The sequence below is a fragment of the Agarivorans sp. Toyoura001 genome (assembly GCF_005405585.1).
GTDB lineage: Bacteria > Pseudomonadota > Gammaproteobacteria > Enterobacterales > Celerinatantimonadaceae > Agarivorans.
Genome location: NZ_BJEQ01000028.1, coordinates 1 through 40,648 on the forward strand (window position 1 = coordinate 1; position 40,648 = coordinate 40,648).

Here is a 40,648-nt window from a genome sequence, read left to right on the forward strand (position 1 = left end):
TCGATGCGCGCTACGACACCTAATTTAAAGGCTAAGGTGTAATCTCGTTGTGTGCGCTTACGGCTTGAGTTAATGGGTGTTGTCATAAAGACGTCCTCTTTATGTCAACCTATTTCCGGACGGGACAATGCAACATAAAAAAGCCTCGATACTCTCGAGGCTTTTTTATGTTTGTAAGCTTAATATTGTTCTGCGCACCAGCTTTCAAAGATAAGAGCGGCTGCTAGGCTGTCTACCGCGCCTTTTTCAAGGGCTTTATAGCCACCTAATTCAAATAACTTTTCTTTGGCATCTACTGTGGTTAGTCGTTCGTCTTGCATCGCAATTTGGTAGCCAAAGCGGCCGTGTAAGCGGTTGGCGAACTTCTTGGCGCGGCTCGTAATGTCTTGCTCGGTACCGTCCATATTCAGCGGTAAACCAATCACTAATAAATCAGGCTGCCATTGTTCTAGTAGCTTTTCCAATAGGGGCCATGAAGGGATCCCATCTTGTGCTTTAATTGCGGTTAATGGCTTAGCGCTGCCGGTGAGTTCTTGACCAATGGCTACGCCAATGCTTTTGGTTCCAAAATCAAAAGCCAGTACTGAACGTTCTCCATCGCGCGCCATTATGTTCGCCCTGCTGGTTTAGTGTTAGAGGGCTGCCATAAACCTAGCCAAGCTGCACTTAGAGTTAAGCAAGAACGATGTTGATGTGTGTTCATTACGCGTGTCCTACTTGGCTAGATAGTTGCCAAATATCGATACCTAAATGATTGGCCGCGGCTTCCCAGCGCTTATGGCTTGGTGTCCTAAAAATGATATCGGTACTGGCGGGCAGGGTTAGCCAAGAGTTTTCGGCAATCTCTTGCTCTAACTGACCCGCTTCCCAGCTGGCGTAACCTAAGGTAACAATGTATTCACTGGGTTGAGAATCTGTGCCTAGGGTATCGAGCACATCTTTTGAGGTGGTCACCATCAGTTCATCGCTTATTTCTAAGCTACTACTAAAGCCTTTAACTGGCGAGTGCAAAACAAAACCGCGCTCTTGAGCCACTGGTCCACCTTGGTAAACCGGTTTATCTAAATCTTGGCGGATCATTTCTACCTGATCTTGCAATTCTATTTGCTCTAGCAACGACTCTACCGATAGATCGACAGGTACATTGATGACTAGGCCCATAGCGCCTTCATCGTTGTGCTCGCAAAGGTAAACTACCGAGCGCTTAAAGAACGGGTCGTTCAGGCTCGGCATGGCGATTAAAAACTGGTTTTGCAGGGTATTCATTGCGTCCAAATTAAACCTTACTACTGTCTAGGTTGATGCTTTAAGTCTAGCTTCAATCGCATCCATTAACTTGCCAGTGATAGATATATCATAGGCGGCTTCAATCTCTTTTATACAAGTTGGGCTGGTAACGTTAATTTCGGTGACTTTATCGCCAATCACGTCTAAGCCCACAAAGACTAAGCCCTTTTCTTTAAGAGATGGACCAATGGAGTTGGCAATGTTCCAATCGCTTTCAGAAAGCGGTTGTGCAACACCACGGCCTCCTGCTGCTAAGTTACCGCGAGTTTCTCCTTTAGAGGGAATGCGCGCTAAGCAATAAGGCATTGGCTCGCCGTCTACAATCAAAATACGCTTATCACCATCTACAATCTCGGGGATGAACTTTTGCGCCATGCAATATTCTTGACCGTGATTGGTGAGGGTTTCTAAGATTACGCCTACATTAGGATCGCCATCTTTTAGGCGGAATATAGACGCGCCACCCATGCCGTCTAGCGGCTTCATAATGACGTCTTTATGTTGTTGATGAAACGCTTTAAGACGCGGCATGTCGCTACTAACTAAGGTCGTTGGCGTAAATTCAGAGAACCATGCGGTAAACAGCTTTTCGTTGGCGTCACGTAGGCTTTGTGGCTTGTTAATAATTAAACTGCCTTCAGCTTCTGCGCGCTCTAGTATGTAGGTGGCGTAAATAAATTCAGTATCAAAAGGTGGATCTTTACGCATCAGTATCACGTCGAGCTCACTGAGGCTCTGGTCTACTTGGCTGCCAAGTTCGTACCAAGATTGGGGATTCTCTTGTACCGCAAGTGGGCGCATATTGGCCGCCGCACGGCCGCCATCTAAGTAAAGATCTTGCATTTCCATGTAGTAAATTTCGTAGCCGCGCTTTTGCGCTTCCATCAACATGGCAAAGCTTGAGTCTTTTTTAATGTTAATGTTGGCGATGGGGTCCATCACGATACCGAGTTTAATACTCATTTATGCTAAGTCTCCAAATTGACACTGCAAAGCGGTGATTGCCGTTAATGCGGCGGTTTCTGTGCGCAATACACGGGGGCCTAAAATGGTCTCTTGAAATTGGTATTGATTACATACTTCAATTTCTTGAGCACTTAAGCCGCCTTCTGGCCCAATTAGTAAGCGTACTCCATTTTCAGGAGTAGGCAGGGTCTTAATGCTATATGGGGCCTTTGGATGCAAATTCAACTTCATTGCTGATGAGGTCTCGCTAGCCCATTGCTCTAAACTTTGTAGCTGTGCTACTTCAGGCACGATGCTTCTGCCTGATTGCTCGCAGGCAGCGATTGCAATTTTTTGCCATTGCTGGCGTTTTTTCTCGAACCGTTCTTGATTCAGTTTTACGCCACAGCGCTCGCTGGTAAGAGGGGTAATTTTGTTTACGCCTAGCTCTACAGATTTTTGAATGGTGAATTCCATGCGATCACCACGAGAAATAACTTGGCCTAGGTGGATATCTAGCGGTGATTCAGAATCATTGATATGCACTTCAGTAATTTTTACCGATACATGCTTTTTACTGCTGCTCTCAATGATGGCTGGGTAGTTGTTGCCATCGCTATTAAATAGCTCGAGTAGCTGACCTGCTTCCATTCTTAATACTCGGCCCACATGATTAGCGGCTTCTTCATCTAGCTCTGTGAGTTGATGTAGCGCGAGCGATTGAGACTGATAAATACGAGGAATGCGCATGGTAAAAAGGTGGCTCCGTAATCTAGCAAGAAAAATGGTTGGTTTTACTGCTAAAGAATAAACCTATTGCTGGTTTATTCCCAGCAACTCTATGAATCTGGGAAGGATAAGGTACCTCTCTTCACTGACTTATTTGAAGAACCTGTCTGCAGGTGCGGCATTGATAGCTCGCGCCTTTAAGTACCTTGTTGTGGCGACGGATGCTGAGCAGGTGACTTTGGCACGCACAGCGGTATTCAACGCTGTTGATTTTTATGCTTTCAAGCGAGTAGTTATGGGTGGTGTGCGGCGGGCAGTTAAATACGTTTAACATAATGGCTTGCCACTCTTTACCGTGTGGTTTTACGCGGCCATACACCGCATGGCAGATGATATGGGCGACTTCATGAGGAACGGTTTGTGCTAGAAAGTGTTCAGGTTGCTGCTGATAAAAGTGGGCATTAAAGCGCAAACGCCAGCGGCTTAAGTTAGCACTGCCTGCCACTTTGCTATTACGCGCCGACAACAGTATTTCTGGGCGGGTAAATGTTCGCTCAAAAAAAGTCTCAGCTTGGATAAAGCAATTTTCTACGGTTTGGTTTAGGCGTTGCACGCTAACTTGAGTTCTCCATAGTGTTAAATGGTCAGTAATGTTTAACGATCAAAAAAGCCGAAAGGATAATCAAGGATTATACGCTTTCGGCTTAGCTTGGCGAGTTTACCTCTGGCTTATAGGCCAGCTTCGCTCTTTAGTAACTCTGCTTTATCAGTCGCTTCCCAAGGGAATTCTTCACGACCAAAGTGGCCGTAAGCCGCTGTTGCTTTGTAGATGGGACGCTCCAAATCTAGCATGCTTAGAATACCGTAAGGGCGTAGATCGAAGTGTTTGCGTACTAATGCAACCAATTTGTCGTCGGCAATTTTGCCTGTACCAAAGGTTTCAATGCTAATTGAGGTAGGCTCTGCAACACCAATGGCGTAAGACACTTGAATTTCACAGCGGTCTGCTAAACCTGCAGCCACAATGTTCTTAGCTACGTAACGACCAGCATAAGCTGCACTACGGTCTACTTTTGAAGGATCTTTACCAGAGAATGCACCGCCGCCATGACGCGCCATGCCGCCGTAGGTATCTACAATAATTTTACGACCGGTTAAACCACAGTCACCCATTGGGCCACCAATTACAAAACGACCAGTTGGGTTTATATGGTATTGAGTATTTTCATTTAACCATTGCGCTGGCAATACTGGCTTAATGATCTCTTCCATTACTGCTTCACGTAAATCGGCAGTAGAAATGCTGTCACAATGCTGAGTAGATAACACGACCGCGTCAACGCCAGTGATGATGCCGTTTTCGTAAGCAAAGGTGACTTGCGATTTTGCATCTGGGCGTAACCAATCTAAGGTGCCATTTTTACGTACTTCTGCTTGGCGCTTAACCAACAGATGCGAGTAAGTGATAGGGGCAGGCATCAATACGTCGGTTTCATTGGTGGCATAACCAAACATTAAACCTTGGTCGCCAGCGCCTTGTTCTTCTGGGCGAGAGCGGTCAACACCTTGGTTAATGTCTGGGCTTTGCTTGCCCACAACGTTGAGTACCGCACAAGAATCGGCATCAAAGCCCATGTCTGAGTGGGTGTAACCTATGTCGCGCACAGTTGAGCGAGTAATCTCTTCAATATCAACCCAAGCTGAGGTGTTAATTTCACCACCTACCATTACCATGCCGGTTTTTACGTAAGTTTCACAGGCTACACGTGCCTTAGGGTCTTGCTCTAAGATTGCGTCTAATACTGCGTCAGAGATTTGATCTGCAATTTTATCTGGATGCCCTTCAGACACTGATTCTGAAGTAAATAAATGAGTAGCCATGTTTATATCTCGTAAATGATTATATACGTATGGATGTTTTACCATCTGGACGTCTATTCTAAGTGAGGGTTTACAGATTTGCTAGCGCTTATTAATGAAAAAAATTCACCTTAGTGGATTAGTTTTGTTGTATTGGTTTGTTTTGCTTAGTGCTGGATAGTGCTGACAGGATGCTTGGCAGGCGTTTATTCAATGCTCATTCACCATTCTATCTTAAGAATAAGGGGGCTAACTGGTGGCCTTAAATGTGTTCAATTCGGGCTGGTGATATATCTTAAAGGGGAATGGTAGTGCTTCTTTATGGCTTATTAAGAACCTAACAAAATGGATATTGTCGCTAGTGTATAAAGATAACTTAGCCGCCTCGGGGGCGGCTAAGTGTTTCCAGCTTTAATTAAGCGGCTTTATTAAGGCTTGCCGAGTTCATGCTTAATCCAGTTGCTCATGTTTTGGCGAGTTTCTAGTCCGGTTTTTCGCGCAATTTCTTTATCGCCACGTACCACTAATAATATTGGTAGGGTAGAAACTTGATATTTGCTACGCGCAGATTTGTCTTTACTGAGATTGATGAGCTCAATTTTCTTTTCGTTCTGCTGGTTATAAATCATCACCAAATCAGCTTGGATCTTACTTTCGTCATTACGGTCATGCACAAAAGACACTAAACGTAAGGGGGGGCGAGGGCTACGCACTAAATCTAGGCATTGGCCATTATCACCGTATTCTTTACATGACCAAATGAATTCATAGTACTCAAGACGTTGTGAGTAGAAGTATTGGCCAGCATCAAATTTTTTGAGGCTAGGTATTTGTTTAGTGCTTACACCATACTTATCGGTGAAGCTTTCTATAACCCGACTATTAGGGCGGAAAGTGGTGGTTTCGGTATTGACTGAAGCTAAAACTTGGCTAGGTAACATAGCCATTATTAACAGTACAACTAGGCGGCGCATAAAAAATTTCCCTCTATAAATACAAAGCCACTATTAATATCTCTGGCATAGTAGATCACTCTAAGCCGTAAGCCCACAGTAATTTACTGTGATAGCGCTCTCATTTTTAAATAAACCAAATATTTAAGTGAATAGTTGCTGGTTGAGGTGATTGTATAGGTTAAATCAATACTTTAGAGGCAAAGCTTTATCTTGCTTAATAAGGGATTATCCGTTTATACAACTCTACTCAACCGCCTAGGGTTGGTTTTTATGAAATAGCACTGCATCTATTGGTTATGCAAGTTTGCGGGTTGAGTTCTTGTTGCTTGATTAAGTTAGCGAGTAGGCCACTCAGATGAAGATATATTGACGGCAGCATCGGCACATAAATAGTCGTCAATTTGAATTAGTGTTGTTGTAATTGTTCGTTGTTTAAGGTTTTGTTTTCTTCTTTTACCAGTACTGGGCTATTGATTAAGCGGATCTGGGCATTAAGTAATTGTTGCTCGATCAAACTAGGCGAACGGAATAGATACTTGGCAACAGCGCTGGCACACAAACAGGCCACAATCGCCGGCAGCACAATCTCTACTTGTAGGGTTTGTTCGGTAATGAGTAAGAATGCGGCCCAAGGAGTGCGAAAAACAGCACCAAACATTGCGCCCATGCCAACGATAACAAGCATCGAGTTGGGGGCATTGGGAATTACATTACCGATAATGCTACCTAAAATTCCACCAATCACTAACATGGGCCCTAAGCTCCCGCCAGGCAAAGCAAAGGCTAAGGCTACTGTGGTGAGTACTATTCTGGCAAGCAGCCACAGGTGTTGTTCAGTTAAGGCTAATTCCCAGCTCAATAAGCCATTTGGAGTAATGGGCTCTAAACCTAACCAGTGTGGATTAATTACTCCCGCTAAGGCAGTGATACCTGCAGCGATAGCCACTGCATAACTGCGCTTAAGTGTTGGAATAGAACGAATCGCTCGCACCAATAAAGTGGCAAATAAACCACACAACATGCCAAGCAACGCAAATTGAGGCAGCTCCGTCCAAGTAAACGATTGGTCGGGGAGGTCGATGCTTAACATACTGCCACCATGTAGATCGGAAACAACGCTAGCCGTATAGGCGCATATTGCAATGGTAGCAATTGAGCGCCAATTAAAGCGACGCATTACTAATTCGTAGGCAATTACGGTGCCGGCAAGCGGCGCATTAAATAAAGCTGCTACTGCTGCCGCCGTGCCGCAAGCGACACTTAAGCGAATTTGTCCTTGAGTAAGGCGAGCGGCGTGGGAGAGATTACTGGCCACTACTGCGGTAAGGTAACAAGCAGGCCCAACTACGCCAACAGCGAAACCACCCCAAGTAAGTATTAGTCCCACTGCGAATTGATAAGCTAAATTGCCCCAATGAAGTTGCCCTTCATCAAAATGGTAGGCTTTAACCACAAAAATTAAACCCACTTGTTTGTAGTTAGCAAACAGCCGTTCAAGAAACAAGATGCTTAAGGCCGCGAGTAAAGGAAGCGAGTATGGTGGAAGGGGCTGATTAAGCAAAAGATTAGGATTAAGGTGGGCAAGGTCGCTAAATAGCAAGGCAATACCACTAGAGAACAAACCAATGAACAGGTAAACAAAAAAACTGCGGCTGCGAAATGCAAAATTATTTGCCATCTAGTTGGTTTACCGTCCCTCAATATTTCTTGTATCAAGACTTTATCACGTCCTTGTCAGCTGTAAATATGTGTTTGCTTAAGCAATTAGCAGAGTTTTTTAATAAATCTGGTTATTCTTTTTAGATATTTATTGAGTAACACCGTTGACTTTGTGACAATACGCGCCTCTCGACACCCTATAGCCCTAATATTTGCAGGAGAAATTCATGTCTTCTCGTCGTCAATACGCCAATGCTATCCGTGCTTTAAGTATGGATGCAGTTCAGCAAGCTAACTCTGGTCACCCTGGTGCTCCAATGGGAATGGCTGATATTGCTGAAGTTCTATGGCGCGACTTTTTGAAACACAATCCAACTGACCCAACTTGGGCAGACCGTGACCGCTTTGTTTTATCTAACGGCCATGGCTCTATGTTGCTGTATTCTCTGTTGCACCTATCTGGGTATCAACTTCCGATTGAAGAGCTTAAAAACTTCCGTCAGCTTCATTCTAAAACACCTGGTCACCCAGAGTACGGTTACGCACCTGGCGTAGAAACCACTACTGGCCCGCTAGGCCAAGGCATTACTAATGCCGTAGGTATGGCACTGGCTGAGAAAATCTTAGCGGCGCAATTTAACCAAGATGGTTTCCCGGTTGTTGATCACTACACTTACACCTTCTTAGGTGATGGTTGTTTGATGGAAGGTATCTCGCATGAAGCTTGTTCTTTAGCGGGCACTCAAGGCCTAGGTAAACTTATCGCATTCTGGGATGACAATGGCATCTCTATTGATGGTGACGTAGAAGGTTGGTTTACCGACGATACCGTTAAGCGTTTTGAATCTTACGGCTGGCATGTAATTGGTGGCGTAGATGGCCACGATAGTGAAGCCATTAGCGCAGCGATTAAAGCCGCTCAGGCTGAAACGACTCGCCCAACCATGATTTGTTGTAAAACAGTGATTGGTTTTGGTTCGCCAAACAAATCGGGTAGCCATGATTGTCACGGTGCTCCACTAGGCGCTGAAGAGATTGCAGCTGCTCGTGAGTTCTTAAACTGGCCACATGCTGCGTTTGAAATCCCACAAGATGTTTACCAAGCGTGGGACGCTAAAACTGCGGGTGAGAAATCACAGTCAGAGTGGAACCAATTGTTTGCCGGCTATGAAGCGGCTCACCCAGCACTAGCAGCTGAGTTCAAGCGTCGTGTGACTGGCCAAATGCCAAGTGATTGGAAAGAGTTTGCCGACAACTACATTAGCGAGCTTCAAGCAAGCCAAGCTAAAATTGCTACTCGTCAGTCTTCACAAAAAACCTTAGAAGCCTTTGGCCCTAAATTGCCAGAGCTACTAGGTGGCAGTGCTGATTTAGCACCATCTAACCTTACTATGTGGTCTGGTTCTGAAGCGGTAACCGCTGAAGACGCATCAGGCAACTACATGCACTACGGTGTGCGTGAGTTTGGTATGTCGGCCATTATGAATGGTATGACTTTGCATGGTGGTTTAAAGCCTTACGGTGCTACGTTCCTAATGTTTATGGAATATGCACGTAACGCTTTGCGTATGGCTGCTTTGATGAAGCAACCGGCAATTTTTGTTTATACCCACGATTCAATTGGTTTGGGCGAAGATGGCCCAACTCACCAAGCGGTAGAGCAAACTGCTAGCTTACGTTTAACACCTAACATGAGCACCTGGCGTCCATGTGATTCAGTAGAGTCTGCAGTTGCTTGGCGTCATGCGGTAGAAAGTACCGATAGCCCAACTTCGCTTATCTTCTCTCGTCAAGGGTTAGCGCCGCAACCGCGTGATGCACAGCAACTTGCTGATGTTGCGCGTGGTGGTTACGTACTGAAAGATTGCGCAGGTACGCCAGAGCTTATCTTGATTGCTACAGGTTCAGAAGTTGAGCTAGCGGTAGCAGCAGCGGATGAACTAACAGCTGCAGGTAAAGCAGTACGTGTAGTCTCGATGCCAGCCACAGATGTGTTTGATGCACAATCGCCAGAATACCGTGAATCAGTGTTACCTATTGCTGTACGCAAACGTATTGCTGTTGAAGCTGGAATTGCAGACTTCTGGTACAAGTACGTTGGCTTTGATGGCAAAGTACTGGGTATGACTACCTTCGGTGAGTCAGCGCCAGCGGGTGAATTGTTCAAGCTATTTGGTTTCACTAAAGAAAACTTAGTGAACATGGCGAACGAACTTCTGTAAGCACTTGCAAGTGCTCGTTCAGTAATAAATAGAACCCTCTGCTAAGAGGGTTCTTTGTTTCAGCGTTATAGAAAAAGGCGATTATTATGCCTCGTCAGCCTATCAAAGTAGCGATAAATGGTTTCGGCCGAATTGGTCGCAGCGTGCTTCGCGCTTTATTTGAATCTCACCGTCAACACAAAATCAAAATCGTTGCGATTAATGAACTAGCCAGCCCAGAAGCAATGGCTCATCTGCTTAAATACGATTCTACCCACGGCACGTTTGCTGAAGATGTATTGCTGCAAGGCGAAAAGCTCACAGTAGAAGGTCAAGCCATTCAATTGCTGCATCAACGCGAGCCCAATCAGTTACCGTGGAAAGATTTAGCGGTAGATATTGTCATGGAATGTACTGGGCGTTTTAGCTCGGTGGCCGATGCGCAAATGCATATTGACGCCGGGGCCAAGAAAGTTTTGTTTTCTCACCCTGCCGATCCTTGCGTAGATCAAACGGTAGTCTATGGTGTAAATGAAGATTTGCTGAGTGCTAGCGACAAAGTGGTCTCAAATGGCTCTTGTACGACCAATTGTATCGTACCGGTGATTCAGGTCTTAGATGAAGCCTTTGGGGTTGAATGTGGTACTATTACTACAATTCACTCAGCAATGAACGACCAACAGGTCATTGATGCCTACCATACTGACTTACGCAGAACCCGTGCGGCTGGGCAGTCAATCATTCCTGTTGATACTAAGCTGGCTAAGGGTGTAGAGCGAATCTTGCCTAAATTCGCCGGTAAGTTTGAAGCCATTGCGGTGAGGGTGCCTACGCAAAACGTTACGGCGATGGACTTGAGTGTAACATTGTGTAAAAAAGTTACAGTTTCTGATATAAATCAAGCCATACAAGCAGCACTTTGCGGTAAATTAAGCGGCATATTGAGCTATACCGAAGAACCTTTGGTGTCTATCGACTTTAATCACGATAGTCATTCAAGCATTATTGATGGTTCTCAAACACGGGTTAGCGGCGAACATTTAGTGAAAGTGTTGGCCTGGTGTGACAACGAATGGGGCTTCGCCAATCGCATGTTAGATACCGCTGAATTAATGAGTAACACGGAATTGTAGGTTTAGCCATGCTGGCTAAACTGTAAGTTTAATTTTTAAAACTATAGAGGACAGATAATGTCAATTATCAAAATGACCGACTTAGATCTTGCAGGCAAACGCGTATTCATTCGTGCTGATCTAAACGTTCCAGTAAAAGACGGTAAAGTAACTTCTGATGCACGTATCCTAGCATCTCTTCCTACTATTAAGCGTTGTATAGAAGCTGGCGCTAAAGTAATGGTTACTTCTCACCTAGGTCGTCCAACTGAAGGCGAATACGCTGAAGAATTCTCTCTAGCTCCTGTAGTTAACTACTTAAACGACGCACTAGATTGTGACGTTAAACTAGCTAAAGATTACCTAAACGGCTTAGAGCTAAACTCGGGTGAATTGGTTGTTCTTGAGAACGTTCGCTTCAACAAAGGCGAGAAGAAAAACGAAGAAGAGCTATCTAAGAAGTATGCTGCATTGTGTGACATCTTCGTTATGGACGCATTTGGTACAGCTCACCGCGCCCAAGCATCTACCCACGGCGTAGGTACTAACGCGCCTGTAGCGTGTGCTGGTCCTTTACTTGCTGCTGAACTAGAAGCGCTTGGTAAAGCGATGGACAACCCAGCTCGTCCGTTAGTGGCTATTGTTGGCGGTTCTAAAGTATCAACTAAATTAACAGTGCTTGAGTCTTTATCTAAAATTGCTGACCAACTTGTAGTGGGTGGCGGTATTGCTAATACTTTCATCGCTGCAGATGGCCACAATGTAGGTAAATCTTTATACGAAGCTGACCTAGTAGATACCGCTAAAAAACTAATGAAAGAGTGTGCTATTCCTGTAGCCACTGATGTTGCCTGTGCTAAAGCCTTTGATGAAAATGCAGAAGCTGAAATCAAAAATGTTTCTGAAGTACAAGACGACGATATGATCTTCGACTTAGGCCCAGATTCTACAGCAGCTCTTGCTGAAATTATTGGCAATGCTAAAACTATCCTTTGGAATGGCCCTGTTGGCGTATTTGAATTCAAGAATTTTGAAGCAGGTACCGCGGGTATTTCTAAAGCTATCGCCGAGTCTGCAGGCTTCTCTGTAGCGGGTGGTGGTGATACACTAGCGGCCATCGACAAGTTTGGTATTAAAGCCGATGTATCTTACATCTCTACGGGCGGCGGCGCTTTCCTAGAGTTTGTAGAAGGCAAAGTATTACCAGCTGTAGCCATGCTTGAAGAGCGTGCAAAAGGCTAAGAACGTAATCGGGAGCGCAGCTCCCGATTTTCTGTATTAGAATACTCTGTTACAGAAACAAGAATTTTTAATCAACAAGACTAAATGGAACCATTGCTATGTCTAAGATCTTTGACGCAGTTAAACCAGGTGTAATCTCTGGTGATGACGTACAGAAAGTTTTCGAAATTGCTAAAGAAAACAAATTCGCACTACCAGCGGTAAACGTAGTTAACACTGACTCAATCAACGGCGTACTAGAAGCTGCGGCTAAAGTTAAGTCTCCAGTTGTTGTTCAGTTCTCTAACGGCGGTGCAGGTTTCTTCGCTGGTAAAGGCGTTAAACTTGAAGGTCAAGGTGCTCAAATCCTTGGTGCTGTTGCTGGTGCAAAATATGTACACGCTGTTGCTGAAACCTACGGTGTTCCAGTTATCCTGCACACTGACCACGCGGCTAAGAAATTGCTTCCTTGGATCGACGGTCTTCTAGATGCTGGTGAAGAGTTCTTCGCTCAAACTGGTAAGCCTCTTTTCTCTTCTCACATGCTTGACCTAAGTGAAGAGTCTCTAGAAGAAAACATTGATACATGTGCTAAGTACCTAGAGCGCATGGCTAAAATGAACATGACTATCGAAATCGAACTTGGCTGTACTGGTGGCGAAGAAGACGGCGTAGATAACTCTGACATGGACGCATCTGAGCTTTACACTTCTCCTGAAGACGTAGCATACGCATACGAGAAACTAATGGCTGTTAGCCCACGTTTCACTATTGCTGCTTCTTTCGGTAACGTACACGGTGTTTACCAAGCGGGTAACGTAGTACTTACTCCTACTATTCTACGTGATTCACAAGCTTACTGTGCTGAGAAATTTGGTATTGCACCAAACGCACTTAATTTTGTATTCCACGGTGGTTCTGGTTCTTCTGAAGCAGAAATCCAAGAGTCTATCGGCTACGGTGTTATCAAAATGAACATCGACACTGATACTCAGTGGGCAACTTGGGATGGTATCCGTACTTACTCAGCTGAAAACTTTGATTACCTACAAGGCCAAATCGGTAACCCTAAAGGTGCTGATCAACCTAACAAGAAGCACTACGATCCTCGCGTATGGTTACGTGCTGGTCAATCTTCAATGGTTGCTCGTTTAGAAAAAGCGTTCTCTGACTTAAATGCAGTAGACGTGCTGTAATTTAGTCATCTAAGGCTATATTACTTAAGGCTCGCTTTGGCGAGCCTTATTCGTTTTTAAATCACAAGTAAATGGTATTAGATGGATTTATTTCAGCCATAATTGATGAGTTGTACATTTTAATTTACGTTTAAAGTGTTGCTCCACCAGCTATTTGTTCACTTATCCTACCTCTTCAATTTTCTCGCTTTTAGTTCATGATTGTTTTACTTTAGCTTTATAAGCCAATGAATTTTCTATATTTATAGTTTTAGTATTAAGTGTTTTCCTAAGCTATTCAGGCTCTTATGTTTGATCTTAGGTTTAGATTAGAAAAATTCATTCGTTAAACTAAGGTCTATTGACTAAAATTTATACTCTAAGCCCTTCGATATAGGCTGAGTCGCTGGCTGCGGATAGCGGGCGTGTTAAATAAAGATTGAAAGGAATAATCAGATGGAACAGAGCATTGCAACATCAAATGCAACGATTGTATCAATACAAGGACAAGCGTTTGCAGTAGATGCCCAAGGCACTATTAGATCCCTGCAACCAGGGGATAGTGTTGTGCCTGGCGAAATGATTATTACTTCCCAAGGTGCGCAACTTGGCTTTTACTATGGTGAAGACCAGTACCTGCTTGGTGACAATAGTGCTACTCAACTTCCCAATGTTGATATTGCAGAAGGCCCTTTAAGCGCGGCTAACGATCTTGATGTAGACGCTTTGCAACAAGCCATTTTAGAAGGTGCTGACCCAACGGAGTTGTTTGAAGCGACTGCGGCTGGTGGCGCTCCTACTGCTGCGGATGGTGAAGCAGCTGGCAACGGTGGGTTTATTACGATCGACCGAATTGGTGGAGAAACCATTGCTCAAACTGGTTTTAATACCCAAGCTCCCCAAGTTCCAACTAATGCAGCCCAAACTGACTCTGATGCAAACGCTCCAGAACCGCTAGCAGCAATCGATAACTCTCAACCTGAACCCACTCCCACTCCCCCTGCACCTAGTCCCGATCAAGCACCAACGATTACGCTTACTGCTGGAAGTATTACTGAAGATTTAGTGGATGCCGATACCGTTATTGCTAGCTTTACATCAAATGATGCCGACGGTGATGTTTTAAATCACAGCCTGCTAAATGATACTGACGGTTTTTTTGTTATTGATGGAAACGAAATTAAGTTGAGTGATGCGGGTATTGCTGCAGTTAACAATGACCAACTCAATTTAACGACTTTGAATTTAACCATTCAAGTTGAAGCTAATGGCCTAACGGCTTCTGATAGTGCTTCTGTAGAGATTGTTAGAGTAGACGACGAGCCCGCCACACCTGTAGATCAAGCTCCAACGATAGACGTGGTTGCTCAAAGCGTCACTGAAGATGCAGTCAGCACAGATACAATTGTTGCCAATTTTACCTCAAACGATCCTGATGGTGACGTTCAAACTTACCAATTGTTGAATAACGATGACGGCTATTTTGTTATTGATGGTAACCAAGTCAAACTCACTGCTGATGGTGTGGCGGCGATTAATGATGACAGCTTAAATCTGACAAGCTTGGATTTGACCGTTCAAGTTGAAGCTAATGGCCTTACTTCCACTGATAGCGATACGCTTAGCATTGTAAGAGTGGACGACGAACCAAGCACTCCTGTAGATCAAGCTCCAACGATAGACGTGGTTGCTCAAAGCGTCACTGAAGATGCAGTGAGTACAGATACAATTGTTGCCAATTTTACCTCAAGCGATCCAGATGGAGATGTGCAGGCTTACCTGTTGTTGAATAACGACGATGGTTATTTTGTGATTGATGGTAACCAAGTAAAACTCACCGCTGATGGTGTGGCGGCGATTAATGATGACAGCTTAAATCTGACAAGCTTGGATTTGACCGTTCAAGTTGAAGCTAATGGCCTTACTTCCACTGATAGCGATACGCTTAGCATTGTAAGAGTGGACGACGAACCAAGCACTCCTGTAGATCAAGCTCCAACGATAGACGTGGTTGCTCAAAGCGTCACTGAAGATGCAGTGAGTACAGATACAATTGTTGCCAATTTTACCTCAAGCGATCCAGATGGAGATGTGCAGGCTTACCTGTTGTTGAATAACGACGATGGTTATTTTGTGATTGATGGTAACCAAGTAAAACTCACCGCTGATGGCGTGGCGGCAGTAAACAGTGATGCTTTAAACTTGTCTGAACTCTCCATTAGTGTTCAAGTTAGCGCGAATGGACAAACCGCGACTGATAGCGACATCGTGAATGTTGTTCGTGTGAATGATGCACCGGAAACCGATGCGGTGGCACTAACGCCGATAGCTGAAGACAGCGGTGCACGTACAATTACTAGTGATGAACTACTAGCTAGCGCAGGAGATATCGAAGGTGATGACTTAACGGTAAGCAACCTGCAAATTAGCGCAGGGAGCGGTAGCTTAGTCAATAACAACGACGGTACTTGGACTTACACGCCAGCTGCTAATGACGATACAGAAGTGAGCTTCAGTTACGACATCACCGACAATGGCAGTACTAATGGCGCAAGTGACCCGCAAACGGTAAGCGGCAGTGCCAGCTTAGACATTACTCCCGTGAATGATGCACCGGAAACCGATGCGGTGGTATTAACGCCGATAGCAGAAGACAGCGGTGCACTTACTATAACCAGTGATGAACTGTTAGCTAGCGCAGCAGATATCGAAGGTGATGACTTAGCGGTAAGCAACCTGCAAATTAGCGCAGGGAGCGGTAGCTTAGTTAATAACAACGACGGTACTTGGACTTATACGCCAGCTGCTAATGACGATACCGAAGTGAGTTTCAGCTACGACATCACCGACAATGGCAGTACAAATGGCGCTAGTGACCCGCAAACGGTAGGCGGCAGTGCCAGCTTAGATTTAAGACCAGATAATGACGCGCCAGATGCTCAAGACGATGATTTCTCAAATGTAGCGCCTTCTGAATCTGTCCAATTAGATTTGTTGGCTAACGATAGCGATCTGGAAGGTGATGCGATAAGCATTAAATCAATTAACGGCACAGAACTTACCCCGAGAATTGCGCAAGATATTGCTGTAGCCAATGGTGTTGTTAACGTGACAGCGGCAGGAGTAATTAGCTTTACTGCTAATGCAGATGGTAATGGCGCAGTTGATTTTAATTATGTTTTACAGGACGAATTTGGCGCTGAAAGTTCAGCTAGCGTATCTGGAAATGTCGTTGATCTCGTTAATGATTCAGCGCAAGTATTTGAAGCTGGTTTAGATACTGGTTCGGACGCTGGCGTCGCAGCTACGCTAACAACGGGTAACTTGCTCAGTAATGATGGTGGGGTGGTTGATGGCTTAGCCATTTCTAGTATCGGTTATGATGGTGGAGTGAACACTGCTGACGTAAATGGTGTGATTAGCTTTGATACTGAACAAGGCTCGCTAACGGTTTATACCGAAGACTACAACGGTTTTTTCAAAGGCGATTACGAGTACCAATTGAACTCGTCAAGTCTTAAAGGTGATAGCGTCACCGAAAGCTTCGATTATGTTGTGAGTAACCCCGCAGAGGGCTTCGCTACTCAAGGCAACTTAGAAGTTAGTATCGTTGATGATGCTCCGGTGGGTAGCGATGTATATCATAACTTAGCTTCTAGACCTCTATTAGTGACTACGAACTTAGTGTTGGTACTCGATACTTCTGCCAGTATGACGAACGGAGGGGATTATCTTGGTATTGCTGTAGAAGCTTTATCTGGCCTGATTGAACAGGCAGACTCTCGCGGAAATGTAAACGTTCAGGTCATTGGTTTTTCGGAATCGGTGAAGACTAGTGGTTGGATTAGTGACGATGTATCTGAAGCAATTAGTTTCCTTGAAAGCCTTAATTCGGGAGGGGGGACCCATTATGATTTGGCTCTGAATGAAGTGATAGCGACCAGTACCTCGATTAATCAACCGCTTGCTGACAACACTTTGTTGTATTTTATCTCTGATGGTGAACCTACTTCTGGTCACGGTGTTGATGACACTGTTGAGTATGAAGGTCTAAATGGATTAGCTGCATGGGATTCCTTTGTCGAAAATAACCTAGACACCAGCTATGGTATTGGGATTGGTGATGCAGATTTGGGGGTTCTAGAAGATGTAGCTTCGGAATCAGCAACCGATGAATTTGCTTTTATTGTCGAAGATGTAAACGACCTCTCGGTTACACTTATAAAAAGCTATCTTGACTCTGATATTGAGGCTTCTTTGGGTCTGTTCAAAACAGCTTCAACTAATGGTTTTATGGTCGGAGCCGATGAAGGGTATGTAAGCACTATTACTATTGAGACAGTTTCTGGCCCCCACACTTATTATTATGACCCATACGCTGAACCACAGCAGGCGAAAAACATCAATATTACAACGGCTTTGGGTGGTTTGTTTTTGCTTGATTTTTCTACAGGAGCTTATTCATATGAGTTGGATGTAGATAGCGATGGATGGGGTAAACAAGAGAGTTTAGAGGTCTCAGTAACGGACTTGGATGGCGACTCTCATTCTATTGATATTGAAATTAGTACTATATTTGAAGCAGCTGTAGATGCTAATCGTGATGTCATTATTACAAACCAAGATGGTAGTAGCACAATTAGCGTACCAAGTTTGGCCTTGCTGTGGAATGACACTGGCGAAGAGATCTCTTTGCTTGAAATCGATAATGTCGTAGGCGGTTCTGTGGCTGGCAGCGATGAAATTCTATTTAGTTCAATTGATGATGTAGGCCTAGGTATTCACGATAGTAACTTTGAAACTGAAGATAAAGCTATCACCGGCTCAGAAAATGAGAATGATAGTGAATTAAATGGTCTTAACAATAGCCTCGCAACTGCTGTAGATTTAACTGACCGTTCTCTATTTAGCTCTAATGATGCTGATTTTATTCAGTTACCTAATGGGTATTCATATTCATTTAAAGGAAGCCTTGCTAGTGATAGTGACGCTACTAATGGTCATGATCAGGATTGGTTAAAGATATCTCTAGCGAAAGGTGAAAAAATCTGGGCAAACATGGATCCTGTTTCGGGACAACCTTCTGTGAAAACAGATCTATATCTTTATGATAAAGACGGTAAATTGATAACTAAATTTGGTGAAAACTGGCAGGGCCCCAAAGATGGTTATGAAGCCCAATATGAAGGTGAGTACTATTTCCAAATAGTCGCTGACAACCCTTCAAAGAGTGGTGATTATCAGCTTTATTTAACTATTGACGTAACCAACGCGGATTATGTAAAAAAAGCTGATGATGATGTGCAGGAGCAATTTGACTATACCATTATTGATGATACTAACGATGTTATCGATACTGCAACTGCAGAGCTTATTGGTGTTCATGGTAACTCTGTTGATGGCGGAGATGGCGATGAGGTATTGGTGGGTAATGAGTTTGCCAATACCATTACTGGTGAAGCGGGTGATGATGCCTTGGTAGGCTATGCTGGCGACGATCAACTAGAAGGCGGTGAAGGTGCTGACTTGTTAATGGGCGGTATAGGAGCTGACACTTTAATTGGTGGCCAAGGTAACGACGTATTAATTGGTGGTGATGATAGTGATATGTTTGCTTGGCTTGACGGTGACGATCAAGGCACCACTAATGACACCATTAACGACTTTACCTTAAAAGACGATAGTGATCCGAATAACGCCCCTGATGTACTTAACTTGAGTGATTTATTACAAGGCGAAACGGAAGCGAGTTTAGAATCTTATTTGTCGTTTGAAACCATAAGCAATGGTGGCGCTGTTGAAACGATCATATCAATTGATAAAGATGGTGGGGCTAATGGCGAGAGTGTTCATCAAACGATCACCCTTAAAGATGTCGATTTCAGTGGTATGAGTGATAATGATATTTTGACTCAATTGATTGAAGATCAGCAGCTTAATATAGACAACTAGGCCGTTTACGTTTGGGAAAACCCACTTTCAAGAGTAAGCTAAGGCTTACTCTTGATGTTTTATATTTAGGAAAGGATGCTAGGTGCAGGACGCAAAACCACAGCAGCAATATCGTGATTTAGATGTAACCGCAGAACGCATTGATCCCTTACTGAACAGTTTGGTATTTTTGTCCAAGTTTTATGGTAAGCCTTTTTCTGCTAGAGCGTTGTCAGCGGGATTACCTTTGGAAGAAGGACTACTCACTCCGGCATTATTGCCGCGTGCTGCTTTGCGAGCAGGCATGGATGCATCTCTTGTAAAAAAGCCTATCGGCAAAATTCCTGAATTACTCTTACCCTGTATCTTGTTGTTAAAAGATGGTCGCTCGTGTGTTCTCGTTTCACGCACTTCTGATTCTGTTGAAGTAGCTTGGCCAGAACTTCCAGATAGTCATGAAACCATCTCTCTAGACAAACTCGCCCCAGACTACACGGGTTTTTGCTGCTATGTGCGCAAACGCTACCGTTTTGACGCTCGCTCGCCAGAATCTCTGAGCAACAAGCAGGGCCATTGGTTTTGGAATACTCTACGTCGTTCTGCGCCCATTTATCGGGATGCCTTGGTGGCATCGTTATTCCTTAACTTGTTTGCGATAGCTTCACCGCTGTTTGTTATGAACGTCTACGACAGAGTAGTGCCAAACTCAGCCATTGATACCTTGTGGGTGCTTACCGCAGGTATGGCCTTGGTATTGGTGTTTGATTTTGCCTTAAAGCAAATGCGCGCTTATACGCTGGATTTAGCGGCTAAAAAATCGGACATTTTGTTGTCTGCTCGAATCTTTGAAAAACTGTTAAACATAAAGGCAGAAGTAAGGCCGCCATCGGTGGGGGCTTTTGCTAAAAACGTGCAAGAATTTGATTCCATTAGAGAGTTTATTACTTCTTCTACGGTTGCTGCCTTGGTTGATGTACCGTTCTCATTGCTGTTCTTGTTAGTCATCGCCATGGTGGCTGGCCCCTTGGCGCTAGTACCAGCAGGGGCAGCAGTATTAATGCTGCTTTATTCGTTTTACATCAAACGCAAAATGCATCAAGAAGTTGAATTAGGCAGTCGGTTTGCTAGCCAAAAAAATGCTCACTTAATTGAGAGTTTAAATGGTATCGAATCCCTTAAATTGGCAGGAGCCGAAAGCCAGTTTCAGCATAAGTGGGAAGAGCTCGTTGGTAACATTGCTACTTGGAATATGGCTATTAGAAAGCTTGCTACCTCGGTAGGTAATGTGAATGCCTTTGTCTCTCAAAGTACTACTGTATTGCTGGTAGTGGTGGGGGTATTCCAAATCTCTCAAGGTAATCTCTCGATGGGAGGCTTAGTTGCCGCAGTGATGTTAACTGGGCGAGCGTTAGTGCCTTTTTCTCAGGTGTCGCTATTGGCTACAAGATATAACCAAGCGCAATCAGCCTTAGAAAACCTTGAAGATATTATGCAGCTGCCAGATGAGAATTTAGAGCGCTATATGCATCGTTCTCATTTTGATGGTGCGATTAGTTTTAGCGATGTGAGTTTTACTTATCCTGGCAGTGAACAGCAAGTTTTGAAGCAAGTGAGCTTCTCAATTAAAGCCAAAGAGAAAGTCGCCATTATTGGTAAAATTGGCGCGGGAAAAACCAGCTTAGAAAAACTATTACTCGGTTTTTATATACCCCAGCAAGGTGCCATTCGCCTCGATGGTGTCGATTTAAAACAAATTAGCCCGGCAGATGTTCGCCAAAAAATCGGCTGTTTACCGCAAGACATAAATTTATTTTATGGTTCTATTCGAGACAACATTACTTTGGGGGTGCCGCACATTGAAGATGAACTAATCTTCCGTGCCGCAGAACTTGCCGGGGTGACGCAGTTCACTGACGTAGATCCAGAGGGTTTAGACAGACAAGTAGGCGAGCGAGGTCAGTATCTCTCTGGTGGACAACGCCAAGCGGTCGCATTAGCCCGCGCTTTGTTGTTTAACCCGCCAGTATTAGTGTTAGACGAACCAACAAGCAGTATGGACGCGTTCTCTGAGAACTTAGTTAAATCTCGATTAAAGCAAGTAGCAGAGGACAAAACCTTTATTTTAATCACTCACAAGATGTCGATGTTAGATCTGGTTGACCGTATCATTGTATTAGATAGAGGAGCGGTAGTGGCCAATGGTTCTAAAGCGGAAGTATTAGAGCTATTACGCAGCGGCAAAGTGAGGTCTCCCAATGAGTAAGCAAAGGCCTGATATTTCTGAGGCAGAGCTTAAGTTTGTTGATGATATTAATGCCGCAATGTTGATGAAAACACCGCGTCGCTCGCGTCGCTTGTTGTGGCTTATTTTTGTCTTACTAGTGAGTGCAATATCTTGGGCGCATTGGGCTCAGGTAGATGAAGTCACTATTGGCAATGGCAAGGTAATTCCATCTCAACAGATTCAAACAATTCAAAACTTGGAAGGCGGTATCCTTAAACAGATTTTGGTTAGGGAAGGCGAGCAAGTAGAACCTGCTCAGCCCTTATTGCTTATCGACGATACCCGTTTTCGCTCAGACTTTCGCGAGCAAGAGCAAAGAGTGATAAACCTAGAAGGTGATGTTGCTCGCTTAAGAAGTGAAATCGCCAGTATTCAGTTAGACCCTAATTTGGCATTCGAGCAATGGCAAGAACAGGTAAGCGTTACCGATGTTGAGATTGAGTTTAACGATGAGTTTAAGCTGAAATACCCATCGGAAGTGACCGGCCAACAATTACAAAAAACTGCTCGTTTACGAGCCTTGCAAAATCAGCTTTCTATTACTGCAGGGCAAATCGATCAGAAGCAACAAGAGATAGTGGAGCTAAAGTCCAAAATCTTGCACGTAAATCAAAGTTACAATTTAGTATTAGAAGAACTAAAAATTACTAAGCCCTTGGCAGAAGAAGGCATTGTTTCACAAGTAGAAATTCTTAAATTGCGCCGACAAGCGAATGATTTAAAGGGTGAATTACAAAGCAGTAAGTTACTTGAGCCTAAAATTCGCAGCGCGATTGCCGAAACAATATATAAGCGCCGTGATATTGCGTTAGCGTTTTTAAGCGAAGCGCGCCGAGAGCTGAATCAAATTGAAGCTGAGCTACAACCGCTGAGCGAAGGGCAAGTGGGCTTGCGTGATAGGGTAGACAGAACCTCGGTAGTTTCGCCGGTTAAAGGCACGGTTAAAAAGATTTACATTAATACCGTTGGTGGTGTGGTTCAGCCGGGCATGAGCATCATGGAAATCGTACCAATTGAAGATAAGTTATTGGTGGAAGCGAAAATTCAGCCGAAAGATATTGCATTTCTTCGCCCGGGGCTTAAAACTGTTGTTAAATTCAGTGCTTACGACTTTTCCATCTATGGTGGCTTAGACGGGCAGCTAGAACATATTAGTGCAGACACCATTTTAGATGAAGAAGGCAATAGTTATTATCTGGTGAGAGTAAGAACCGACAAGAATTATCTAGGTACAGACGATACACCATTGCCGATTATTCCAGGAATGCTATCTAGTGTGGATATCATTACGGGTAAGAAAAGTATTTTAGATTATCTATTAAAACCAATAATTAAAGCGCAACAATCTGCGTTACGCGAACGATAAGAATGTGTATTTGCTAAGTCGTTGCTTAGCAAATGACAAGGAGTGTTAATGAATAAGCTGAGCTTGACCTTAGCATCAGGTCTGTTACTGGGCTCTAACCTTGCTTGTGCTCAGTCTCTTGAGCAGGCGGTGGCTAAAGTATTAACTGAGCACCCTCAGTTACAATCTTCTTTTAACCAGTTTAAAGCCAGTACCGAGCAATACCAAGGGGCTAAAGGTGGCTACTACCCAACCGTAGATTTAACTGCTGGAGCGGGCTGGGCTCGCACAGAAACCGAAGAGCCTCAGGTAGAAAGTGGTACTCCAACAGAAGTTGGGGTTAGCATTCGTCAGCTCTTGTTTAGTGGTTTTGCTACCACAGGTGAAGTGTCGCGTACTGAAAATGAAGCGCGAGCCGATCAGTGGCTGCTATATAACGACGCTGAAAACATCGCGCTGCGGGTCGTCGATGTTTACCTAGAAGTCGTAAAGCAAGAACAACTGTTAGAACTCGCAGATAGTAACCTGCAAACTCACTTAGCCATTCAAAAAGACATTAAAAAACGCACCGATTCAGGAGTGGGTTCTAGTGCCGATTTAACCCAAGTAAACGGCAGGGTAGCGCGTGCTACAACTAACGCGTTATCGGCTAAAAATAACCTACTTGATGCACAAACTCAGTTTTTACGGGTGGTGAATACCTTACCTAATGATTTGGTGCTACCCGGCGCTGATATTGCCTTGTTACCTGCTGATTTAGATGCTGCTTTGGCCGCAGCATTAGATGTTCATCCTACCCTAAAAGCTGCTCAATTTGACGTTGCTGCAGCCAACGCCCAGAACACCGTAGCCAAAGCAAACAACTATCCTGAGATAGCCGTGGAGCTCGATGGTAATTGGGATAATAACCGTAATGGTTACGATGATACCAAAGACTATGAATTGGCCGCCATGCTGCGTTTGCGTTACAACTTATTCAATGGTGGTAGTGATGCTGCCGAAATTCGCCGCAGTGCTTATGATGTAAATCGCGCCAAGGCCGTGGGAGATGACGCCCACCGACAAGTCACCGAAGGCACTCGTTTAGCCTGGAACGCATGGGATGTATTGGTGCGTCAGAAGTCGTTTCTACAACAACACGTAGAAGCGAGCTTTCAAACGGTTGAGGCCTACAAAAAACAATTCAATTTAGGTAAGCGTAGCTTACTTGATGTACTGAATACCGAAAACGAGCTTTTCGAAGCTCAAAACGAATTTATTGGCGCAGATATCGATGAGCTGCGTGCTAAATACCGCTTACTAAATGCTACCGGCCTACTGCTTGAAGCATTACGTGTTAACCGACCTGAGGACTGGAACTTTTAATGAACAACAAAAGCTTAATTGTCGCAGCCGCTATTTTAGCCCTAACTGCGTGTAGTCAATCTGCCGAAACTTATAAGGCTGAAACCGCCAACTATGACCGTCAAGATCAAGACAGCGACGGTGTGATTAATGAACGAGACCTTTGCCCTGATACTGAAGAAGGAGCCGCAGTAGATAACGACGGCTGTTCTGAATTTCAAAGCATTGATGACGGTTACGAGTTAATGGTCTTTTTTGGCCACGATTCCAGCAAACTTACTGGTGAATTTGAACCTCAGTTGCAACAAGTGGCTGACTTCATGCAAAAATACCCTGAGGTTAAAATCAGCGTTGAAGGCTACGCCAGTGCCAGTGGTAGTAAATCTTACAACTTGAAACTTTCTAAGCGTCGAGCGGCGAGTGTTCGTCAGCAATTGATTACTGATTATGCGGTGCCAGCTGAGCGCATAGAGCTTGAAGCCATTGGTGAAGAAGAGCTGCTAGTAGCGGGAGATTCTGAGCAGTCTGAGGCCGCTAATCGTAGAGCGAGAATCTTTGTTCAAGAAGAGTACCGCAAAGTTGTTCCTCGTTGGTCTATCTACACTCCTCATTTAAAACAGTAGAGACTCTAGATGCGGCGTCTTCTAGCTCGGTGGTGGATGTTAGTACTGCTTTGGCCAGTACTCATTCTTGCCACCGGTTATCAGCTAGAAGAACTCGCCGCAACTGTTCGCTCTTTCTATGGTGACAAAGCCGAGCAACGCGTAAGAGCCTGGCGGCAGGTGATTAGTGACGGCCATGCGCTATCGGAAACAGAACAGCTGCACTCCGTGAATGACTTCTTCAATCAAATGCAGTTTGTCGACGATATCGATGTTTGGGGCCAAAAAGACTATTGGGCGACACCTGTAGAGTTTTTGGGCGCAGCAGCCGGTGATTGTGACGACTTCAGTATTGCCAAATATTTCTCACTGATTGAGCTAGGCGTAAGTGATGAGAAGATGCGCTTAGTTTATGTCAAATCACTTACCTACAACCAATTTCATATGGTGGTGGCTTATTATCAAACGCCTTCATCTGTGCCGATTATTCTCGATAATATCAACCCAACTATTTTGCCCGCGACTCAGCGTGATGACCTTGTGCCTATTTACAGCTTTAATGGTCAGCATCTTTGGTTGATGAAAGAAAAAGGCCGCGGCCAGCTGGCGGGTAAATCGAGTCGTTTGAAATTGTGGACTGATTTACAGCAGCGCTGGCGACTGAATAAACTTAAAAAACCGATAAAGAATTTTGATGCTTAGGGGAACACTATGACCTTATATCGACAATTGTTGATTGTAGTACTGCTTATCTACGGAGGTTTGTTAGCCGTAGTGTTCAGTATTGAAATTGGCAATACCCGTAGCTATTTGTCTGAGCAGCAATTATCGGATGTAAACAATACCAGCACCTCTTTGGGTTTATCTTTAAGCCCTTATTTGGAAGATGGTGATGTAGTAGGGGCTGAGTCGGTAATTAATGCCATGTTCGATAGTGGTTATTACCAACAAATTAGCTTGACGCTATTTGCCGACGAAAGCGTGATTGATCGCCAAAACAGCAGCGCTATTGAAGGGGTACCAGAATGGTTCACTTCCTTCGAACTATTCCAGCCCAGCTCTCAGCAGCAAGTGCTTACCAGCGGGTGGATGCAGTTAGGCGAGCTAACCGTGGTGGGGCATTCTGGCTTTGCATATTTGCAGCTATGGAATGCCATGGTAGATCTCGCCAAGTTATTTGTAGTGGGCTATTTAGCCACGGTGCTTATGTTAATGCGGGCGCTACGATACTTACTTAAGCCATTAGAGCAAATCCAGCAGCAAGCTAAGTTAATTGAGCAACGCGAGTTTGGGCAAACTATTCCACTGCCGCATACCCTAGAGCTGCGCAGTGTTGTGGGGGCGATTAATCATATGTCTGACAACATCGCTCAGCAGTTTGAAAGCCAAGTTAAAGAAGCAAACGCATTACGCGAACAAGCTTTTCAAGATTCGGTATCTGGTTTAGGGAACCGCGCCTATTTTATTAATCAAAGTAAGTCATGGTTGGCAGAATCTGGAGTGGGTGGCTTAGCTTTAATATCTTTAGACATTATCGAAGCGATCCATGTAAAAGAAGGGTTTAGCGCCCGCGACGAATTTATTCATTCAGTTGGTGAGCTGTTTACGGCTTATACCCAACAGCAGCAACAGTTAGTGTTTGCGCGTATCAGTAATCTTGAGTTTGCGGTACTAGCCGAGGGATTTGATCAGCAACAGTTGCTGGACTTAGCGCAGCAAGTTCACCAAGACATCTTAGAGCGCTTAGCAACGTGGAAACAATACATGCCTCGGCCGTTAGTAATTGGCTTGGTATTGCGCCAAAAAGACGAAAACATTGGCGAACTACTGACTGCTGCTGATACTGCTTTGCATGTCGCACGAGAGCTGCGAGAGGGGTTCTTTAGTTTAGCGGATGTGGAGCATACGCATATTCCACGCAGCCAGTGGAAGCAGTTGTTAGAAACCACCATTAGCCGCCAAAGCTTGGCTTACAAAACCCAGATTGTGAATTTTATCCATAGCGATAAAGTATTGCACCACGAGCTATTTACAACAATTGAAGTAGACGCTCAGCACTATGCAGCAGGGCAATTTATGCCTGCTGTTGAGCAGTTTAGGTTAGGTGCCAAGTTTGACCAAATGGTGATTGAGCAAGCCGCCAGTGCGTTGAGCAAACATGCGGATTTGAGTTTAGCCATTAACCTAACGCTGTCTGCCATTAGTGAGCAAAGTTTTTTAACTTGGTTAGGTGAGGCCGCAGTGCAGCTTAAATCAGTCGCTCACAGAATGGCCTTTGAGATCCCGGAAACGGCTTTTCTCCAAGAAAATGCAGAGTTGGAAAAAACGTTAGGCTTGTTGCGAGCGTTAGGCTTTCAAATAGGGATTGATCAATACGGGCGTAATTTAAACTCATTAAGCTATTTAAGCAGGGTAAAACCTAATTACGTTAAAATTGATTATGGGTATACCGCTCAAGCGCTGGCAGAAGAGGGCGATACTCATTTTCTTAGTGCCATTTGCCGGGCGGCAAGAAACTTACAAATTGTAACGGTGGCGCAACGGGTAGAGAATCAGCAGCAGGTAGAATTGTTATCGGCCTTGCCTGTGGACGCCTATCAGGGTTATGTTGCACCTCCTCAGCGTTTTAAATTGGCTGAATAGTGAAGTTTAAAGGGGTAGAGATGAAGAAGATTTTATTACCAGTGTTATTGGCTTGTAGCGTGACTGCCATGCCAGCATTTGCTGCATTGTTGCATACCAGCGGCGAGGCGAAGCTGCTGGTTATTGCAGACCAAGTTCAATTAGACCTACATGCAAGCAGTTTAGCGAAAACCGCCAGTGACGCTAAGCAACAAGTTGATCAAGTAGTAAAAGTGACTCAATCTAACTTAGCTGGTTTGTTAACCGACTCTGACCGCTTTGAAGCCAGCCAACTGCAAATTCAAGCGGAATATAAATACCAAGATCGTGAGCGGGTATTTGTAGGTTATCGCGCACAGCGTAGCATTATTGTTGAACTCGCTAATTTAGACGGGCTTACTCAAGTACTCGATGCAGCCATGTTGAGTGGTGTGAATGAAGTACGTAACTTGCAATATAAAAGCTCGCAAGAAGACCAACACCAGCAACAAGTGCGTTCAATGGCTATTGCCGACTCTTACGTTAAAGCTAAACAGTTAGCCGATGGCTATAATGGCCAATTAGGCCCTGTGGTTGAGATTAACTACCGTAATCAGTCTGCTATTCCATTAATGAAGATTGAACGGGTTAGCATGGCCGCGGCAGATGCTGGTGCAAGCTCTTATCAAGCAGCGCAGTTATTGTATAACGACAGTGTTGATGTGAGCTTTGAGTTATTGACTGAAGAATAGTATCCGGGTTATTACCTCAATAAGTTACTGAGGTGAGGAGTTAAAAAGCGAAACAGACTAAGGTCTATTTCGCTTTTTTTGTGGGTAAAATATAACTTTACCGTTAAGTAACTTAACTCAGGCGCGTACTAATATGCAGCATCGGCGACGACAAACTCACTAGCGTTGTTTGTATCGACCAATTCTGCCGCCAAAATAACCCGTGATGGCGCACTATGGTACATCTTACCTAGCATTTCATGGCGAGCGCCAGTAATCGCTAATGCGATGCCAGAGGCCACCATGCTCGGCGGGTAAGTCACGGTAGCACGCACTACTGGGTTTCCATCTACCACCATTTTTATGATGTCTTGCGAGCCTGCACCGCCAAGTACCGTTTTAATATCGGTTCGTTCAGACTCTTTAATTGCCTGCATCACGCCTTTTAACATGTCGTCATCTTGGCACCAAACCGCATCAATTTCAGGGTGTTTTTGTAGGTAGTTTTCCATTACGGCTAGGGCTTTCTGGGTCGACCAATCAGCAGGCTGGCTGTCTAGTATGCTCATACCTTTGTGCTGGGCAATCACATCGTTAAAAGCATCTACCCGCTGCTTATTAATCGGGATCGACATGCCTTCAATCACTACCACTTTGCCTTTGCCGTCCATTTCCTTGGCTAGCCATTCACCGCTTACGCTTCCTAGGCCTGCATTGTCGCCGGCAATAAACACGTTTTGCGCTGGGGTTTCAAGCTCGCGGTCTACCACTACGGTATAAATACCACTGCCATAAGCCTCTTCAATCACTTTTTGTAAGGTGGCTGGGTTGTGCGGCAAAATAACTAAGGCATCAATGCCTTTAATCATTAAATCTTCTACATCGCCCACTTGCTTAGAGCCCGAGCTGGCAGCCACCACGTAGAACTCAACATCATCTTCACTTTTCTTAAAGTCTGCGGCAGCTTTTTCTGCCCACCAAAGTAAGCCGGCTGTCCAGCCGTGATCTGCTGAGGGAACGGATACACCCACTTTCAAGGTTTTGGCTACCGCCGCATTAATGCCCAGCGAGGCAATTAGCATAGCCGCAAGTAGTAGTTTTCCTATGTGTTGCAATAAACGCATGAGTTACTCTCCTTTGTTTGTTATCTACGGCTTGGTTTTAGCGGTCACGTTTGAATTGCATTAACACTGCAATCAAAATAACCAAACCTTTTACCGTTCCTTGTAAATAGGGTGAAACCCCCATTAAGTTCAGCATGTTGTTAATAATGCCTAAGATGATGGCACCAATAACGGTGCCCCATAGTGTGCCTTTGCCGCCCGCTAGCGAGGTTCCGCCAATAACTACCGCGGCAATGGCATCCAGTTCGTAAAACAAACCCGCGTCACCAGGGCTCACCGAATTAAGACGTGATGACAGCATTACCGCAGACAAACCCACGGTGAATCCCACAATCACAAAAGTTAAGAAGTAAACGCGCTTAACGTTAATCGCCGAGTAGGTGGCAACTTTGGGGTTTGACCCCACCGCGCACACATGGCGACCAAAAGCGGTATGGCGCAAAATGATGTGGCCCACAAAGGCTAAGCCAATAAACAACCACACCGGAATAGGAATGCCCATCCAGTAACCGCCGCCAATGTCTGGGTAGTGGTTGTTTTGCGAGACCATTTCTCCGGCATCACTGATGTATAGGGTGAGCGAGCGAAAGATAGACATGGTGGCTAATGTGGCAACAAAAGCGGTAATCTTTCCCTTGGTGGTAAGTAAACCATTTACCGCACCAAAAGCCGCTCCCATGGCCATGGCAGCTGCTATTGATACGGTTACCGCCATCCAGCCATCGCCCATATAATTGAGCAGCATAATCACCAATACGCCCACTAATGCCACCATGGAGCCTACCGATAAATCGATGCCGCCAGCGATAATCACAAAAGTCATCCCTAGCGCGATAATGCCGGTATAAGACACTTGGCGTAATACATTGGTAAGGTTTCTAGGGATAAGAAAGTGCTCACTGGCCATGGCAGAAAGTACCACTAATACCAATAACGCAACTAACGGTGCCCAGTTAGAGAGCGTAAATTTAGGTAGCCTAGTTACCCAACTAGCTGACGAAGAGTTAGATTTAGTATCCATTTTGGCTACCTCACTCATTGGTGGTTCTCCTGTAGCGTCGTAGATAACGGCGCTGCCTGGCTTTGCAAACCTGCGGCCAAAAACATGATTTGTTGTTCGTTGATGTCCTGATCACGTAACTCTCCTTGAATCTGACCTTCGCGCATCACCAATACCCGGTGAGCGAGCCCAATGAGTTCTTCCATATCTGATGAAATAACCACTACCGCTAAACCTTGCTCGGTCATGCTCTGCACAAAGTGGTAGATTTCTTTTTTAGTGTTTACATCTACTCCGCGGGTAGGCTCATCTAAAATCAGTACTTGTGGCTGAGTATCCATCCATTTAGACAAGTACACCTTTTGCTGATTACCTCCGCTTAAATAGAGTAATTCGGTATCCAATGAGGCGGCTTTAATATCGAACTTTCGAACATATTGCTGGGCTTTTTCTCGGGTTTGAGCGTGATTAATAAAGCCTTTGCTGTAGTTGTTTAGTGAGATAAGGCTAATGTTTTCTGGCAAATTAAAGTTCATCGTTAAACCGCAGCCTTGGCGATCTTCACTTAAATAAGCTAAGCCATATTTTACTGCGTCTTTAATGTTGTGAATTTGCACCGCTTGCTGCTGTACATAAATGTCGCCTGTTTGGCGGCGGCGTAAACCCATAATGGCTTCGGCGGTTTCGGTGCGGCCACTGCCTATTAATCCGGCAAACCCCAGTACTTCGCCTTGGCGTACTTCAAAGCTGATGTTGCTTAACAGATTTTTAACCGCCAAGTTTTCTACCTTTAAGGCAACTTTACTTTGTACTTGTGAGCGAGGAGGGAACACTTGGTTGAGTTCGCGCCCTACCATTTTTCGCGCCATGTCTTGCTCATTGATTTCGCTAACCTGAACGACTGAAATCAGCTCACCATCGCGCAAAATAATCAAACGGTCGCAGAGTTGTTTCACTTCTTTTAGTTTGTGAGAAATGAATAAAATAGTGACACCCTGCGCTTTTAGTTTGTCGATAAGCTTAAACAGTACTTCCACTTCTTGGCTGGTAAGCACGGTGGTGGGCTCATCCATGATCAAAATGCGCGCTTCGTTGACCAAGGCCTTAGCAATCTCCACCATTTGCTTTTCAGCCACACTAAGTTCTTCGATTAGTGCATCTGGCGATAGCTGGGTCTCTAGTAAATTCAGCAGTTGGTGAGTGCGTTGGCGCATCGCTTTTTTGTTGAGTAATAAGCGACCTTTTAGCTCTTGGCCTAAAAAGATGTTTTCAAAGACACTTAAGCTAGCAATTAAGTTAAATTCTTGCGGGATCATTGCAATGCCCAAGGCTTTAGCATCACTAGGGCTGGTGATTTCTACCGCCTCCCCAGCCACCAATACTTGCCCACTACTGCGTTGGTAAATCCCTGAAATGATTTTAAGTAGAGTGGATTTCCCCGCGCCATTTTCACCCAAAATCCCCATCACTTCTCCGGCGTTTACTTGCACGCTAATCGCATGCAACACTTGCACGCCGGAAAAGCTTTTAGAGATCTTCTCTAAGCTTAAAATGGGTTCAGGCAAGCTCATGCACATTCTCCAAAGGTGTCCACTTGCCATCGTTTTGTGAGGAATGGATCATCGCGTTGATGAACTGCAAACCTTCTACACCTTGTTTCACTCCAGGTAACAAACTGTTGTTTAAAATCTCGGCGGGAGAATCACCATTACGGGCCGCCCGTATAGCTTGAGCTGTTTCGGTATAAAGGTTGGCAAAACCCTCTAGGTAACCTTCAGGGTGACCTGCTGGTGTTCGAGCTAGGTGTTCAGCCTCTGATTGATAACCGTACCCGGCACGGCTGAGAATACGACTGGGTTGAGCAAACGGGCTGTAGAGTAATTGGTTGGGGTGCTCTTGCGACCATTCAAGGCCGCCATCACTACCGTAAATTCGAATGCGTAAGCCGTTTTCATTACCTGGGGCAACCTGCGAACTCCACAACATACCGCGCACGCCTTGTTCAAAGCGCAGCATGGCTTGAACATTGTCGTCCAATACTCGTCCTTCAACAAAGGTGCTTAGTTCAGCGCTCACTTGCTCAAGCTGTAAGCCACTAATAAACGCGGCTAAGTTAAAGGCGTGAGTGCCAATGTCGCCTAAGCAACCTGCTGGGCCAGAGCGTTTAGGGTCGGTGCGCCATTCGGCTTGCTTGTTGCCGGTATTTTCTGCCGCAGTGGTAAGCCAGTCTTGGGCGTACTCTACTTGTACTAAGCGCAGCTTACCGAGTATGCCTTCACTCACCATGTGCTGAGCTTGGCGAACCATTGGGTAGGCGCTGTAATTATGAGTGAGTACAAATAGCTTGCCGCTATTATTGGCAAGGTTTTTCAGCTCTAAGGCTTCATGCAACGAGCACGTCATGGGTTTATCGCAAATTACATGAATACCGGCCGCTAAAAATGCCTTAGCAATGGGGAAGTGCAAGTGGTTAGGGGTAACAATACTTACCGCTTCAATACCATCTTTACGAGCGGCTTCAGCGCTTGCCATCACTGAGTAATCACTGTAGCTGCGTTCGTTCGCAATGCCCAGATCAAGCGCCGACTGTGCCGCTCGCTCTGGATTAGCACTCAAAGCCCCTGCAACTAATTCATAATGGTTATCCAAGCGAGCAGCAATTCGGTGAATAGCACCAATAAATGCTCCGCTGCCACCGCCAACCATTCCTAGTTTAATTCTATCCATTATGCTCTCCTTACAAACCCAAAATACGTTGGTTGGCAGCTTGGTCGATGGCACTGTCGGCAAAATCGTCGAAGGCTTTGTCGGTGACTTCAATGATGTGCTGCTCGACAAAGGCGGCTCCTTCAATAGCCCCCGCTTCTGGATGTTTGAGGCAGCATTCCCATTCAACCACCGCCCAACCATCGAAGTTGTATTGTGCTAACTTGGAAAAAATACCAACAAAATCCACTTGGCCATCACCAAGCGAGCGAAAGCGCCCGGCGCGTTCTGTCCAGCTTTGATAACCGCCATACACACCTTGTTGCCCGGTTGGGTTAAATTCAGCATCTTTTACATGGAACATTTTTATTCGAGGGTGGTAGCGGTCAATAAAGTCTAAATAATCCAGTTGCTGCAGAACAAAATGGCTAGGGTCATACAAGATATTGCAACGCGGATGCTGCTTAACTGCATCCAAGAACATTTCAAAACTAATGCCGTCATGTAAATCTTCTCCGGGGTGGATCTCGTAGCAAACATCTACACCTGCTTCATCAAAGGCATCAAGGATTGGCAGCCAGCGCTTAGCTAGTTCAGCAAAGCCCGTTTCAACCAAACCTTGCGGGCGCTGTGGCCATGGGTACATGTAAGGCCAAAGTAATGCACCCGAGAAAGTAGCGTGTGCGCTTAAACCTAAGTTTTTAGAGGCTTTTGCTGCGAGTAGCATTTGGTTTACGGCCCACTCTTGGCGAAGGCTGGGGTTGCCTCTTACTGATTCAGGAGCGAATCCATCGAACATTTCATCGTAAGCTGGGTGTACCGCCACAAGCTGCCCTTGAAGGTGAGTAGAAAGCTCGGTAAGGGTAAGGCCATTGTTTTTGAGTAGGCTTAATACTTCTTGGCAATAAGAGAGCTCTTCTGCTGCGCGCTCTAGATCAAATAAGCGTTTATCCCAAGAGGGCATTTGTACGCCTTTATACCCCACGCTAGCCGCCCAAGCGGATATTGATGCGAGTGAATTAAAGGGCGCATCGTCGCTAGCAAATTGGGCGAGGAATAAGGCTGGTCCTTGAAGAGTTTTCATCAGCAATCCTTTTATCGATGTTTAGAGTGATGCCGTTCATTGTCATCAATGTAATCGATTACATTTTATTGTTTAAAAAAACCATGCTCCCAGTTTGGGCTAGTGGCTTAGTTCGCCGCATTGCATGGCATTTATTTAGTAGCTGAATAAAACTTATACAATATTTTTCCTTTTATCTAGATGATGTTGCGAAAATGTGACGGCCGTAAAAGTTTATTTTTTGAACGATTGAGGGTGGCGGCTGTAAGTGATTTAAAATAAAGTACTTTACAATAATTGATGTAATCCGTTACATTTTGTGCAGAGTTTAAGCAGTTTTTGCTAAGTTTTGTGGCTAGAAAGGACGCACTATGCCGACCATTAAAGATGTTGCCAAGTTGGCGGGAGTCTCTACCGCAACGGTATCTCGTGCGATGATGAACCCCGAAAAAGTGTCTGAAAAAACGCGCTTGAAGGTGGAGTTAGCGGTGGCGGAGTCAGGCTTTTCGCCCAACGTTATTGCCCGTAACTTACGCCGTAGTGAGTCCAAAACTATCGTTGTAATTGTGCCCGATATTGCCAATATGTTCTTTGCTAGCATCGTGCGTGGCATTCAGCAGGTGGCTTTAAACAATGGCTACAAAGTGCTGTTAGGGGACTCGATTCACACCGTTGAGCAAGCAAAAGCTTATATGGATTTAGTGCGCAGTAAGCAAGCCGATGGCATTATTTCGCTTACCGCTGAGCTGCCTATGGAGATCCGCCAAGGCACCGAAATTCCAATGGTAATGGCATGTGAGTACTTTCCTGGTTTTCCTATTCCCACGGTGCGTATTGATAATCGCGGTTCAGCTAAGCGGGCGGTAGATTATTTGCTAGATATCGGCCATAGCCGAATAGGTTGCATTACAGGCCCTATGGAAAACCCAATTTGTGTAGACCGAAAAGCCGGTTATCAGGATGGCTTGCAGCAAGTAAATATAGAGAGCGATGAAGCTGCTTTTGAAGATGGTGACTTTAGTTTTCAGTCGGGCTATAGCGCGTTTATGCGCCTGCATCAGCAATATGCAATGACCGCATTATTCTGCTTTAACGATATGATGGCACTGGGCGCAATGAAAGCCGCTACACAGCTGGGCATTAAAGTGCCACAAGACTTATCGATAGTCGGCTTCGACGATCTGCTATTTGCGGAATATACCAACCCAGAACTCACCACCATTCGCCAGCCTCAAGAAGATATAGGCAAAACGGCAGCTAATACCTTAATGAAGATTTTACAGGGCGGAAAAGCCAACCAAGACACCATTGTTCCTACCCAGTTGTTAGTCCGAGCCAGTTGTACTTCGCCGAAAAAGTAAGGCCTATTGGTTTATTTAAACTTATAGGCCTTTGTTGAAGTGACTATTTCACCGCTTCAGGTAAGTAAGGGCCATTTGGTAGATAAGTAGCGGCATCACCGTAAAACACTTGGTAATTAGCTGTTCTTGTTAAAGGCATATAATCAGGCGCCGCTCGATTAATTGTCGCTGTAATTGCAGCGCCGATTAAATCTCCTAGTAAGTTTCCTGTAGAAGAATTCTGCGGGGTATATTCCATATGCTTGTCGGCTTGCCAAAGGACTTCTCCTTGTTTACCTCGAATCTCGTATGAGATATCCACAATTGTGGTACTAGAAAGTAATAGGTATGTTGTGTCCCAGCGGTTAATCGTTACGTAGAGAACCGTATCTGCATTAAACATTTCTGCTAAAGAAGTGCTTGGTAGTTGATGGATCTCTTCAGCTTCATATAGACCTTCATATTCCAGTATAGTTTTCACCGTATTGATAGGAAAAATATAGTAGCCTTTTTCCGCTAGCATCACTGGTAGTGAGCTGTAAACTGAAAGCGGGGCTTCAACATCTACACTATGGTTAACCACGGGTAAGATTAGAATTGAACGAGGCTCTCCTAGGTCGAATTCTTGTTCAGGAACAGGGGTAGACTGGCAAGCTGCTAAAAGAGTTACCATGAAAAACAAAACTAATGGCTTTAACATGTTATTTACTCTCTTCAGTATCAGTTTGTCGTTCTAGATTTTGTACAATGGCATCCATTAAAGGCTTACTTTCTGGCCATGTTTCAGCTTCTTTTTTATAAAAACTGATCGCGTTATTAATATCGCCTGTTTTCAGTTTAAAAGTTCCAACTTCAGCATAAAGACCTGGCGCTGGAGTCTGATTATTGTTTTCTAATTGAAGAATATGAGCTTCCATTAATTCGGGAAAGTTTGCCGCTTCAACAGGGTCGTAGTAATACTCATAAATACCTTCATCGTAGCCTCCCCAGTTATAAAGAGTCGTTTGCGTTGACGTGCATCCAGATAAAAAACTAACAAATAGTATTAAGCAAAATCGTAAATCGTTCATTTAGTTCACTACCATATGTTTAGTAACGCCATCACCCAAGTAAATAGTCTCTTTTTGGATGATCTCACCAGCCTTTTTTAGCTCAATTTGGTGAGTGCCAGATAACACTCTTAGTGCGGCTTTTTCAGCTTGGTAATCTGAAGCAAGTCCTGACTCTAAACCGTCAACCCAAACAGAATAATCGCTTAAATTTATTTGCTCTGATGCGGCAATAAATGACAATTGTGGTCGGTTATCTATCGTTGTGCTGGTAGACGTGGGCATTTGTACACATGCTGACAAGCCGACTAAACTTAGCAGCAGAACAATAAGAGTATTTCTAATCATTATTTGGTCTCCATTACGTCAACGGTAGTAATGTCTAAATTATTCATTGGGCCATCAATTACCTCTGCGATCGCGCCCTCATTGGTTTCGCTTTCGCCGAATAGTTGAATAACTTTGATTTTTCCTACTTTCTTACCAGGAAGAGTAACTGTAAATCCTGTTTGCTTGGATTTTACCTCTTTCCCTTTGGTGACAATATCAAACTCCATTTCTTCGGAAACACCTTGGCTTGCACCACCACTGATGTAAATGAGTCCGTCTTCAATGGCAAGAATGTCAGTTTTCCAAGGCCTTTTTTGGATTTGCGCTGTTAGTTTGTTGACCGCATCAGAAATAGCGTTGGAAATAGCTAAATCATTGAGTGTGCCATCATATGAAGCTTTAGACCCAAACCCTGCTACTGAAGCAGATTCCGTCGACGCTTCGCCGGCACCAGATAAAGAGTGGTAAACGTGTCCGGTTTTAGAGTCGACCAAGCGCAAGTCTACTTTTGCATGTGCTACTTGCGTCTTAGTTGAAGACAGAAATCCTGATTCACCTTCAGTTTTTCTTCCAAACTCTGTTAAGGAGCCAATAATTAGTGTATCTACACCGATTAAATCCAAGCTTTCACCGGTCAGGGCTGCTTCGTCTTTTAAGCGTTCTATATCAGGGCGTTCGAATACTAAATAACTTCCTGACTCTGTCAGAGCTTTAGATAACATATCCGTTACCTGCTTGCCTAATACGTCCCCTTTTGAGTCCCTGAGTAGGCTTTTCCCGTAAATCGTTTCATTTGTTATACGGCCCAAAGCCACTTTTCTCTTTAGTAGAGGTTGGGCAGGAGTTGTTAAGGCTTGTTGAGCTTCGAGTTGTTGCTCTTGCGAGTTCTTATTCTCGACTGATTCAACCTGAGGGGACTGAGTAGAACAAGCCGATAGTAGGACCGAGGTTAATATTGCTAATCCGATACGATGGGGTTGTTTTGTCATAAGTAAACTCACATTAATATTTCCATTATCAATAGTGATGGGAATATATCACAATGCGATGCGGAAGGTTTGATCTGATAAGTATTTTTATAAAATAATATAAAACGGAAATGTACTGTTTTTCATTGACATAGCATTACTCTTCCTTTGTTTTCTAGATTTGTGAAATGGCTATAAAGTCACCAAACAATTCATTTTGTATTGAACGCCTACAATTGGTTTTATCTGCTATCTTAAAGCGAATTAATTGTTGTTTTGTCGTGTAAGGATTATCGATGCTATTAGATTCCACCATCTGTGATTTCGGCTGGCAAGCGCCTAACTTCACCTTAAAAGACGCTTATGGAACCACCTATACGATGAGTGAACAGCTCGGTGATAATGGCATGCTGATCATGTTTATTTGTAATCATTGTCCTTATGTTCAACGCATTGCTGAGCGCTTAGCCGAAGACACTAAGCAGCTAATGAGTGAAGGTATCAATGTACTGGCTGTTATGTCGAATGACTACCGGACGGTCGCTGAAGATTCACCAGAGAACATGAAACTGTTTGCCAAAAAACATGCTTTTGAGTTTCCTTATTTGGTCGATGAAAACCAGGTCGTAGGTAAGCAATACAAGGCGGTATGTACGCCTGATTTTTTTGGCTTTAATCACCGAGGAGAGTTGCAATACCGAGGGCGTTTAGATGATGCTCGCATGGGGGAAGCATCGGCTAGAACGCCTGAGCTGCTTAATGCAATGCGGCTAATCGCCGCAACAGATCTAGGACCAAAAGGGCAAATGCCAAGTATGGGCTGCTCAATAAAATGGCGAAACTAGCAGCTGGCATTTACCTACGTGGTGCTGTTGGGAGACAACTATGCTCGTAAAAGAATAGAGTAAAAATTATCAAAAAATAATTGATAATAATTCAAACTTAAGGCTGTTTTACGTTTCACGAAGCAAAGCTAGTATTGATTATGTTAGAGCAAAGCACGACATATCACTGAGAGGAATTCACCATGTCTACACTAACAATTGTTGCAAACATTAAAGCAAATGCAGATAAGATTGATTTGGTAAAAGCCGAGTTGTTAAAGCTAATCGAAGTAACTCGCGCAGAAGAAGGCTGTATTAATTACGATCTCCATCAAGACAATGATAATCCAGCTCACTTCATGTTTTACGAGAATTGGACCTCTCGCGAGCTATGGCAAACTCACATGGGTAATACTCATTTAGCTGAGTACATGGCAGCCACCGAAGGCGCAGTAGAAGAGTTTGTATTGAATGAAATGACCCAAATTGCCTAGTGTGAAACTGCGAATTCAAGTTGTATGTGAAAGGCTGCTAGATAGTGATCTAGCAGCCTTTTAGTTTATATTATCCTAGCTATATGCGTTAGCCTTAAGCCGCTTTAAGTACGGCTTTACAGGCAGTACCAACTAAGACTTAAGCTGCGGTACACCGGTTGACGAATACATTTTGTGTATCTAGTAGGGAGGCATATGATTGATAACTTAGAGCTTCATCACTTACGCACTTTAAATGCGCTTTATGCCAGTCAAAATTTGTCTTTGGCCTCTGAAAAGCTGCATATCTCTCAGCAGGCCATTAGTGCAAAACTAAAGAAAATGAGAGTGTTACTTGGTGATCGCTTATTTGTTGCTGAGGGGCATGGGGTGGTGCCAACACCTTATGCGAAGCATATTCAACCTTATATTGAGTCGGTGCTTAGCAACCTCAATGCAATTCCCGTTGCCTCGCAAATAGACCATCGTGACTTACCAAGAGCGGTTGTTGTATCGGCCACCGATTATGCGCAACAGGTGCTAGTGAAAGAGCTGGCGATAAGGCTAAAACTATACAGCCCCAACACTAAGATGCTGATAATGAACGTAGAATTCAATTCTTTGAATAAGAAAATGAGCCAAGGTGAAATAGATTTGGTATTCACTACATCTGCTTATGTTCCAGAGGGGCTAAACCTAGAGCGCTTGCTTACCGAGAAGTATTGTTGCGTAGCAGCGAAACCTTTGGAGAGTGAGCGAGGCCATTTGAGTTTGAAGGAGTTAGTTGAGCATGAGTTTGTGGTGACCAACCCCGCTAGCAGCAGCTTGTTGGGTTCAGCCGATGCATGGTTTCAGCAGCAAGGCTTACAGCGTAAGGTCGCGGTCTCTGCTCCTAGCTTCTATTTGGCTAAACAGCTTATCAAGTCGAGTGATTTGGTCGGCTTTATTCCTTCACGTTTGCTACCAGAAGATGGTTTGTATGCGATTCCCCTAGTTAAATATCCGCCTGGTTATGAACTGGTCGCAGCATTTCATCCCAGTGTGGCTAACGACCCCTTAATACAATGGTTGATTGAACAAGTTAAGTTGATTGCTAAGGAGCTTGCATCTGCCTAGCTTGTAGCTGCTACAAGCTGTGCTTGATTGTTTGGTTTAAGCGAGCTGATTACTCTTCAGGGTGTTTAACACTCTAGGAGAAGAATATGAGTATTGTAAAAGTAAACCCTGACAATCTTTACGATGGTTCTGCAAATGGCTTATCTCAAGCGACAGTATCAAACAAACTTGGTTTGGTGTTTGTGTCGGGGCAAGTTGATTGGTCAGCCGATTTCGTCGTACAAAATAGCGATATTGCAGGCCAAGCTGATGTCGCTTTCACTCACTTAAAAACTGTATTGGATGCAGCTGGCTCGTCGATGGAAAAGCTACTGCAAGTGCGAATTTTTGTAAGAGGTGAAGTATCTGAACATATGCAAAGTATTACTCCTGTATTAACCAAATACTTAGGGGAAGTTCGTCCTGCTTTAACTGGGGTCGGCGTGACTTCTTTAGCGAGTCCAGAGATGCTTATTGAGATAGAAGCGGTGGCCGAACTAGCGGATTAAGCCTCTTTTAGCGGCAATAAAAAAAGCCAGTCAATTGACTGGCTTTTTTACATTCTATTGTCCCGTCCGGAAATAGGTTGACATAAAGAGGACGTCTTTATGACAACACCCATTAACTCAAGCCGTAAGCGCACACAACGAGATTACACCTTAGCCTTTAAATTAGGTGTTGTAGCGCGCATCG

The 40,648-nt window shown here is 44.5% G+C and carries 36 protein-coding genes; 18 read left to right on the forward strand and 18 right to left on the reverse strand.

Translation table 11 applies throughout. The annotated features are described in order from the left end of the window. From FFR00_RS20610 to FFR00_RS20650, 9 genes are all read right to left on the reverse strand, one after another. Nucleotides 1–86 (reverse strand): valyl-tRNA synthetase (locus tag FFR00_RS20610; RefSeq protein ID WP_137672878.1); only part of this gene is annotated, 86 nt, incomplete at its 3' end. A gap of 93 nt (nt 87–179) precedes the next feature. Continuing rightward, nucleotides 180–608, reverse strand: coding sequence for a Holliday junction resolvase RuvX (gene ruvX, locus FFR00_RS20615; RefSeq protein ID WP_137675308.1), 429 nt, complete (start codon nt 606–608; stop codon nt 180–182). Between the two features lie 94 nt (nt 609–702). Next, nucleotides 703–1,266 (reverse strand): YqgE/AlgH family protein, encoded by a 564-nt coding sequence (locus FFR00_RS20620; protein WP_137675309.1) that lies wholly within the window; start codon nt 1,264–1,266, stop codon nt 703–705. 27 nt (nt 1,267–1,293) lie between these two features. Further along, a complete protein-coding gene (gshB, locus tag FFR00_RS20625) occupies nt 1,294–2,250 on the reverse strand; it encodes a glutathione synthase (protein WP_137675310.1) in 957 nt (318 codons plus the stop codon). After that, a complete protein-coding gene (gene rsmE, locus FFR00_RS20630; RefSeq protein WP_137675311.1) occupies nt 2,251–2,982 on the reverse strand; it encodes a 16S rRNA (uracil(1498)-N(3))-methyltransferase in 732 nt (243 codons plus the stop codon). 121 nt (nt 2,983–3,103) lie between these two features. Continuing rightward, nucleotides 3,104–3,574, reverse strand: a complete 471-nt coding sequence (locus FFR00_RS20635) for a SprT family zinc-dependent metalloprotease (RefSeq protein WP_137675312.1) — start codon at nt 3,572–3,574, stop codon at nt 3,104–3,106. A gap of 116 nt (nt 3,575–3,690) precedes the next feature. After that, nucleotides 3,691–4,842, reverse strand: a complete 1,152-nt coding sequence (gene metK, locus FFR00_RS20640) for a methionine adenosyltransferase (protein WP_137675313.1) — start codon at nt 4,840–4,842, stop codon at nt 3,691–3,693. 407 nt (nt 4,843–5,249) lie between these two features. Continuing rightward, entirely contained in the window at nt 5,250–5,795 is a 546-nt protein-coding gene (locus tag FFR00_RS20645; RefSeq protein ID WP_137675314.1) for a hypothetical protein, read from the reverse strand. Between the two features lie 388 nt (nt 5,796–6,183). Next, the gene (locus FFR00_RS20650; protein ID WP_137675315.1) at nt 6,184–7,455 is read right to left on the reverse strand and encodes a chloride channel protein; all 1,272 of its coding nucleotides are present in this window, start codon (nt 7,453–7,455) and stop codon (nt 6,184–6,186) included. Nucleotides 7,456–7,663: 208 nt separating this feature from the next. Here FFR00_RS20650 and tkt point away from each other — a divergent pair, with 208 nt between their 5' ends. The 12 genes from tkt (at nt 7,664) to FFR00_RS20710 (ending at nt 28,004) form a co-directional block, all read left to right on the forward strand. After that, nucleotides 7,664–9,658: a transketolase gene (tkt, locus tag FFR00_RS20655; RefSeq protein WP_137675316.1), complete on the forward strand. Its 1,995-nt coding sequence runs from the start codon at nt 7,664–7,666 to the stop codon at nt 9,656–9,658. A gap of 86 nt (nt 9,659–9,744) precedes the next feature. Continuing rightward, nucleotides 9,745–10,770 carry an erythrose-4-phosphate dehydrogenase gene (epd, locus tag FFR00_RS20660; RefSeq protein WP_137675317.1) on the forward strand — a complete coding sequence of 342 codons (1,026 nt, stop codon included), beginning with the start codon at nt 9,745–9,747 and terminating at the stop codon, nt 10,768–10,770. Between the two features lie 57 nt (nt 10,771–10,827). After that, nucleotides 10,828–11,991 carry a phosphoglycerate kinase gene (locus FFR00_RS20665; RefSeq protein ID WP_137675318.1) on the forward strand — a complete coding sequence of 388 codons (1,164 nt, stop codon included), beginning with the start codon at nt 10,828–10,830 and terminating at the stop codon, nt 11,989–11,991. Nucleotides 11,992–12,089: 98 nt separating this feature from the next. Continuing rightward, nucleotides 12,090–13,166, forward strand: a complete 1,077-nt coding sequence (fbaA, locus tag FFR00_RS20670) for a class II fructose-bisphosphate aldolase (RefSeq protein WP_137675319.1) — start codon at nt 12,090–12,092, stop codon at nt 13,164–13,166. Nucleotides 13,167–13,601: 435 nt separating this feature from the next. Further along, a complete protein-coding gene (locus FFR00_RS20675; RefSeq protein ID WP_137675320.1) occupies nt 13,602–19,097 on the forward strand; it encodes a retention module-containing protein in 5,496 nt (1,831 codons plus the stop codon). 82 nt (nt 19,098–19,179) lie between these two features. After that, nucleotides 19,180–21,339 (forward strand): type I secretion system permease/ATPase, encoded by a 2,160-nt coding sequence (locus FFR00_RS20680; RefSeq protein ID WP_137675321.1) that lies wholly within the window; start codon nt 19,180–19,182, stop codon nt 21,337–21,339. Next, complete coding sequence (locus FFR00_RS20685) at nt 21,332–22,726, forward strand: HlyD family type I secretion periplasmic adaptor subunit (RefSeq protein ID WP_137675322.1); 1,395 nt, start codon at nt 21,332–21,334, stop codon at nt 22,724–22,726. The genes FFR00_RS20680 and FFR00_RS20685 overlap by 8 nt, the downstream gene beginning before the upstream one ends. Nucleotides 22,727–22,774: 48 nt before the next feature. Further along, nucleotides 22,775–24,070, forward strand: coding sequence for a TolC family outer membrane protein (locus FFR00_RS20690; protein ID WP_137675323.1), 1,296 nt, complete (start codon nt 22,775–22,777; stop codon nt 24,068–24,070). Next, nucleotides 24,070–24,672 carry an OmpA family protein gene (locus FFR00_RS20695; RefSeq protein WP_137675324.1) on the forward strand — a complete coding sequence of 201 codons (603 nt, stop codon included), beginning with the start codon at nt 24,070–24,072 and terminating at the stop codon, nt 24,670–24,672. The genes FFR00_RS20690 and FFR00_RS20695 overlap by 1 nt, the downstream gene beginning before the upstream one ends. Nucleotides 24,673–24,681: 9 nt before the next feature. After that, nucleotides 24,682–25,353, forward strand: coding sequence for a transglutaminase-like cysteine peptidase (locus FFR00_RS20700; RefSeq protein WP_137675325.1), 672 nt, complete (start codon nt 24,682–24,684; stop codon nt 25,351–25,353). Between the two features lie 9 nt (nt 25,354–25,362). After that, a complete protein-coding gene (locus FFR00_RS20705) occupies nt 25,363–27,294 on the forward strand; it encodes an EAL domain-containing protein (protein WP_137675326.1) in 1,932 nt (643 codons plus the stop codon). 20 nt (nt 27,295–27,314) lie between these two features. Continuing rightward, entirely contained in the window at nt 27,315–28,004 is a 690-nt protein-coding gene (locus FFR00_RS20710; RefSeq protein WP_137675327.1) for an SIMPL domain-containing protein, read from the forward strand. Between the two features lie 128 nt (nt 28,005–28,132). On the opposite strand, the gene FFR00_RS20715 is transcribed toward FFR00_RS20710, so the two are convergent. Genes FFR00_RS20715 through FFR00_RS20735 form a run of 5 tightly spaced genes read right to left on the reverse strand, consistent with a single transcriptional unit; the run spans nt 28,133 to nt 33,897 of the window. Continuing rightward, entirely contained in the window at nt 28,133–29,107 is a 975-nt protein-coding gene (locus FFR00_RS20715; RefSeq protein WP_137675328.1) for a substrate-binding domain-containing protein, read from the reverse strand. A gap of 37 nt (nt 29,108–29,144) precedes the next feature. Beyond that, nucleotides 29,145–30,146 carry an ABC transporter permease gene (locus FFR00_RS20720; protein ID WP_235836274.1) on the reverse strand — a complete coding sequence of 334 codons (1,002 nt, stop codon included), beginning with the start codon at nt 30,144–30,146 and terminating at the stop codon, nt 29,145–29,147. Further along, entirely contained in the window at nt 30,143–31,678 is a 1,536-nt protein-coding gene (locus FFR00_RS20725) for a sugar ABC transporter ATP-binding protein (RefSeq protein ID WP_137675329.1), read from the reverse strand. The genes FFR00_RS20720 and FFR00_RS20725 overlap by 4 nt, the downstream gene beginning before the upstream one ends. After that, nucleotides 31,665–32,834, reverse strand: coding sequence for a Gfo/Idh/MocA family protein (locus FFR00_RS20730; RefSeq protein WP_137675330.1), 1,170 nt, complete (start codon nt 32,832–32,834; stop codon nt 31,665–31,667). The genes FFR00_RS20725 and FFR00_RS20730 overlap by 14 nt, the downstream gene beginning before the upstream one ends. Before the next feature lie 10 nt (nt 32,835–32,844). Continuing rightward, the gene (locus FFR00_RS20735) at nt 32,845–33,897 is read right to left on the reverse strand and encodes a sugar phosphate isomerase/epimerase (protein ID WP_137675331.1); all 1,053 of its coding nucleotides are present in this window, start codon (nt 33,895–33,897) and stop codon (nt 32,845–32,847) included. 350 nt (nt 33,898–34,247) lie between these two features. On the opposite strand from FFR00_RS20735, the gene FFR00_RS20740 reads away from it, so the two are divergent. Next, nucleotides 34,248–35,237: a LacI family DNA-binding transcriptional regulator gene (locus FFR00_RS20740; RefSeq protein ID WP_137675332.1), complete on the forward strand. Its 990-nt coding sequence runs from the start codon at nt 34,248–34,250 to the stop codon at nt 35,235–35,237. 43 nt (nt 35,238–35,280) lie between these two features. On the opposite strand, the gene FFR00_RS20745 is transcribed toward FFR00_RS20740, so the two are convergent. The 4 genes from FFR00_RS20745 to FFR00_RS20760 are packed head-to-tail and all read right to left on the reverse strand — an operon-like array spanning nt 35,281 to nt 37,584. Then, a complete protein-coding gene (locus FFR00_RS20745) occupies nt 35,281–35,916 on the reverse strand; it encodes a GNA1162 family protein (protein WP_137675333.1) in 636 nt (211 codons plus the stop codon). 1 nt (nt 35,917) lies between these two features. Further along, nucleotides 35,918–36,286: a DUF4810 domain-containing protein gene (locus FFR00_RS20750; protein ID WP_137675334.1), complete on the reverse strand. Its 369-nt coding sequence runs from the start codon at nt 36,284–36,286 to the stop codon at nt 35,918–35,920. Further along, nucleotides 36,287–36,613 (reverse strand): hypothetical protein, encoded by a 327-nt coding sequence (locus tag FFR00_RS20755; protein ID WP_137675335.1) that lies wholly within the window; start codon nt 36,611–36,613, stop codon nt 36,287–36,289. Further along, complete coding sequence (locus FFR00_RS20760; RefSeq protein ID WP_137675336.1) at nt 36,613–37,584, reverse strand: CsgG/HfaB family protein; 972 nt, start codon at nt 37,582–37,584, stop codon at nt 36,613–36,615. The genes FFR00_RS20755 and FFR00_RS20760 overlap by 1 nt, the downstream gene beginning before the upstream one ends. Nucleotides 37,585–37,859: 275 nt before the next feature. Here FFR00_RS20760 and FFR00_RS20765 point away from each other — a divergent pair, with 275 nt between their 5' ends. The 5 genes from FFR00_RS20765 to FFR00_RS20785 form a co-directional block, all read left to right on the forward strand. Then, a complete protein-coding gene (locus FFR00_RS20765) occupies nt 37,860–38,408 on the forward strand; it encodes a thioredoxin family protein (RefSeq protein ID WP_137675337.1) in 549 nt (182 codons plus the stop codon). 182 nt (nt 38,409–38,590) lie between these two features. Beyond that, the gene (locus FFR00_RS20770; RefSeq protein ID WP_137675338.1) at nt 38,591–38,881 is read left to right on the forward strand and encodes a putative quinol monooxygenase; all 291 of its coding nucleotides are present in this window, start codon (nt 38,591–38,593) and stop codon (nt 38,879–38,881) included. A gap of 195 nt (nt 38,882–39,076) precedes the next feature. Continuing rightward, entirely contained in the window at nt 39,077–39,976 is a 900-nt protein-coding gene (locus tag FFR00_RS20775) for a LysR family transcriptional regulator (protein WP_137675339.1), read from the forward strand. An 86-nt stretch (nt 39,977–40,062) separates the two neighbouring features. Further along, nucleotides 40,063–40,464, forward strand: coding sequence for a RidA family protein (locus FFR00_RS20780; RefSeq protein WP_137675340.1), 402 nt, complete (start codon nt 40,063–40,065; stop codon nt 40,462–40,464). Nucleotides 40,465–40,563: 99 nt separating this feature from the next. Continuing rightward, on the forward strand, nt 40,564–40,648 hold an 85-nt coding region (locus tag FFR00_RS20785), incomplete at its 3' end, for a valyl-tRNA synthetase (RefSeq protein ID WP_137672878.1).

What these genes read in the sequence shown, in the direction of transcription:
- ruvX (WP_137675308.1), bottom strand. Translation starts at nt 608, where the DNA reads ATGGCGCGCGATGGAGAACGTTCAGTACTGGCTTTTGATTTTGGAACC.
- FFR00_RS20620 (WP_137675309.1), bottom strand. Translation starts at nt 1,266, where the DNA reads ATGAATACCCTGCAAAACCAGTTTTTAATCGCCATGCCGAGCCTGAAC.
- gshB (WP_137675310.1), bottom strand. Translation starts at nt 2,250, where the DNA reads ATGAGTATTAAACTCGGTATCGTGATGGACCCCATCGCCAACATTAAC.
- rsmE (WP_137675311.1), bottom strand. Translation starts at nt 2,982, where the DNA reads ATGCGCATTCCTCGTATTTATCAGTCTCAATCGCTCGCGCTACATCAA.
- metK (WP_137675313.1), bottom strand. Translation starts at nt 4,842, where the DNA reads ATGGCTACTCATTTATTTACTTCAGAATCAGTGTCTGAAGGGCATCCA.
- FFR00_RS20645 (WP_137675314.1), bottom strand. Translation starts at nt 5,795, where the DNA reads ATGCGCCGCCTAGTTGTACTGTTAATAATGGCTATGTTACCTAGCCAA.
- FFR00_RS20650 (WP_137675315.1), bottom strand. Translation starts at nt 7,455, where the DNA reads ATGGCAAATAATTTTGCATTTCGCAGCCGCAGTTTTTTTGTTTACCTG.
- tkt (WP_137675316.1), top strand. Translation starts at nt 7,664, where the DNA reads ATGTCTTCTCGTCGTCAATACGCCAATGCTATCCGTGCTTTAAGTATG.
- epd (WP_137675317.1), top strand. Translation starts at nt 9,745, where the DNA reads ATGCCTCGTCAGCCTATCAAAGTAGCGATAAATGGTTTCGGCCGAATT.
- FFR00_RS20665 (WP_137675318.1), top strand. Translation starts at nt 10,828, where the DNA reads ATGTCAATTATCAAAATGACCGACTTAGATCTTGCAGGCAAACGCGTA.
- fbaA (WP_137675319.1), top strand. Translation starts at nt 12,090, where the DNA reads ATGTCTAAGATCTTTGACGCAGTTAAACCAGGTGTAATCTCTGGTGAT.
- FFR00_RS20675 (WP_137675320.1), top strand. Translation starts at nt 13,602, where the DNA reads ATGGAACAGAGCATTGCAACATCAAATGCAACGATTGTATCAATACAA.
- FFR00_RS20685 (WP_137675322.1), top strand. Translation starts at nt 21,332, where the DNA reads ATGAGTAAGCAAAGGCCTGATATTTCTGAGGCAGAGCTTAAGTTTGTT.
- FFR00_RS20690 (WP_137675323.1), top strand. Translation starts at nt 22,775, where the DNA reads ATGAATAAGCTGAGCTTGACCTTAGCATCAGGTCTGTTACTGGGCTCT.
- FFR00_RS20695 (WP_137675324.1), top strand. Translation starts at nt 24,070, where the DNA reads ATGAACAACAAAAGCTTAATTGTCGCAGCCGCTATTTTAGCCCTAACT.
- FFR00_RS20700 (WP_137675325.1), top strand. Translation starts at nt 24,682, where the DNA reads ATGCGGCGTCTTCTAGCTCGGTGGTGGATGTTAGTACTGCTTTGGCCA.
- FFR00_RS20705 (WP_137675326.1), top strand. Translation starts at nt 25,363, where the DNA reads ATGACCTTATATCGACAATTGTTGATTGTAGTACTGCTTATCTACGGA.
- FFR00_RS20710 (WP_137675327.1), top strand. Translation starts at nt 27,315, where the DNA reads ATGAAGAAGATTTTATTACCAGTGTTATTGGCTTGTAGCGTGACTGCC.
- FFR00_RS20715 (WP_137675328.1), bottom strand. Translation starts at nt 29,107, where the DNA reads ATGCGTTTATTGCAACACATAGGAAAACTACTACTTGCGGCTATGCTA.
- FFR00_RS20720 (WP_235836274.1), bottom strand. Translation starts at nt 30,146, where the DNA reads ATGAGTGAGGTAGCCAAAATGGATACTAAATCTAACTCTTCGTCAGCT.
- FFR00_RS20725 (WP_137675329.1), bottom strand. Translation starts at nt 31,678, where the DNA reads ATGAGCTTGCCTGAACCCATTTTAAGCTTAGAGAAGATCTCTAAAAGC.
- FFR00_RS20730 (WP_137675330.1), bottom strand. Translation starts at nt 32,834, where the DNA reads ATGGATAGAATTAAACTAGGAATGGTTGGCGGTGGCAGCGGAGCATTT.
- FFR00_RS20735 (WP_137675331.1), bottom strand. Translation starts at nt 33,897, where the DNA reads ATGAAAACTCTTCAAGGACCAGCCTTATTCCTCGCCCAATTTGCTAGC.
- FFR00_RS20740 (WP_137675332.1), top strand. Translation starts at nt 34,248, where the DNA reads ATGCCGACCATTAAAGATGTTGCCAAGTTGGCGGGAGTCTCTACCGCA.
- FFR00_RS20745 (WP_137675333.1), bottom strand. Translation starts at nt 35,916, where the DNA reads ATGTTAAAGCCATTAGTTTTGTTTTTCATGGTAACTCTTTTAGCAGCT.
- FFR00_RS20750 (WP_137675334.1), bottom strand. Translation starts at nt 36,286, where the DNA reads ATGAACGATTTACGATTTTGCTTAATACTATTTGTTAGTTTTTTATCT.
- FFR00_RS20755 (WP_137675335.1), bottom strand. Translation starts at nt 36,613, where the DNA reads ATGATTAGAAATACTCTTATTGTTCTGCTGCTAAGTTTAGTCGGCTTG.
- FFR00_RS20760 (WP_137675336.1), bottom strand. Translation starts at nt 37,584, where the DNA reads ATGACAAAACAACCCCATCGTATCGGATTAGCAATATTAACCTCGGTC.
- FFR00_RS20765 (WP_137675337.1), top strand. Translation starts at nt 37,860, where the DNA reads ATGCTATTAGATTCCACCATCTGTGATTTCGGCTGGCAAGCGCCTAAC.
- FFR00_RS20770 (WP_137675338.1), top strand. Translation starts at nt 38,591, where the DNA reads ATGTCTACACTAACAATTGTTGCAAACATTAAAGCAAATGCAGATAAG.
- FFR00_RS20775 (WP_137675339.1), top strand. Translation starts at nt 39,077, where the DNA reads ATGATTGATAACTTAGAGCTTCATCACTTACGCACTTTAAATGCGCTT.
- FFR00_RS20780 (WP_137675340.1), top strand. Translation starts at nt 40,063, where the DNA reads ATGAGTATTGTAAAAGTAAACCCTGACAATCTTTACGATGGTTCTGCA.